This is a genomic window from Microcoleus sp. T3_B1 (assembly GCF_036700445.1).
Lineage (GTDB): Bacteria > Cyanobacteriota > Cyanobacteriia > Cyanobacteriales > Microcoleaceae > Microcoleus.
In genome coordinates, this window is the sequence record NZ_JAUBOX010000029.1 from 1 (window position 1) to 57204 (window position 57204).

Annotated in this window: 62 protein-coding genes and 1 pseudogene (1 of these 63 only partly in view); 25 read left to right on the plus strand and 38 right to left on the minus strand. The window is 45.0% G+C overall.

Annotated features, from left to right (window positions below; all coding sequences use genetic code 11):
• A partial coding sequence (locus QT990_RS17110; RefSeq protein WP_333465540.1) for a hypothetical protein occupies positions 1 to 217 on the plus strand: 217 nt, incomplete at its 5' end.
• Positions 218 to 230: 13 nt separating this feature from the next.
• Here QT990_RS17110 and QT990_RS17115 read toward each other — a convergent pair.
• Complete coding sequence (locus tag QT990_RS17115) at positions 231 to 1145, minus strand: LysR family transcriptional regulator (protein ID WP_333300190.1); 915 nt, start codon at positions 1143 to 1145, stop codon at positions 231 to 233.
• Between the two features lie 611 nt (positions 1146 to 1756).
• Here QT990_RS17115 and QT990_RS17120 point away from each other — a divergent pair.
• The 10 genes from QT990_RS17120 (at position 1757) to QT990_RS17165 (ending at position 10313) form a co-directional block, all read left to right on the plus strand.
• Positions 1757 to 2776, plus strand: coding sequence for an RRXRR domain-containing protein (locus tag QT990_RS17120; protein WP_333146415.1), 1020 nt, complete (start codon positions 1757 to 1759; stop codon positions 2774 to 2776).
• 33 nt (positions 2777 to 2809) lie between these two features.
• Positions 2810 to 4312 carry an APC family permease gene (locus QT990_RS17125; RefSeq protein WP_333409973.1) on the plus strand — a complete coding sequence of 501 codons (1503 nt, stop codon included), beginning with the start codon at positions 2810 to 2812 and terminating at the stop codon, positions 4310 to 4312.
• Between the two features lie 211 nt (positions 4313 to 4523).
• On the plus strand, positions 4524 to 5228 hold the full coding sequence (locus QT990_RS17130) for a cadmium resistance transporter (RefSeq protein ID WP_333409974.1): 705 nt from the start codon (positions 4524 to 4526) through the stop codon (positions 5226 to 5228).
• Between the two features lie 20 nt (positions 5229 to 5248).
• Positions 5249 to 5899 carry a cadmium resistance transporter gene (locus QT990_RS17135; RefSeq protein ID WP_333409975.1) on the plus strand — a complete coding sequence of 217 codons (651 nt, stop codon included), beginning with the start codon at positions 5249 to 5251 and terminating at the stop codon, positions 5897 to 5899.
• Positions 5900 to 6447: 548 nt separating this feature from the next.
• Positions 6448 to 7113: a hypothetical protein gene (locus QT990_RS17140; protein WP_333409976.1), complete on the plus strand. Its 666-nt coding sequence runs from the start codon at positions 6448 to 6450 to the stop codon at positions 7111 to 7113.
• A 146-nt stretch (positions 7114 to 7259) separates the two neighbouring features.
• Entirely contained in the window at positions 7260 to 7682 is a 423-nt protein-coding gene (locus QT990_RS17145) for a DUF202 domain-containing protein (protein ID WP_333284850.1), read from the plus strand.
• Positions 7683 to 7882: 200 nt separating this feature from the next.
• A complete protein-coding gene (locus QT990_RS17150; RefSeq protein ID WP_333409977.1) occupies positions 7883 to 8284 on the plus strand; it encodes a DUF202 domain-containing protein in 402 nt (133 codons plus the stop codon).
• A 19-nt stretch (positions 8285 to 8303) separates the two neighbouring features.
• Entirely contained in the window at positions 8304 to 8540 is a 237-nt protein-coding gene (locus tag QT990_RS17155; protein ID WP_333465541.1) for a hypothetical protein, read from the plus strand.
• A gap of 170 nt (positions 8541 to 8710) precedes the next feature.
• On the plus strand, positions 8711 to 9214 hold the full coding sequence (locus QT990_RS17160; RefSeq protein ID WP_333409978.1) for a hypothetical protein: 504 nt from the start codon (positions 8711 to 8713) through the stop codon (positions 9212 to 9214).
• Positions 9215 to 9518: 304 nt separating this feature from the next.
• On the plus strand, positions 9519 to 10313 hold the full coding sequence (locus QT990_RS17165; RefSeq protein ID WP_333465542.1) for a sulfite exporter TauE/SafE family protein: 795 nt from the start codon (positions 9519 to 9521) through the stop codon (positions 10311 to 10313).
• 228 nt (positions 10314 to 10541) lie between these two features.
• On the opposite strand, the gene cysK is transcribed toward QT990_RS17165, so the two are convergent.
• Positions 10542 to 11522: a cysteine synthase A gene (cysK, locus tag QT990_RS17170; RefSeq protein ID WP_333143086.1), complete on the minus strand. Its 981-nt coding sequence runs from the start codon at positions 11520 to 11522 to the stop codon at positions 10542 to 10544.
• Positions 11523 to 11540: 18 nt separating this feature from the next.
• Positions 11541 to 11978 carry an Rrf2 family transcriptional regulator gene (locus tag QT990_RS17175; protein WP_333143087.1) on the minus strand — a complete coding sequence of 146 codons (438 nt, stop codon included), beginning with the start codon at positions 11976 to 11978 and terminating at the stop codon, positions 11541 to 11543.
• Positions 11979 to 12088: 110 nt separating this feature from the next.
• On the opposite strand from QT990_RS17175, the gene QT990_RS17180 reads away from it, so the two are divergent.
• Entirely contained in the window at positions 12089 to 12322 is a 234-nt protein-coding gene (locus tag QT990_RS17180) for a hypothetical protein (protein WP_333143088.1), read from the plus strand.
• Between the two features lie 1023 nt (positions 12323 to 13345).
• On the opposite strand, the gene QT990_RS17185 is transcribed toward QT990_RS17180, so the two are convergent.
• The 6 genes from QT990_RS17185 to QT990_RS17210 form a co-directional block, all read right to left on the minus strand.
• Entirely contained in the window at positions 13346 to 14614 is a 1269-nt protein-coding gene (locus tag QT990_RS17185; RefSeq protein WP_333143091.1) for a YeeE/YedE family protein, read from the minus strand.
• Positions 14615 to 14838: 224 nt separating this feature from the next.
• Positions 14839 to 15795, minus strand: coding sequence for a sulfurtransferase (locus QT990_RS17190; RefSeq protein ID WP_333143092.1), 957 nt, complete (start codon positions 15793 to 15795; stop codon positions 14839 to 14841).
• A 249-nt stretch (positions 15796 to 16044) separates the two neighbouring features.
• Positions 16045 to 16629: a Crp/Fnr family transcriptional regulator gene (locus QT990_RS17195; RefSeq protein WP_333143093.1), complete on the minus strand. Its 585-nt coding sequence runs from the start codon at positions 16627 to 16629 to the stop codon at positions 16045 to 16047.
• An 87-nt stretch (positions 16630 to 16716) separates the two neighbouring features.
• Entirely contained in the window at positions 16717 to 17448 is a 732-nt protein-coding gene (gene cysE / locus QT990_RS17200) for a serine O-acetyltransferase (protein ID WP_445252004.1), read from the minus strand.
• Positions 17449 to 17605: 157 nt separating this feature from the next.
• Positions 17606 to 19549, minus strand: coding sequence for an ATP-binding protein (locus QT990_RS17205; RefSeq protein ID WP_333465543.1), 1944 nt, complete (start codon positions 19547 to 19549; stop codon positions 17606 to 17608).
• 253 nt (positions 19550 to 19802) lie between these two features.
• On the minus strand, positions 19803 to 20834 hold the full coding sequence (locus QT990_RS17210) for a sulfate/molybdate ABC transporter ATP-binding protein (RefSeq protein ID WP_333102724.1): 1032 nt from the start codon (positions 20832 to 20834) through the stop codon (positions 19803 to 19805).
• 263 nt (positions 20835 to 21097) lie between these two features.
• Between QT990_RS17210 and QT990_RS17215 the strand changes: the two genes are divergently transcribed.
• Positions 21098 to 21277 (plus strand): hypothetical protein, encoded by a 180-nt coding sequence (locus QT990_RS17215; RefSeq protein WP_333465544.1) that lies wholly within the window; start codon positions 21098 to 21100, stop codon positions 21275 to 21277.
• A 77-nt stretch (positions 21278 to 21354) separates the two neighbouring features.
• The gene (gene gltD, locus QT990_RS17220) at positions 21355 to 22839 is read left to right on the plus strand and encodes a glutamate synthase small subunit (protein ID WP_333143098.1); all 1485 of its coding nucleotides are present in this window, start codon (positions 21355 to 21357) and stop codon (positions 22837 to 22839) included.
• Positions 22840 to 23573: 734 nt separating this feature from the next.
• Here the strand turns inward: gltD and QT990_RS17225 are convergent.
• The 3 genes from QT990_RS17225 to QT990_RS17235 all read right to left on the minus strand — a co-directional run bounded on the left by QT990_RS17225 (position 23574) and on the right by QT990_RS17235 (position 28215).
• Complete coding sequence (locus QT990_RS17225) at positions 23574 to 24182, minus strand: transposase (RefSeq protein WP_333409983.1); 609 nt, start codon at positions 24180 to 24182, stop codon at positions 23574 to 23576.
• A gap of 321 nt (positions 24183 to 24503) precedes the next feature.
• A complete protein-coding gene (gene priA, locus QT990_RS17230; RefSeq protein ID WP_333143100.1) occupies positions 24504 to 27065 on the minus strand; it encodes a primosomal protein N' in 2562 nt (853 codons plus the stop codon).
• Between the two features lie 79 nt (positions 27066 to 27144).
• Positions 27145 to 28215 carry an ATP-binding protein gene (locus tag QT990_RS17235; RefSeq protein WP_333143101.1) on the minus strand — a complete coding sequence of 357 codons (1071 nt, stop codon included), beginning with the start codon at positions 28213 to 28215 and terminating at the stop codon, positions 27145 to 27147.
• A 390-nt stretch (positions 28216 to 28605) separates the two neighbouring features.
• Here QT990_RS17235 and QT990_RS17240 point away from each other — a divergent pair, with 390 nt between their 5' ends.
• Both QT990_RS17240 and QT990_RS17245 read left to right on the plus strand, forming a co-directional pair.
• Complete coding sequence (locus QT990_RS17240) at positions 28606 to 28839, plus strand: hypothetical protein (RefSeq protein WP_333143102.1); 234 nt, start codon at positions 28606 to 28608, stop codon at positions 28837 to 28839.
• Positions 28829 to 29773, plus strand: coding sequence for a fused MFS/spermidine synthase (locus QT990_RS17245; protein WP_333143103.1), 945 nt, complete (start codon positions 28829 to 28831; stop codon positions 29771 to 29773). The genes QT990_RS17240 and QT990_RS17245 overlap by 11 nt, the downstream gene beginning before the upstream one ends.
• Positions 29774 to 30134: 361 nt before the next feature.
• On the opposite strand, the gene QT990_RS17250 is transcribed toward QT990_RS17245, so the two are convergent.
• Positions 30135 to 31397, minus strand: coding sequence for a lipid-A-disaccharide synthase (locus tag QT990_RS17250; RefSeq protein WP_333409985.1), 1263 nt, complete (start codon positions 31395 to 31397; stop codon positions 30135 to 30137).
• Positions 31398 to 31433: 36 nt separating this feature from the next.
• Here QT990_RS17250 and QT990_RS17255 point away from each other — a divergent pair, with 36 nt between their 5' ends.
• Entirely contained in the window at positions 31434 to 31910 is a 477-nt protein-coding gene (locus QT990_RS17255) for an ankyrin repeat domain-containing protein (protein WP_333409986.1), read from the plus strand.
• 106 nt (positions 31911 to 32016) lie between these two features.
• Here the strand turns inward: QT990_RS17255 and QT990_RS17260 are convergent, their stop codons facing one another.
• The 6 genes from QT990_RS17260 to QT990_RS17285 all read right to left on the minus strand — a co-directional run bounded on the left by QT990_RS17260 (position 32017) and on the right by QT990_RS17285 (position 39662).
• On the minus strand, positions 32017 to 33048 hold the full coding sequence (locus QT990_RS17260) for a calcium-binding protein (RefSeq protein WP_333143106.1): 1032 nt from the start codon (positions 33046 to 33048) through the stop codon (positions 32017 to 32019).
• A gap of 507 nt (positions 33049 to 33555) precedes the next feature.
• Positions 33556 to 34542, minus strand: coding sequence for a calcium-binding protein (locus QT990_RS17265; RefSeq protein ID WP_333143107.1), 987 nt, complete (start codon positions 34540 to 34542; stop codon positions 33556 to 33558).
• 210 nt (positions 34543 to 34752) lie between these two features.
• Positions 34753 to 35826 carry a calcium-binding protein gene (locus QT990_RS17270; protein ID WP_333143108.1) on the minus strand — a complete coding sequence of 358 codons (1074 nt, stop codon included), beginning with the start codon at positions 35824 to 35826 and terminating at the stop codon, positions 34753 to 34755.
• 315 nt (positions 35827 to 36141) lie between these two features.
• Positions 36142 to 37188: a calcium-binding protein gene (locus QT990_RS17275; protein ID WP_333465545.1), complete on the minus strand. Its 1047-nt coding sequence runs from the start codon at positions 37186 to 37188 to the stop codon at positions 36142 to 36144.
• A gap of 315 nt (positions 37189 to 37503) precedes the next feature.
• Positions 37504 to 38538, minus strand: a complete 1035-nt coding sequence (locus QT990_RS17280; protein WP_333310577.1) for a calcium-binding protein — start codon at positions 38536 to 38538, stop codon at positions 37504 to 37506.
• 134 nt (positions 38539 to 38672) lie between these two features.
• Complete coding sequence (locus QT990_RS17285) at positions 38673 to 39662, minus strand: calcium-binding protein (RefSeq protein ID WP_333143111.1); 990 nt, start codon at positions 39660 to 39662, stop codon at positions 38673 to 38675.
• A gap of 534 nt (positions 39663 to 40196) precedes the next feature.
• Between QT990_RS17285 and QT990_RS17290 the strand changes: the two genes are divergently transcribed.
• A complete protein-coding gene (locus QT990_RS17290; protein WP_333143112.1) occupies positions 40197 to 44210 on the plus strand; it encodes a magnesium chelatase subunit H in 4014 nt (1337 codons plus the stop codon).
• 171 nt (positions 44211 to 44381) lie between these two features.
• Positions 44382 to 45029, plus strand: a complete 648-nt coding sequence (locus QT990_RS17295) for a Uma2 family endonuclease (protein WP_333465546.1) — start codon at positions 44382 to 44384, stop codon at positions 45027 to 45029.
• Between the two features lie 184 nt (positions 45030 to 45213).
• Here the strand turns inward: QT990_RS17295 and QT990_RS17300 are convergent, their stop codons facing one another.
• Positions 45214 to 46593, minus strand: coding sequence for an ATP-binding protein (locus QT990_RS17300; RefSeq protein ID WP_333465547.1), 1380 nt, complete (start codon positions 46591 to 46593; stop codon positions 45214 to 45216).
• A 271-nt stretch (positions 46594 to 46864) separates the two neighbouring features.
• On the opposite strand from QT990_RS17300, the gene QT990_RS17305 reads away from it, so the two are divergent.
• From QT990_RS17305 to QT990_RS17320, 4 genes are all read left to right on the plus strand, one after another.
• Entirely contained in the window at positions 46865 to 47182 is a 318-nt protein-coding gene (locus QT990_RS17305) for a hypothetical protein (protein ID WP_333465548.1), read from the plus strand.
• A gap of 162 nt (positions 47183 to 47344) precedes the next feature.
• On the plus strand, positions 47345 to 47527 hold the full coding sequence (locus tag QT990_RS17310; protein WP_333329247.1) for a hypothetical protein: 183 nt from the start codon (positions 47345 to 47347) through the stop codon (positions 47525 to 47527).
• Between the two features lie 205 nt (positions 47528 to 47732).
• Positions 47733 to 48557 (plus strand): CFI-box-CTERM domain-containing protein, encoded by an 825-nt coding sequence (locus QT990_RS17315; RefSeq protein WP_333465549.1) that lies wholly within the window; start codon positions 47733 to 47735, stop codon positions 48555 to 48557.
• 173 nt (positions 48558 to 48730) lie between these two features.
• On the plus strand, positions 48731 to 49738 hold the full coding sequence (locus tag QT990_RS17320; protein ID WP_333196601.1) for a YqaE/Pmp3 family membrane protein: 1008 nt from the start codon (positions 48731 to 48733) through the stop codon (positions 49736 to 49738).
• A gap of 123 nt (positions 49739 to 49861) precedes the next feature.
• On the opposite strand, the gene QT990_RS17325 is transcribed toward QT990_RS17320, so the two are convergent.
• From QT990_RS17325 to QT990_RS17395, 15 genes are all read right to left on the minus strand, one after another.
• Entirely contained in the window at positions 49862 to 50305 is a 444-nt protein-coding gene (locus tag QT990_RS17325) for a PIN domain-containing protein (protein ID WP_333102745.1), read from the minus strand.
• Positions 50293 to 50508 carry a hypothetical protein gene (locus QT990_RS17330; protein WP_333102747.1) on the minus strand — a complete coding sequence of 72 codons (216 nt, stop codon included), beginning with the start codon at positions 50506 to 50508 and terminating at the stop codon, positions 50293 to 50295. Before QT990_RS17330 ends, QT990_RS17325 begins: the two co-directional genes overlap by 13 nt.
• A 71-nt stretch (positions 50509 to 50579) precedes the next feature.
• Positions 50580 to 50756, minus strand: coding sequence for a hypothetical protein (locus tag QT990_RS17335; protein ID WP_333465550.1), 177 nt, complete (start codon positions 50754 to 50756; stop codon positions 50580 to 50582).
• A 70-nt stretch (positions 50757 to 50826) separates the two neighbouring features.
• Positions 50827 to 51120, minus strand: coding sequence for a DUF5615 family PIN-like protein (locus QT990_RS17340; RefSeq protein ID WP_333465556.1), 294 nt, complete (start codon positions 51118 to 51120; stop codon positions 50827 to 50829).
• Complete coding sequence (locus QT990_RS17345; protein WP_333031785.1) at positions 51121 to 51345, minus strand: DUF433 domain-containing protein; 225 nt, start codon at positions 51343 to 51345, stop codon at positions 51121 to 51123.
• Between the two features lie 80 nt (positions 51346 to 51425).
• Positions 51426 to 51638 carry a ParE family toxin-like protein gene (locus tag QT990_RS17350; protein WP_333143125.1) on the minus strand — a complete coding sequence of 71 codons (213 nt, stop codon included), beginning with the start codon at positions 51636 to 51638 and terminating at the stop codon, positions 51426 to 51428.
• Positions 51639 to 52007: 369 nt separating this feature from the next.
• On the minus strand, positions 52008 to 52394 hold the full coding sequence (locus tag QT990_RS17355) for a type II toxin-antitoxin system VapC family toxin (protein WP_333143127.1): 387 nt from the start codon (positions 52392 to 52394) through the stop codon (positions 52008 to 52010).
• Positions 52387 to 52617 carry a hypothetical protein gene (locus QT990_RS17360; RefSeq protein ID WP_333109591.1) on the minus strand — a complete coding sequence of 77 codons (231 nt, stop codon included), beginning with the start codon at positions 52615 to 52617 and terminating at the stop codon, positions 52387 to 52389. Before QT990_RS17360 ends, QT990_RS17355 begins: the two co-directional genes overlap by 8 nt.
• Positions 52618 to 52744: 127 nt before the next feature.
• Positions 52745 to 53005 (minus strand): type II toxin-antitoxin system RelE family toxin, encoded by a 261-nt coding sequence (locus tag QT990_RS17365; RefSeq protein WP_333054057.1) that lies wholly within the window; start codon positions 53003 to 53005, stop codon positions 52745 to 52747.
• Positions 53006 to 53007: 2 nt separating this feature from the next.
• Entirely contained in the window at positions 53008 to 53220 is a 213-nt protein-coding gene (locus QT990_RS17370) for a hypothetical protein (protein WP_333143128.1), read from the minus strand.
• 73 nt (positions 53221 to 53293) lie between these two features.
• Complete coding sequence (locus tag QT990_RS17375) at positions 53294 to 53425, minus strand: hypothetical protein (protein WP_333143129.1); 132 nt, start codon at positions 53423 to 53425, stop codon at positions 53294 to 53296.
• Positions 53422 to 53676 (minus strand): hypothetical protein, encoded by a 255-nt coding sequence (locus QT990_RS17380; protein WP_333465551.1) that lies wholly within the window; start codon positions 53674 to 53676, stop codon positions 53422 to 53424. Before QT990_RS17380 ends, QT990_RS17375 begins: the two co-directional genes overlap by 4 nt.
• Positions 53677 to 53777: 101 nt before the next feature.
• Positions 53778 to 54029 carry a type II toxin-antitoxin system RelE family toxin gene (locus QT990_RS17385; RefSeq protein ID WP_015178207.1) on the minus strand — a complete coding sequence of 84 codons (252 nt, stop codon included), beginning with the start codon at positions 54027 to 54029 and terminating at the stop codon, positions 53778 to 53780.
• Positions 54026 to 54268 carry a hypothetical protein gene (locus QT990_RS17390; RefSeq protein ID WP_333465552.1) on the minus strand — a complete coding sequence of 81 codons (243 nt, stop codon included), beginning with the start codon at positions 54266 to 54268 and terminating at the stop codon, positions 54026 to 54028. Before QT990_RS17390 ends, QT990_RS17385 begins: the two co-directional genes overlap by 4 nt.
• Before the next feature lie 163 nt (positions 54269 to 54431).
• Positions 54432 to 54569: a hypothetical protein gene (locus tag QT990_RS17395; RefSeq protein ID WP_333143133.1), complete on the minus strand. Its 138-nt coding sequence runs from the start codon at positions 54567 to 54569 to the stop codon at positions 54432 to 54434.
• 133 nt (positions 54570 to 54702) lie between these two features.
• Between QT990_RS17395 and QT990_RS17400 the strand changes: the two genes are divergently transcribed.
• Both QT990_RS17400 and QT990_RS17405 read left to right on the plus strand, forming a co-directional pair.
• Positions 54703 to 54969, plus strand: a complete 267-nt coding sequence (locus tag QT990_RS17400; protein WP_015178214.1) for a helix-turn-helix domain-containing protein — start codon at positions 54703 to 54705, stop codon at positions 54967 to 54969.
• Between the two features lie 71 nt (positions 54970 to 55040).
• Positions 55041 to 55298 (plus strand): BrnA antitoxin family protein, encoded by a 258-nt coding sequence (locus QT990_RS17405; protein ID WP_333465553.1) that lies wholly within the window; start codon positions 55041 to 55043, stop codon positions 55296 to 55298.
• Positions 55299 to 55336: 38 nt separating this feature from the next.
• On the opposite strand, the gene QT990_RS17410 is transcribed toward QT990_RS17405, so the two are convergent.
• The 3 genes and pseudogenes from QT990_RS17410 to QT990_RS17420 all read right to left on the minus strand — a co-directional run.
• A complete protein-coding gene (locus tag QT990_RS17410; RefSeq protein ID WP_333465554.1) occupies positions 55337 to 55504 on the minus strand; it encodes a type II toxin-antitoxin system RelE/ParE family toxin in 168 nt (55 codons plus the stop codon).
• 239 nt (positions 55505 to 55743) lie between these two features.
• A complete protein-coding gene (locus QT990_RS17415) occupies positions 55744 to 55974 on the minus strand; it encodes a hypothetical protein (protein WP_333143136.1) in 231 nt (76 codons plus the stop codon).
• A 188-nt stretch (positions 55975 to 56162) separates the two neighbouring features.
• Positions 56163 to 57204, minus strand: a pseudogene (locus QT990_RS17420) (glycosyltransferase); it runs 170 nt beyond the window's last position.

Genomic DNA, 57204 nt, shown 5'->3' on the forward strand with positions numbered 1-57204 from the left:
AATCAGTTACACTAACCAGAGGGTTAGGCTAATCGTCCTTGGATATTCTTTATCCATTTGGATTAAACGAGTCGCACTCCTGAATTACCAATTATATCATGTCCGGTCGATTATCCTGATTCCTGTAGGGGCGGGTTCACCAATAATATTTGCCCCTAACGGACAATCTCACAAACCCGCCCCGGCTTATGTATTATTGGCGATCGATCAGACATGATATTACCCGCACCTTAAGTTAATATCTGTTCAAAGGCTTTAGCAATTCCCGTTTGAAAACGCTGTCGGTGTTTCAGTTTCAAAACAGGTTTAATTATTTCAAAAGATACATTTGAACTCGGTTCGCTAGCTGAAATTTTTATCGATCGCAGTGTAGATAGCTGCAATTCTTTTTTTACCATCAATTCAGGAATAGCCGCTGCACCTGTGCCACTTTCCACCACTGCTTTTACCATTTCACTGCTGTTCAAAACTAAAGTTACATTCAATTCATGGGGATTAATGCCCCAACTTTGCAAAGCTTGTTCCAACATTTGCTGAACTCCCGAACCAGCTTCTCGCATCACCCAATCCGTTTTCGCAATTTCCGCTAAACTCACCTCTGCACGTTCAAACCAAGGGTGAGATTTGCCAACTACAATCAGCAAGCGTTCGCTGCCTATAACTTCTTCCTCCAGAGTGCTCTTAAGCGAAGCTTTGAGGTCTCCCGTCACTAAACCCAAATCAAATGTTCCCGTCGCCGTCCCTGCACAAATTTCTTCGGCATTTGCCAGAGTACAATTCACGCAAATACCAGGATATTTTTGTTTGAACTTGCTAAGTTTATCAGGCAACCAATAATTGCCAATGGTCAGACTGCAACCCAAGTTTAATTCGCCTCGCTGCAAGTCGTTCAACTCCCGCAAACCTCTCTCTGTCAAAGCAACTTGGTCTAGAATTTTCTGCGTTTCAACTTGCAGCAACTTCCCAGCATCTGTGATTTCGATGCGGCGGCCGATGCGGTGGAATAGTTTTACTCCGTATTGCGCCTCTAAGCTTTGGATTGTCGCACTGACAGCGGGTTGGGTGATGTAAAGTTCCTCCGCTGCGCGGCTGAAGTGCAGATGTTCCGCGACAGCTAGAAAAACTCGCAGTTGGTCAAGCGTCATTCCGGCCATGCTGAGGGTTCCTTTACTAAATACAGTTATTTTTTGAGATTAAAATCTCTTGCGGCTAAGCTTTGACGTGAACTTTTCGATCGAGTCTCTGGTACAGGTTGGAATTACCAAAAAAGGACGGTTGCCAGCCGCTATTTAAATTTTCCTTTTAATATCAAGGGTTTGGGCTGGTGGCGACAGATAGGTGTCGTCTTCCAACAGTTCTTTGGCTGCAGCATTGCATCACTTGTATTTATTAATTCGATAAAAAATACCATTTGATTCTACCTGTCAAGAGCCTTAAGGTGATACTTAAGCTTCTAACGCAGGGCCCGATGCTGAAGCAGCACCGACAAGTTTAAGCCGATCGCCAAAAGTCGATCGACAAAAAGAGAGAAGATAAGTCACTAACCCCACCCTAAAGGGATGGGGCTTGTAGAGAAACCAAGCCATAGGTGGAACACAAGCGCAAGTAGGACTAGACAACGGCCGAGAAGCCAATTTGAACTAACTGAAGGTGGCACTTTCATTGGACGTTACAGGCGCTATTCCTAACCCGTAACCACTCCGTTAGTCAAAGTCGAAGGAAATTAAACAGTTAGGCTTATCGCCAAACAAACACCATGCAATACGTTCCTGTAGTGGACTTTGAGCAACGTCCTTTAATGCCAACAACACCCGCAAGGGCAGAGCGTTGGATTAAATCTGGAAAAGCAACACCATTTTTCCGTAAAGGGATCTTTTGTGTTCGCTTAAACGTTGAACCTTCAAATCGTCATACTCAACCCGTAGCAGTTGGAATCGATCCGGGTTCTAAACGTGAGGGGTACACAGTCAAATCAAAAGCTCACACCTACTTAAATCAGCAGTTTCATGCTGTTGATTGGGTTAAAGATGCTGAAGAGACAAGTACAAATGCCAGACGTGCAAGACGTAATCGAAAAACACCTTGTCGCCAACCTCGTCAAAACCGTTCGCGTGGCGCAATTCCTCCCAGCACTAAGGCGCGTTGGCAATTCAAAATCCGAGTAGTCAAAGTTTTTGATACCATCTTTCCCCTCTCCGGTATTGGAATTGAGGATGTAAAAGCATTGACAAAAAAAGGTTGCCACAAGTGGAACACGTCATTTTCGCCTTTAGAAGTTGGCAAAAAATGGTGTTATTCCGAGTTGGAAAAAATTGCACCTCTCACCCTATTTGATGGCTATACCGACACCTACTTAACTCGTCAAAGATTAGGTCTAAAAAAATGTAAGGCAAAGTTATCCAATGTTTTTGATGCCCATTGTGTCGATTCTTGGGTGCTAGCTTACCTGTTGGTAGGTGGCAATATATCACCAGAAAATATGGTGGTGATGGAATGTAAGCCCATCCGTATTTATCGCAGACAATTGCACGTTTTTAACCCTGGGAAAAATGGATATCGCCGTCCTTACGGTGGCTCCATGTCGCAAGGATTGAAGCGTGGGGGGATTGTCAAGCATCTATCGTATGGAAAGTGTTATGTAGGTGGCGAAGATGCGAAAAAATCTCGCATTAGCCTGCACAGTCTTGGTACAGGAAAACGCCTGTGTCAAAACGCAAAGCCCACGGATTGTAAGTTTCTGGCTTACAACTCATGGCGAACTGTAAAGCCGTCCTAAAAGGACGGGGTTTCAAACCCATTTTTCTGATAAATGACTAAGAAAACGCCAAAAAATCACAGTCCCCACGGCTTAAAGCCGGACTGCCTCTCCTTTGGGGAGGTTTTAGCTCAATCCTTTGCCGTCATTGCACCTACAACGATACCAGCATCTAATATAGGGTTAATTGTCGCTCTTTCGGGTAACGGGGCTTGGCTGAGCTTTCTCATCGGCTTGATAGGCCTAGTATTTGTCAGCATCAATATCAACCAATTTGCGAGTCGATCGGCTTCTGCCGGTTCTCTTTATTCTTATATTGTTAAAGGACTAGGCCCGACTGCCGGCGTAATTTGCGGCTGGAGTTTGGTACTCGCTTATCTATTTACTGCGATGGCCGTTTTGTGTGGTTTTGCCAACTTTACGGGTACTTTCATCGGTCATTTAGGCATCCATCCCTCACCGATTACGCTGTTAGCGATCGGGGCCGGCGTTGCTTGGTATGCAGGTTATAAAGATATCCAACTCTCAGCTATGGCGATGCTGTGGCTGGAGGGGGCATCAGTGGCAGCGATTTTTATCTTGGGAATGATCATCTGGGCGCACAAAGGTTTTGCCCTGGATATGTCCCAATTAACTTTGGAAGGCGTAACTCCCGGCAATATAGCGACGGGACTTGTATTAGTAATGTTTGGTTTCTCTGGTTTTGAAAGCGCTACATCTCTGGGCGACGAAGCGAAAAAACCCTTAAAAAATATCCCCAGGGCTGTCATGGGCAGTGCTGTCATGGCAGGCTTATTCTTCATTTTGATGACCTATATTGAGGTTTTGGGTTTTAGCGGTACAGGAGTTTCTATTACTAATAGTGAAGAACCTCTGACTTTTCTGGCGCAACAAGTGGGCATGGGTTGGCTGGGAGAGTTAGTGGCTTTCGGCGCTTTATTTAGCTTTTTTGCTTGCGTGCTCGGCAGCATCAATCCAGCCGCGAGAGTGTTTTTTATGATGGCGCGGCACGGTTTGTTTCACTCTTCATTAGGTGTAGCGCATTCGTCTAATAGAACTCCCCACGTTGCAGTAACGATGTGTACATTTATGACATTTTTGGTGCCTGCTGTGATGTCTATGTTTAACATCAAACTGTTCGATTGTATGGGTTATTTGGGGGCAATTTGCAGCTACGGATTTTTAACCGTGTACGTCTTAATTTCGATCGCCGCACCGATGTACCTGCACAAAATTGGTAAATTGCGCGTGCGGGATGTGGTGTTCTCGGTGGCGGCGATCGCATTTATGATGATTCCGATTGCGGGCAGCGTGGGCATTCCAGGCAGCACTATGTTCCCACCTCCAGAAGCTCCTTACAATGCCTTTCCTTACTTGTTCTTGATGTACTTGGTGGCTACTTGCGGATGGTTTTTCTGGCAACGGCTGCGTTCTCCGGGACTTGTGGGTTCGATGGAGCAGGGTATTGACGCAATTCATGCCAGATTCGAGGAAGAAAATGCAATTTACGGTGGTGTTCGATTGAAAGCAGTTCCCTTTGACAGCGATCGTTTTTGATTAACAGTTACCAGTTCACAGTCAGGACTAATAGTTTTTAGCAACTGGGTTTTTACTGAGATATTGCAGCATTGTCAATCAGCATTTCAATGGCGGGCTAGAATCAAGAACCCACAATAAAATTTAATTTTTGTGGAACGGGCATCTTGCCCGTTCCGAAGATACGATCCCAGCGAGTACAACCAAATAAAAAATCTGAGGAGACACAGAAATGAATGAATTACTAACAGCTATTTCGACGGGAATGACAGCTTTTACGGCTACGAATCTGGACGATATTCTGATTCTGCTGCTGTTTTTTTCGCAGGTGAATGCAGTATTTCGGCGCAGGCATATCGTGTTCGGTCAGTTTCTGGGCTTTACTGCACTGGTTTTTGTTAGCCTTCCGGGGTTTTTTGGCCGCTTAATCTTTCCCCCAGATTGGATCGGAATGCTGGGTTTGCTGCCAATTGCGATCGGGCTTAGCCGCTTGCTGAATTCCGAAACTGACGATTCGGAAGTTGAGGCAGAATTAGAGCAATCTGAGAAATCTTTTTTTAGCAGTTTTCTGTCTCCTCAAACTTACAGCGTAGCAGCGGTGACGGTGGCCAATGGCGGCGACAATATCGGGATATATGTGCCGCTTTTTGCTAGCAATACTTTAGAAAGTTTGGCGGTGATTCTCGGCGTATTCTTCGCGATGGTGGGCGTTTGGTGCTACGCTGCTTATCGGTTAATTCAGATGCGGGCGATCGCAGATACTTTGACTCGCTACGGCAATCAGCTTGTGCCTTTTGTTTTAATCGGATTGGGAATGGCGATTCTGGTTAAAAGCGGCACTCTGGCAAGCCCAACTTTAAGTATAATATCTTTAGTGGGTTGCGGTTTCTGTTTGATAACGATGAGCAGAAGTAACGCCAGCGGAACTGAAGTTTAGAAAAATTGCAGGGACAGCACATGAATTGGATTGCAGCAGCGATTATTGCCGGGATTACATCTTTTGCCGCAACCAATATCGACGATATGGTGCTTTCGATGCTGTTCTTCGCCCAAGTAAATGATACTTTCCGCCCCCGGCATATCTTTGTCGGTAAGTACCTCGGATTTGCAGCACTCATCGCTGCTAGTTTGCCCGGTTTTTTTGGTGGGTTAATTGTGCCGAAAGCTTGGATTGGTTTGCTGGGTTTGGTTCCGATCGCGATCGGCATCAGTCACTTGGTCAAGAGAGAAAATGATGAAGATGAAGTACAAGCAGTATCGGGCGAATTTAACCGGAAATCTAATTCACCTGTGTCAAAGCTAGTAAATCTTTTCAACCCCCAAACTTTGAATGTGGCTGCGGTAACAGTGGCTAACGGGGGTGACAACATCGGTATTTACTTGCCGCTGTTTGCTAGCAGCGATTTGCCGAGCTTGCTGGTGATTTTGGCGGTTTTCTCGGTGATGGTAGGTGTTTGGTCTTATGTCGCTTACCGGTTAACTCGCCAAAGGGCGATCGCCCATATTTTGACTCGCTATACCAAGGCTGCTGTCCCTTTTGTATTGATTGGTTTGGGAATATTCATCCTGATTGAAAGTGGTAGTTATCGGCTGATCCCGCCATTTTAATCTAACTAATAATCAGCCAAGGTTCCGCTAGTTTCATCCCTCTATAGGTAGATAATTTGCCATAAGTCATAAGTCCTAACTCATCACTTTTCCCTTAACAATTGTTTGCTAAAAAGTTGCGCTAAATCGCTTGAAATTTATCAACAAATATGCTAAGTTAATAATGAAGTGAGTGACCAAGCTAAAACCAGCTTCAAACTAATTTAGCCTCAAGTAGTCACGAAACTTGAAACCATCTTTTGAGCTAGCCAATTGCCAGACTTAGGCAACAATATACCTCTTGTCTCAAGAAATCCTGTAGTGGTGAATCAAACCGAGCTAAAAAATTGAGGATTAATCCCTAAACGCTCGCCCGCTCGCTTCGCCACTACCCCACGCCGAGCGACTTTGACAATAGGTATAATGCTAAAAAAACAGATTTTTCGCTTCGGCAAAATTTGGTTTTTCAGGCAAACCAGTTAAAGAGATATCGTTTTTGCCTAAGTCCTAAAATAGCAAGCAAAAAGAAAGTTGGAAAAAACCTGACAATCGAGAAAAGGAGAAAAATTGTGAAAATCTTCAAATTTGTTTTAGTGCTCTTGGTAATGGCCGCCAATTTACTATTTGTTCCCCCATCCTGGGCCGACGCTCCAAAAACGCCGAAATATGCAAGCAATCCCGACTACATAGAGGTGACTCAAGCTCTGAACACTCTCAAGGCAGCGAAAGACGCACCCAATATCGCCCAGAATTATACCCCTGAAGAACTCCAGAAAAAAATCTCTCAATTGGAGTTTCAAAAATACACTTTAGAAACGGGAAAACCTTGGGGTCAGTGCCGCAACGAGACAGGAAAAACCCTGGCTGTCTACGGCCCGAAACGCAAAAAAGCAGCGGAGTCTTCTTACGAGAATGCCCTTTATTTTCTAGCTGACGGCCAAACAACTGAACATAAATGGGATTGCGATGGAATTTATCTAGCCAGCGATGTCAAAGCAACCGATTTAAGAACGACCGATCAACCTTCAGAAGAATTGACGGGCGGTCTAGCTGTTAAGATAGTTGACGGAACTCAAGTTGTAGCCAGAGCTAATCCCGATACGGGGGCTGTAGAATTCAACGTTCCTACTGCTAAGGTTTTCCAGCCTGGGGATGCGAATTGGTTTGTTCCTGATGTGACTCAGGCTTACATAGATACGCAAGTTCCCAACGCACCTACTGAGGAAAATGATTAGTTTTGGTGAAGTTGTAATGCGATCGGCTGTTTAAAGCCCGTTGCAACGCAAAATCCCGCCGGGGAGCAATCCCCGGCGGATAATCATCCCAGCGCAAATATATCGGTTTACCTTCTCATTTCCCGTTAAAATTAAAAGGTTTATCTATGCTATTAAATTGGAAATCCACAAAAGTAAATACAGAAAAAATTAAGCGACCAAATCCGTCGCGGGTGCGGGATCACTTGGCAAACGAGCGCACTTATTTAGCATGGATGCGGACAGCAATATCGCTGATGGGTTTTGGCGTAGTTATCGTGCGCCTTCGCACCTTTCATCCCCCTCTACTCCCAACTCCCGGCAATGGCTGGAAGTTGGGTTTGCTTTTTTCGGCAGTGGGTTTGCTGACGGTGTTATTCTCAACTAAGCACTACTTTGGCGTCCGTCACGATATCGATTACGATACTTATGAACCTACGGATCGCTGGGTAATTCTTTTCAGCCTCGCGATCGCCCTCCTAGGAGCTGGGGTAATTTATTATATGTTCACCGTTCCTTCTAGCTCATTTGGTTTGATGGCACCTGAATAATGGTGGCGGTTTAATATGAATATTAAAGAGTTCGATCGCGTGCAATTATCGTTCCAACTGAGATGTTGCACCATTGTCAAGAACAGGCTTTCCGGCCTGTTCCACAAAAAGTGCATTTTCTTGTGGGGAGTAGGGGGTTGGGCATCCTGCCCGCCCAAAAAAGGCTTATCGAGAATGGTGCAAGATGTGAGCTCCCACCGATGCAAGTAGATGATGAGAAACCAAACCTGCAAAATCTGTCGCGGGCGATCGATCGATCGGCAAATGAGCGCACCTTCTTAGCATGGATGCGGGCTGCGATCGCCCTCATGGGTTTTGGCGTCGTCATCATCCGACTTCGCGTGGTGCAAATGCCCGTACATTACCGTCAGGCGATGGGGTGGAAGTTGGGTTTAATTTTCTCTCTAATAGGTTGGGTCACAGTCTTAATCTCAACTAAGCATTACTTCACCGTTCGCCACCAAATTGACCACGATACCTACAATCCCCCAGACGGCATGGTTTTATTTTTCAGTTCCGCTGTGGGCTTATTGGGGATTGGAGTAATTTATTCAATTTTGGCAACCGCCCTGAGCCCAAGTAGTTTTGTAATACCCGATTGATTGTCAACAGGAGTTAATCATGAACAGCGATACAGTTGCCACGATCGCTTCCATTCTCATCTTAGCTGCTGCTATCTGGGCAGCATTCGTAGTGCTTGAGACAGTCGCGAAAATAGTCCCTAAATTGCTGGGCGTGACAGTCGCGATCGGGCTTTTACTCGTTTACCTGCAATTTTACTGGGGCATCGACACTGCATATCTTTGGCAAAATGTCAAGCATTTGCCGGAAACTTTCAATTTGTCGATCGGCGCCTAAATTATCACCAGCCAGCATTCTCAACAACCTCTCTCGGATAGATATTTTGGTATCGCAAACAAAGTATATTTAGCCGATTCCACAAAATACGGTAACTAGATTGACTTACTAGACATAACTGATTTGGGCTGTTAAACTACGGTAAGTCGATCGAGTAATGAGCTATTAACGTGGAAAACGCTAAAAAAGTCATTGAAGAGTACCAGCTTGCAGGACAACTAAGCCAACAGTTGCCCGAAGCTAAGGGCTTTAACGAAGTCTGGTTTAAAAAGATCAGAGGCGGGTTGCTTCTGGCAATTGGATATTTGCTATCACCCCTGTGTTGGTGGAACGACATATTTTTCAATCTGCCAATTGCCTACGCCTTTGGGTATATCTGTAGCTGGCTTTCCCCAGATTTACTGTTTCCTTGCACAATTGTCGGCTACTGGCTTTCCAATATTGTGGGAATTCTGTTGATGCAGCTAGGAACTTTAGATGTTTTTGCCGACAAACCCAAGGAAAAAAACCTCAAAAAAGAGTTATTGACGGGTTTAGTATCATCAACCGCCTTCACTGTTGTCATTGTGGCATTGATTCATTTTAATGTTCTCGAAACTCCCGATTTCTTTTCCGGCAAGGACTCGGTTAACCTCAGCTATGCTTTACCTGTGACGCTCGTCACTTCAAGGTAGAAAGCCGAATATAAACCCCATAAATAAATCCAGGGTTTTTCATCAGTTACACAGGTACCTATAAGAAAATCAGGGAGCTTTTACACTACATTTTTTGTAGTTTTGTTGATTTGCATTTACTTACTTTAACCAAGATTTTTGTAGCTTAAGACGCGAGAAATCTCAAGCGTTTAAAAGCAAAATTCCTGGCAACGCATATTGAAATGCAAGCGATATTTAGCCTGTGTAGCTGTGTTGTTCTAGCCACCCAAGTTATCTATTTGTTGGTTGGCAGCGCTTAAATACACAGTTTTTGGGCATAACCGTGAACTACTTATTACTATCGTTTCTCAGCTTTTTCGTGGGCATTATCGTTGGTTTGACCGGAGTTGGCGGAGCGTCGCTCATCACCCCAATGTTAATTTTTGTTTTCCAAATTCCAGCATCAATTGCTATTAGTTCGGATGTCGTAGCTGCCACACTGATGAAAGTTGTTGGCGGCTTCAAACACTGGCAGCAAAAGACCCTCGACTTGCAAATAGTTAAGTGGCTGGCTTTGGGCAGCGTGCCCGGTTCGCTGACTGGCGTGTGGATTTTACACTGCATCAAATCCAGCGGAAGTCAGGACTTAGACAGCATATTGCTGCGCTGTCTCGGAGTAGGGATCGCACTAATTGTCGCTTTATCGCTGACCAAATTAGTGGTCAAAACATTTTTCCCTAGTTTTAAATTGCCTTCCCCCGCTAAATGGGACTTAAATACTAATTATGGCCGTATTTGTACAGTGAGTGCGGCAGCAATTTTAGGCTGCATAGTGGGAATCACTAGCGTGTCTTCCGGTTCGATGTTTGCACTGTTGTTGATTGCTTTTTTCCGCCTGGATACTTCTAAATTGGTGGGTACAGATATTTCGCAGGCGGCAATTTTGTTGATGTTTACATCTCTGGGACACCTCAGCCTCGGAACGGTAGACTGGAGTTTAGTTTTGCCCATTTGGTTGGGTTCGGTGCCGGGAGTTTTAGTGGGTGCTAAATTCTGCCAAATTATGCCTCAACGCCCGCTAAAGTTGGTTATTTACGGAATGTTGGCGATGGCTAGTTGGAAGTTGTATCAAGTCTGAAACGTAGGGTAAGGTCAGGAGTATTGCTGTCAACAAATATGCGCTTTCGCTGCAGTCCGGCAGGGGTTTAAACCCCTGCCTCAAAGCTGAAGTCCTCTGAAGAGGACTATTAACTCATGAGTCCTCTTCAGAGGACTTTCGCTTTGAGCCAGGGAATTAATTCCCTGGCGGTCTTTCGGGTTAAGCTGATATCAATGCCGCAGGAGGGGCGATCGCCCCTACTACAATTTAATACTTGCTGACTAATGCTTCGAGTTCGCTGACAGTCGGCAATTCTAAATCTTTGAACAAGGCTGTACTGAGGTAGCGTTCGCCATAAGAAGGCTGCACAAAAACTATCAATTTTCCAGCATTTTCGGGACGCTTGCCGACTTGAATTGCGGCATACAAAGCGGCGCCTGCAGAAATTCCTGACAACAATCCTTCTTCTCTGGCTAGTCGGCGACTGTAGGCGATCGCATCTGCGTCGCTAACTGCAATTGTTTCATCAATTAACTCTGGTTTCAACACTTCCGGGATGAATCCTGCACCAATCCCTTGAATTTTGTGAGCACCAGATTTGCCTCCAGAAAGCACGGGACTGCTGGCGGGTTCAACTGCAATTACCCTAAAACTAGACTTTCGCGGTTTAATTACCTCAGCAACTCCCGTAATCGTACCGCCGGTGCCAACTCCAGCAACTAAAAAATCTACTTTACCCTCTGTATCTTCCCAAATTTCCTCGGCCGTTGTTTCCCGGTGAATTTTTGGATTCGCGGGGTTGCGAAACTGTTGCAGCATGAAAGCATCGGGCGTTTCTTCTACAATTTCTTCCGCACGGGCGATCGCGCTTAACATCCCTTCATGTCCCGGAGTTAATTCCAACTGAGCTCCGTAAGCTTTCAGCATCGATCGGCGTTCCGTGCTCATCGTATCCGGCATCGTTAAAATCAGACTGTAGCCTTTCGCCGCCGCAATCATTGCCAAAGCAATTCCAGTATTGCCTGAAGTCGGTTCAACTAAAATAGTTTTTCCCGGTTGAATTAACCCCGCATCTTCTGCCGCCTGAATCATGCTTGCCGCAATCCGATCTTTCACCGAAGCAGCCGGATTCATCCCTTCCAATTTTGCCACAATTCGAGCAACTACTCCTTCGGCTTGGGGAATTTTATTGAGCTGAACTAATGGAGTTCTACCAATTATTCCTGTAACATCCTTAGCAATTCTCATGGCTTAATTTCTCTCCCTTTAAATGTAGTACATGGGATGTGCTTGTTTGCGAACATCCCGCTGTTCGCACAAATCTTGTAATGTGTATTTGCCCAAAACAGCCCAAGATGCCTGTTGAGCTTCCTGCCAGATTTCTAGCACCGCAGTTTTTTCTATTGTTACAGATTCCGAAACTTTTTGGGTCGGGCCACTGCCGGATCCTTCGAGTGTCGAAAACACCTCTAGCAAGGTAATCTGCCAAGGCTCTTTCGCCAGCAAATAACCGCCTTTAGCACCCCGCAAACTCTGGACAATACTTGCACGCCGCAGCACGGCAAGAATTTGGTCTAGATAGCGTTCGGGTATCTCTTGAGAAGCAGTAAGTTCGCTTACTGTTAGGGGCGAATCCTTCGGGTGGTGGCTCGCCAGTTCCAAGAGCGCTAACAGGGCATATTGTACTCTAGAAGATAGTTCCACATTCCCCACTGGCGATCGAGTTTAAATTGTACATTATATCATAGTACACAATTCCGGTAGGTCTACAGGTGTTAATATATCTTTATTACAAAAACGGTTGGAGAAATCCCGTGAGCAACGTAAATGTAGGTTTAAGCTGTCGGCACTGTCGGTATTACGAGCAGCACGGGCACAGGGGCGGAAACTGCCTGATGCTGGGGGTGGGGGTACAGGGTGGGTGGAAAGCTTGCCCCTTCTTGGTTCGGCCCTTTGCACCGTCTTGGGAATACCCCGAAGCGGGTAGAGCAGGAGAGTCTCAAATGTTGCAGGGAGCGAGTATTTTACAGGCAATACCGCCGCCTTAAAGTAACTACTAAGTAGGTAGGCGGATATATGCTGTCTCATCCTTAAGTTGATTGATACTGAGATATTGCACCATTGTCAGCAACAGGCAAGATGCCTGTTCCACAAGAAAATTTATCTGTTGTGGAACAGGCCGGAAAGCCTGTTCATAAAAGGCTAATTGAGAATGGTGCAACATATGAGTTCATACTCACCTTCTTAAGGGTAGTCAACAGGTGCGAGATATCGCATCTGTTGGCAGTGAGAAGAAAGAAATCAACACAAAGAAAAAAACAAGTGCGATTGTTGCCCTTGCTTTTGAACTTATTGACGAGTCGATGATTTAATTTAATTAACGCAAATTCGATACAAATTATCTGTTGCCCAGACCATTCTGAATTTGATCGAAGATTGCACCGTCACCTTTGAACAGGGACGATTTTAACAGAGCGGCTGATTTAAGAGAAAATACTGGCAAACCAGTTTTTTTCTTAAATGGCTGCAAGACACTATCTGCGAGATGATGATTCCGCATTGATGCTTCTTAGTTCCTCTTGTTTTTCTCAGATAGATTGAGCGCATAATTAAGTTTAATGCGCTTGATATCGGGCAAATGCAGCCTGATGAGATTTGCCCGGATAATCTATAAGATTTCGCTGATGTGGCAATTCTTATGAATGGCAACAGTGGCAAGAGTGAGAGACTGTTTTGCTAGCAGTTTGGCGATCGATCTTTGAGTGCGATCGCCACATCTCTCTACTTAATCTAATACATTATACTATTAAATACTTAATGTCTATATGTAGACAGTAGTTTGTTGTTTTAGGCGCGCTTGGCGGGAAAACGCGACGGAGCATCTCAATGAAAGCAGCAAAGCTCGAAATTGGAATTAGGAGTCAGGAGTCAGGAGCCAGGAGAAAAGAGTCAGAAGGAAGAAGAAAGAAGTGTTTTTGCAAATATGAGATGCTCCCAAACGCGACCTCTGTAGGGACAAAGGCAAAGCCTTTGTCCCTACCCGCAGGGCGATCGCCTATTCATGTTGGAAATTAATTCTCAAGTCGCAAGAGCGATCGCAATTTAATTCCCGCAACGCTGCCCAACAAAGCAGTCGCAATCCACAGCCAACCGTGCAAACTGGTAGAAGCAATACCGCTAAAAAAAGCGCCGACATTGCAGCCAAAAGCCAGCAACGCTCCGTAACCCATCAGGAAACCGCCGCTCAAAACGGCTGCAACTTTGGGTAACGACAGGTTTGTTTTGACGGCGAACTTGCCAGCCAAGGCCGCTGCTAAAATTGCACCCAAAACAATGCCAAAATTCATCACGGAAGTAACATCAGCAAAGATGCCTTTTTGCAGGGATTCCAATTTGTCTGGAGTATTCCAAAACGGGTTAGTTGTGGGATTCCAACCGAAAGCGGTAGCAAGTTCTGCCGCCCACAAAGTAAACCCCCAAGTCACTCCCCAAGGCCGGCCGTCAATTAACAGTTTTACCCAGTTGAGAAAGGCAAGGGCAAAAGCTCCGGCAGCCAGAGGCCAAGGGCCGTAAAGCCATCGATTTTTGATGTGGGATTGGGGATTTTTGAGGAGAGAATCTGCAGTTACGGGTTGCTTGCCGTTGGTGCGATTCCACTGCCAGAGGGCGATCGCAATTAACAGAAATACGCTTAGCTGCAAGATGACTGCGGGCATCCATCCCAAAGTTTTTCCTAAAGATATCGGTGGCAGCGAGGGCAAATGCCACAAATGTCTGGTCAAACTTCCTGCAAAAGAACCGATGCAAAAAGTCAGCAGCGTTAATAGCATTGACGCGCTGCCGCCGCCAATTGTCCAAAGCGTGCCACAAGCGCAGCCGCTGCCCAATTGCATTCCAATTCCGAATATAAAAGCGCCGATCGCATTTTGCCAGCCCACAGGCGCAACAGCCCCGGCTATTTTGTGTCCGAATGCCTCTCCTGATGCAAGTACGGGAGCAAAAAGTACAGTAGCAATTCCTAACATCAACAAGTGCGCTAAAACACCTGTAATATCGCGATCGGCAAATAATTTGCGGTAAGCAGAAGCAAAGCCAAAACTTGCATGATACAAACTCGCGCCCAGCAAGCCTCCAATCAGAAATAAAACGCTCTGCCGCCAGCCGTAGGCGCTCAAACCGGCCGCACCAGCAGCAAATAGCGTCAGTATCAGAGCTAAAATCGGACGCTGCGATCGGGGCGGCGAAGTTTTTGTCAGCGGTGAAAAAGCAATTTCTGCGGTGTTATTCACAATAAAATACTTGACTCCAGAAACAACTGTAAAGCGAGGCAGAGCCTCCATTTTAGCGCTAAGTTTTTCGCGGGGAAGTCTCCGATTTTTCCTCGGGTTGTTCGCTAGGAGTGCAAGCAACGGAATTATCTGCTTGTCGGTGCTCAGCTATTGTTGATAAACCAAAGCCAATCGAGCTGATTATTCCGAGCATTGATATCGAGATAATTACTGTTTTCATTCTACCTCTTCGGTCAATTTTTAGCCAAAATTGCTGTTAACTACAGATTTGTTTTCTACACTGCTTGTTCCGGACCAGTTTCTACAGGTAAATTAGTCTGACTGTATTCAGTCCAAGAACCTTCGTAGATTCTGACTTTCGGATAGTTCAGCAAGTGTTTCAAAACTACATATTGCAGCGTTGCTTCCCGCCCCGTACTGCAAGTAACGATGATGTCGCTGTTGCGATCGATCTTTTTAGCTGCCAAAATCTGCTTGATTTCGTCGAGAGACTTCAACTTGTGCGGGTTTTCAGCATCGGTAAAAGTCGGCCAGGGAATGTTGCGAGCGCCGGGAATGTGTCCGTTGCGCGTCCAGATTTTTTCTTCCCCTTGAAATAGTTTTTCCGGTCTGGGATCGATGAATGTGACGCCTGCTTTGCCAATTAAATTTTTGACTTCATCCAGGGTGACACGAATTGATTTGTTGTCTCGCACAGTCAGTGTACCTGCCGCGTATTTGGGAAACTCTTTCGTCACAGTTTGAGCTGCTTTGTAACCCGCATAACCTCCGTCGATAACTGCTATGTCCGAGTGTCCCAATCGCTCCAATACGTAAGCAACCATTGTCGCGCCGAGAATGTCTCTGCCGTCGGAATAAACTGCGACGCGGCTGTTGTCTGTTACTCCTGCCCGCGATAGTAATTGCCCCAGTTTATCCGGCGTTAGATACTGTACTGGCAAACCGCTGTCCGGCCCGCGCAAGGTGTTGTCGGCGATGTTGACTGCGTTGGGAAGATGCCCGATAAAGTAGTCCATTGGATTGGTGCGGACATCGAGAATTCGCAGGTTTTTGTCGCTGGCGTTTTGGGCAACCCACGCGGGGGAAACGAATTGAATTTTAGTTTTTGATTCCGCTGCTTGGGTTGGGAAAAATGGGAACAGAGGAATTGCGATCGCCAGCACCGCTAGGACGGCAATTAATGCCCCTATTTTGTTTCTTTTGAATCGAGCTTTCAGCCATTTAGTTTTCATTTTCTTTCCTCTTGCATTGTCTCTGTCGAAAAGCACAAAAAGCTCCTCGCTGCTAGAGAGCCGATCGCTCTCTATAGTAATCATCGTAAACTTGATCGAGTTACCGTATATTATAGGTATAGCTGTTGATTGTTGCACAGACAGTCTCAGAAAGTCAATAGTTTTTTTTAGTAGCGAAGGATACAGAATTTTTGGGGCGATTCCCTCCGGGATAGCTTCGCACGCGCGTGCGAGACATTGATTCTACCCTTAGATTTCGTAGTGCCACACCTCAGAAGGTTGCAGAATAATCCGGTGGAGTGGCAGACGATCGATCAAGCCTTGCTGCTCAAAATGACCGAGGGTGCGAGTGACAGTTACGCGACTTGTACCGATGATTTCTGCAATGTCCTGATGCGTTAAAATCATATCGATTAGATGTCCTTGCTCTACCTCAGAACCAAACCTCTTAGCCAGCCAAGTTAATAGTTGATAGAGCATAAAATCAACTCTTTTGTAACCTCGCATTACCATAAAGTCTTCAGCCTGCTGAATGTGACTGAGCAAAATATCTCTATTTAGCCAGCGATCGCCCGATAGTAAAATTGCCTCGACTTTAGTAAGGCATTCAATTTGAAAAGGATCGCATTTTGAGATTGGTTTGCCGATCGTATCACCAGGCCCCCACAATCCCAAGGTAATAATTGTGCCATCTTCAAGCCACGTTACAGTTCGCACTACTCCAGTTTCAATCCGCCACAGAGCATTGCTTCTGTTGGGCAAGTGCGAGCGGCGAGGAAATATATGGCGGCTCGTTTCATCAAAAGTTTTAGTGGAAAGAGAAGCAATAGTCATAGCCAGTTACTGAAAGAATAAAAGTTAGCTTGTCCAATGGCAGCAGGATAGTGTGGCTGGCAAAACTCTAGATAAATTAAAGCTTTACTAGATTCCTGCACCGTCTAAAAACTGTGTAATGAATAAATCCGAAGACTGAAATAATTCATGTTTTTCGACCTCTGCTTGCTCTGATTGATGTGTTTTGATCGGAGATAATTGAGATTTTAAGAAATTAACTTGCTCTTCTAAATCCTTAATTCTATCGAACAAAGCTCGAATCGCTTGAGCTTCCAAATCCGGTAGACCTTGAGAATTTTGAGCATCTTCCACCTGCTTTTTCCGAGAGATGATGCGGCCGGGAATTCCCACAACTGTGCAATCGCTAGGGACATCCCGCAGCACTACCGAACCCGCACCAATCCGAACATTATTGCCAATTTGAATATTGCCTAAAACTTTAGCACCGGCTCCCACGATTACATTTTCTCCCAGCGTCGGATGCCGTTTTCCTATTTCTTTACCCGTGCCGCCAATGGTCGCTCCTTGATAAATTACAGCATAATCTCCAACGATCGCAGTTTCGCCAATTACCACCCCCATGCCGTGGTCGATAAACACCCCCCTACCAATTGTCGCTCCTGGGTGGATCTCAATACCTGTTAAAAAGCGACTCAGTTGGGAAATCAAGCGCGGTACAAACGGCAGGCCAGCGGAATAAAGCCAGTGTGCTATCCGGTGCAAAAAAAGTGCTTGCAGTCCGGGATAGCAAAATAATACTTCCAGCCAGTTGCGCGCCGCGGGGTCACGTTCGTAAATAATTTGCAAGTCACTGAACATATTTAGTCCCGCCGTGTTTCGGTTATACAGTATCGGCAGTGCCGACGGTTTAAGCTGCATAAAGCAGTATTGGTTGTGGCATTCTTACTTATAATACTATAATCCGACCGAATTACAGTAGTTAATGAGAAAAAAATTTTTCTTTCCCCAGCCCTTTCTAAGCTGCCTCGGATATTTTCCGCGAAACAAACGGTACAGCTTGTCTGACTTCTTGCCGCAGCGGAATCTCGATCGAGAATTCCGTCCCCAATCCCGGTGTCGAATCGCAGCGCAGCATACCCTTGTGCTTTTCTACGACAATTTTATAGCTGATTGACAGTCCCAATCCTGTCCCTTTTCCCACAGGTTTAGTAGTAAAAAACGGGTCAAACAGCCGTTTTTTGACATTTTCTGCCATACCGGGGCCGTTGTCAGATATCCGCACAATTATTTTATCCGGGATGGAATATTCTGTGGTTATGGCGATCGCGATCGGATTAGCTTTCGCTGCTTTGGGCCCGCGATCGAGGTTGTAACTCTCAAGGGCGTCGATCGCATTAGCCAGAATATTCATGAACACCTGATTTAATTGTCCGGCATAGCACTCTACTAAAGGTAAATTGCTGTAGTTTTTAACAATCTCGATCGGCGGGCGATCGGCTGTAGCTTTCAGGCGACTTTGCAGAATTAGCAGAGTGCTGTCAATGCCTTCATGGATGTTGACAGGTTTCATTTCGCTTTCGTCTAAGCGAGAGAAATTCCGCAAAGATTGGACGATTTGAACAATGCGCTCGGCTCCTATTTTCATCGATGACAGCACTTCCGGCAAATCATCGCACAGAAAGTCAAACTCAATATTTCGTAAATGCTGTGAAATTTCCAAGGGAGGGTATAAATAGTGTTTTTGGTAGAGTTCTATTAACTCCAACAAATCCCTAGTATATTCGCGGGCGTGGTGGATATTGCCGTAAATAAAATTAATAGGATTGTTAACTTCGTGGGCTACACCAGCAACTAATAAACCCAAACTAGACATTTTTTCCTGCTGAATCAGTTGAGCTTGAGTTTGCTGCAACTCTTGCAAAGTTTGCTCTAGCTCTTGAGATTTAGCCGTGCGTTCTCCGGCTACTTTTTCAATTTTTTCGGTATAATCTAACAAGCACATTAGATAAATGGTCGCCGCAAAAGTCAAGACTATCCCAAAAATTAAAACAGTCAAAGAACGCCCAAAATTAAGAGGATTAATGTACTCTGGCGTTAGCCGTAGTTGCAGCAACCACCTGCGATTTTCAATATTGATAATGCGGGTGCAACTGCTGCCGTCTGGGCAGTAAGCTCTTTCCCCAAGCTGGAGTTGATTTTTGATATTTTCGTCGGTAATTATCCTTTTTGTCTTCGCTTCGTAAAAGGCAAGAAATTTTTCTGATTCAGGAGCCATAGCATCTTGAAGATACACATTAACAAAGTTGAGCTGATTTTCCTGCAAAGCGGATTTAACAATAGCATCAACGAGCAAAATTCCGAAAGCAAAACCTTTCAAATTTTCTGGTTCTGTAGCAGCTAAATTTTCCGGGAAGTCGGCGGTATCGCCCGGATAAGTTGGACTAAAAATTGGCAGGAAGACGAAGACGCCAGGGTGATTTTCTGAGGGCAATTTTTGGCGATCTGTCGCGATAATTTCTTGTCTTTTTGTGGCGTTTTCTAACGCTAGCCGGTTGGCAGTTAAATCTAAGCTTAAAGCTATTTCCTCTGTCATAAATTGCGGAGAGCCTGAAAAACGCGGCAGCCAAGCGATCGCCTTCAGGCTCGGATGGCGGTAGAGGGCAGAACCAACAAATGTCTTCATTTCGGGTTTTTTAACGCCGTCAAATACGCTGTAAAATGCTCCCGCAGCCCGAATGATTTCTAAATTACCGCTAACATCTTTCTGAATGTCTGTAGCTATTTTGTCCAGGCGGTCTTGCAGTTCGGCTTGCATGGATTTATATTCCCAATTGTACGCGACTGAAGAAGCGATCGCAGACAATCCTAATCCTGCACAAAGTGTTAATCCTGCCTGGATGTAACGGCGATAACTAAGTAAAGTGCTAGTTGCTAAATTCAAGAATTTGTTAGCAGTCATATTCTTCACCTATCTTGTTTCTAGTTCTCCGTCCCAGGCTCTGCCTGAGATTTCTCGTTTTTCTCGTTTTCTGGTTCTCAGGCTCTGCCCATTTTCTCGTTCCCAGGCTCTGCCTGGGAATGAATTTCAGGAGGCTCTGCCTCCGATTTAGAGCCACGAGACAGCATTACCAGGCACGAGCCTGGTAACGATGTGGCAGCAGTGTTTTGTAGAAGCTCCCCAATAGTATTTTGAGTAAGATGCAGCCGCTGATTTAAATTGAATAAGCAGGGAAAGTCATCGCGTGTTTGGGCTTGACGTAAACTTGCTGATCTCGCTTTAACTGTAGAGAATCGAAGCGCTCGCGACTCACGTAAGCTGTTACTACCTGCTCGGATTCTAACACTAACTCGGTTTGTATTTCCCGCCCTAAATGAATGATGCGACTGACTTTTGCTAATGAAAAACCCGACTCCGGCTTAGTTTTAATTTCCACGTCGTGGGGGCGCAAAAACACTACGTCCGAATGAGCTGCTCCATTATTCCGAGCCGTTGTGGCGTTGCTGGCGAACAAACCTGCAGCATTCGACAGCACATTGACCGGCCCAATAAAACTCATCACAAAAGCTGATGCCGGTTTGTCATAAATTTCAGCAGGAGTGCCAACTTGTTCGACTCTACCTTTGTTCATCACCACAATTTCATCGGCTACTTCCATAGCTTCTTCTTGGTCGTGAGTCACAAAAACTGTGGTGATGTTAACTTCTTTGTGAAGGTTGTGCAGCCACGATCGCAATTCTTTGCGGACTTTAGCATCTAATGCTCCAAAAGGTTCGTCTAGCAGCAGCACTTTTGGTTGAACTGCTAGAGCTCTCGCCAAAGCCACCCGCTGCCGCTGGCCGCCGGAAAGTTGCGAAGGATAGCGATCGCCCAAACCTGTCAACTGCACTAAATCCAAAAGTTCATCAACCCGCTTGCTAATAGAGTTTTTAGGAACTTTGCGAATTTCCATTGCAAAAGCAATATTTTTCCGAATACTCATGTGTTTGAACAAAGCGTAGTGCTGAAACACAAAACCGATATGCCGTTCCTGCACCGACTGCTGAGTAGCATCCTCGCCGATCAAGTAAATATGACCGCTGTCTGGCGGTTCGAGTCCCGCAATCATCCTCAGCAGAGTCGATTTCCCCGAACCGGAAGGCCCTAAAAGCGCGACTAGAGAGCCGTTGTTTATTTTCAAACTCACGTTGTCAATGGCGTGGAAGGAGCCGAAGTGTTTCGATACGTTCTCAATTGTAATGCTCATGACTTTGTGTACCTATTTTAGGAGTTGACGGTATTAACTCCATATATCTGACCGATTTACAGTAGTATATCCTGAAATTAATATTTGGCAAGGCCTGTAACTTTTTGTATTGTATTTCGAGCCCTCCTGATGGGAACGGCGCTTGAAAGTTGACGCTGGCGGGCCGTCCGAGTTAACCCGCGAGGGTTTCCAGATGTGGGATTATCGGTAAATGCGATCGTCCCAGAGTAAACCATGCTGAAATTACGCAGAAACCGGGTTTGATGGACGAAAATACTGCATCAAAACCTTTAAAACCTTTAATCCTCGTAAAAAACCCGGTTTCTTTGCTGTCGATCTATCTATATTTTACCGCAGCCAACAATTCCCCGACTCCCGGCGATATTAAAGATTTCATGTACAAATTGCTCAATCTGAGGTGCGATCGCCCACAATTTATATGACAATAGTTAGTTCATAAGCATACAGGCTTCAGCTTTGACAAACTACCAGAATAGTAAATTCTAACCAGAACACCACTATGGGAAAACCAACAGGCTTTATCGAATTCTTGCGCGAATTGCCCTCCGAACTCTCACCAGTCGAGAGAGTCCACAACTGGGACGAATTTCACCTGCCGATGGATGAGGACAAACTCCGCACCCAAGGCGCGCGCTGCATGGATTGTGGCATTCCGTTTTGCCACACGGGCACAATTATCAGCGGCATGGCAAGCGGCTGCCCGATTAACAACCTCATCCCCGAATGGAACGACCTAGTATATCGCGGACTGTGGAAAGAAGCCCTAGACAGACTCCACAAAACCAACAACTTCCCTGAATTCACCGGCCGCGTCTGTCCCGCACCCTGCGAAGGCGCTTGCGTGCTCGGCATCAACAACCCGCCGGTGACGATTAAAAACATCGAAGCCGCAATTATCGACAAAGGCTGGGATGAAGGCTGGGTTACTGCCGAACCACCCGCCAAACGTACCGGCAAAAAAATCGCCGTCATCGGTTCCGGGCCCGCAGGTTTGTCCGCCGCCGCGCAACTAAATAAAGCCGGTCATTGGGTAACAGTATACGAAAGAGCCGATCGACCAGGCGGCCTGCTAATGTATGGCATCCCCAACATGAAGCTAGACAAAGAACAAGTCGTAATGCGCCGCCTCAAAGTCCTCGAAGACGAAGGCGTGACATTCGTCTGCAACACCGAAGTCGGCAAAGACTTACCAGCCGAACAACTGCTAAAAGAATACGACTCCGTTGTGCTCTGTACCGGCGCCACCAAACCCCGCGACTTAGGCATCCCCGGCCGGGAATTAAAAGGCATCCACTTCGCAATGGACTTCCTGACAGCAAACACCAAAGCAGTTTTAGACAAGAGCACCAACGATAACTTCATCTCCGCCGAAGGCAAAGATATCGTGATCATCGGCGGCGGCGACACCGGCACCGACTGCGTGGGCACCTCCATCCGCCACGGCTGCAAAAGCCTGGTACAGCTAGAAATCCTGCCCAAACCGCCGTCGGAACGGGCGGCCAACAATCCCTGGCCGGAATGGCCAAAAGTCTACCGTCTCGACTACGGCCAAGAAGAAGCCGCAGCCAAATTCGGCGACGACCCCCGCGGCTATCTCACCACGGCGACAAAGTTCGAGGGCGACGAAAACGGCAATGTCAAAGCTGTGCACACCGTTGAGGTGGAGTGGGCGAAAAACGAGAAAGGGCAGTTCATTCCGAACCACATCCCGGGCACGGAAAAAGTGTTGCCCGCACAGCTTGTCTTGCTAGCGATGGGCTTCCTCGGCCCGGAACAGCCCTTGCTGGATGCGCTGGGATTGGAACGCGACGCGCGCAGCAACGTGAAAGCCGAGCACGAAAAATATACAACCAGCATTCCGGGAGTTTTTGCGGCTGGGGACTGTCGCCGGGGACAAAGTTTGGTGGTTTGGGCGATTAATGAAGGGCGCGGCGTGGCCCGGGAGTGCGACCTTTATCTGATGGGGAGCACTGATTTGCCTTAGTTGGTAGGTGTGAGTCGATCGAGATTGTTTGATTTCCGATAATTTATTAGGCCCGTAAGGGCGGGTTCGCCAAGATTTTGATTTAAAAACCAAAAATATTGTAAACCCGCCCTTTGTACCTTGAAAGAGGTAGATTGCGATTTACCTTTGGGTGGGGGCGGGTTTACGAGATTATGGATTTTAGGCAATTATTATTGGTGAAACCCGCCCCTACAAATCTCTCGATTTGGGATGATTTTCGTGAATAAATTCCGATAATTTATTATGCCTGTAGGGGCGGGTTTTACCAACAATATTTGAGGCTCACAAACAATCTATAAAAACCCGCCCCCACCCAACAAATAACCCAGATTAACGTGATGTTTGAGAGCAGCCCAAAAAGGTAGGGGGCGGGTTTATTATATTGTGGGTTTATGACAGAGATGGTTGGTGAAACCCGCCCCTACGAATCGGTTCATTTGGATTTCTCGTTGGGGGGGGCGGGTTTGTTATATTGTTGGTTTATGGCAGAGATGGTTGGTGAAACCCGCCCCTACGAATCGGTACATTTGGATTTCTCGTTGGGGGGGCGGGTTTATTATATTGTGGGTTTATGGCAGAGATGGTTGGTGAAACCCGCCCCTACGCATTGGTACATTTGGATTTGTCGTTGGGGGGGGGCGGGTTTTTTATATTGTTGGTTTATGGCAGAGATGGTTGGTGAAACCCGCCCCTACGAATCGATCGACCTAATATTAGAGGACGATCGACTGTATATAAGATTTGCCATTCCATTCGATCGCCAGCGGACTAGATTCATTAATTTTGACTGAATTATGAGGATACAATTCATCTTTTCCCCACAATAAAGGATTATTAACAATATATTCACGAATGGCAACTAATGATTCTTCATTGCGGATGATATGTTCGTAATAACCCCGCTGCCACACCGATATGCTTGTCAAATATCGCATTTGGTTAATTCGCCGCGCCGAAGATGTTTTTAAACCCCGCACAATTTCCGACAAAGGATGGATTTTTGATTTTATCAGGCCAAATTTATCGGATTCTGTAGAATTTATTTCGGGGCTGCCTTTCAAAACAATAATTCCATGAACGTGATTTGGCATCACAATAAAATTGTCTAATGCTACGTTTGGGTAACGTTTGGGAAGAATGCTCCAATTGAATAAAACAGTTTTCCCATAGGGACTCAATTGCATTTGATCATTAATAACGTCGCCGAATAAACATTCGCGCTGCCAACTGCAAATAGTGATAAAATACGCACCGGGAGTCCTATAATCATATCCTGGCAGGCGAATTGAGCGGCGGTGGTGTTTGTTACGATCGTATTTCATAATTTTGTTTCCATAAAACAGTTGTTCGTTCGGTGGGGGCGGGTTTATTATATTGTTGATTTATGACATAAATGGTTGGTAAAACCCGCCCCTACGATGGGCTGTAGGGGCGGGTTTTACCAACAATATTTGAAGCTGACAAACAATCTATAAAAACCCGCCCCCACCAACCCATAACCCAGATTAACCTGATGTTCGATCGAATTCAAAAAATGTAGATTCGGATTTGTCGTGTTCGTGGGGGCGGGTTTATTATATTGTTGGTTTCCGACATAGATTGTTGGTGAAACCCGCCCCTACAACGGCCTGTAGCCCCACCAATCAACCAAAATTCAACGGATCGACATCAATAGTTAAACTAACAGAACGCGGCGTGCGATCGCGCAATCCGATCAAATCCGACAAATCCACCGACTCATCCAAAGGCAACTTCAGCAAAATCTGCCACCGATAGCGATTTGCCACCCGCATAATCGCCGCAGGTGCAGGCCCCAACAACTCACACCCCGGTACAGACAATCGCTCAATATACTCCTGACAAACAGACGCTAATTGTACCGCCGTCACCGCCACTTCCGCCGCATCTACACTGCTCAATCGCAACAATACCAGCCGCCCCGAAGGTGGATAATTCAGCGCTGCTCTTTCTGCTAATTCTGTTTCCACAAAATCCGCATATTCGTGCCGCCTAACTGCTTGAATAACCCGATGTTCTGGAGTGTAAGTTTGAATAATTACCCGCCCCGGATCATCACCTCTGCCTGCACGGCCCGCGACTTGAGTTAATGTTTGAAAAGCTCGTTCGCTTGCCCGATAATCGGATAAGTTTAGCAACCCATCAGCAGACACAACTCCCACCAATGTTACTCCAGCTAAATCTAACCCTTTCGTCAGCATTTGCGTACCCAACAAAATGTCAGCTTCCCCATTAGCAAATTGCGTTAACAATCTGCGGTGGTCGCCCTTATTTCTAGTCGTATCGCTGTCAAACCGAATAGCCCGCAATTCTGGAAACAATCTCGTTAATTCCTGTTCGACTCGCTGAGTGCCACTACCAAAGTTTTTGAAGTAAGGAGAACTGCAATCCGGGCAGTTTTGGGGGTGTCGTTCCGTGTGGTTGCAGTAGTGACACCGCAATATTTCTGCTGTTCCTTCGCCGACGTGGTGATAAGACAGGGAAACATCGCAATTCGGGCATTCCATCACATAGCCGCAACTCCGACAAGACACAAAGGTACTGTGTCCTCTTCTGTGAATAAACAGGATACCTTGCTGTTGTCTTGCCTGCAATTGTTCCAGCGCGTTTTGCAGGGAGACGCTGAAAATGGAGCGGTTTCCTTGCCGCAATTCTTGGCGCATATCGACTATTTCCACAGGCGGCATCGGGCGGGAATAAATGCGATCGGGCAATGATAAATAATGGATATTTGGTAACGAGTAATAATCTCGGCGCGTCCCGACAAAAGTCTCTAAAGCTGGCGTTGCGGAACCTAAAATTAAGGGACAATTTTCTAATTCGGCGCGCCATTTGGCAACGGTGCGGGCATGGTAGCAGGGGGCTGGTTGGTCTTGTTTGAAGCTGCTGTCGTGTTCTTCATCGAGGATAATTAAGCCGAGGTGAGGTAAAGGCGCAAAAATGGCCGATCGCGTGCCGATGACAATTTGCGGGGTTCCAGTCAGCATCTGACGCCATGTATCGTAACGTTCGCCGTCGGATAGGGCGCTGTGGTACACGCAAATTTGCTCGCCAAAACGGGCTCGGAATCTGTCTGTAAGTTGCGGTGTCAAACCGATTTCGGGAACGAGTACGAGGGCGGATTTGCCGCTGGCTAAGATTGGGGCGATCGCCTGCAAATACACTTCGGTTTTCCCGGAACCTGTAACGCCGTGCAGCAGCACTTGACGAAATCCCGAAAAAGAGTTAATAAACGCTAAGGCTTGAGCTTGAAAATGAGTTAAAGTTTTCGGTGCATCGGGCAATTGAGAAATTCCGCGATCGCCCCTGAGAACTTCCCTTTGATCGATGACAACGCTACCTTTTTGTTCCAAATTTTTGACAACAGAAGAACTCGCGCTGCAAATTCTCAGCAAATCGTTCATCCACATTTCACCGCCGCCACGTCGCAAAACTTCCAATACTTCTTGTTGCCGCTTGGTTAAATCTGTGACAAATGCACTAGCAATTAATGTCACTGCAGGTTTGAGTTGTGGTTTGGGAGGATTGGGAGGTTCTAAATAACTTTCTACCCAACCGCGTTTCAATAAATCTTTCAATCCCCGATAACTTCCCTTGACTTGTCGCTGGAGGTATTGCCAAGTGTAATCGCCGTTTTTTTGAGCTTGCAGCAATTGCAAAATTTGACTCGCTGCCGGATTGAGAAATGTTTCGGCATTCGGAGAAATTGCGTCCTTAATTAAGCGAATTCGGCGCACGGAACGGCTTAACAAACCGGGCGGCAGTGAGGCTCTAATTACTTGAATTAAAGGTGTGCAATAATAGGTGGCAGTGCGATCGAGCAATTCCCAGTAATTAGGCGGGAAAAAGCCCGCACTGACAACATCTTCGACATCTTTAACCCGCGCCGGATCTAAGTCGGGCGGCAGTTGAGAAATGAACCGAATTGCGATCGCCCCTACCTGTTGACTGCCAAAGGGTACACTCAAGATATCTCCTGGTTGCACGGTAAGTTCCGCAGGTAAACGATAGGTAAATAACTTGTTTTCCTCCCCTGCGGAGTCCCCCGCCACCCTGAAAGGAGAGTCCACCAATACCTCGATCCACTCTGCTTGCACGGTGGGGCGCTGTGGCGGTTCGCTGCTGCCGTAGGATGCCCCGGCCTCTGCCGCTATAGGGGTTGACAAACCAAAAGTGACAGTAGACATAAGGTTGCACATCAAACTAGGAGGAGCCGCGGTCAAAGGGAGTTTTCATTATCCCTCAGTTTAGCTCGATCGATCGCTCTTAGCTGCGGGAATTGGCGATCGGAATCTCGATCGCGAATTCAGTCCCTTCTCCAATTGCGGATATGCACTCCAACCTCCCGCCGTGTTTGTCCACAACAATCTGATAGCTAATTGACAATCCCAAACCCGTCCCGTGACCAACTTGTTTGGTGGTGAAAAACGGATCGAAAATTTTCGCTTTTACAGATTCATTCATTCCCATACCATTATCTTTGATGCTAATTCTTGCCCATTTTCCGGAAATAATAGAAGTAGTAATGCTCATCTGGATAGGGTTGGATTCTATCTCCTCCTGTGAAGACTTTTGCTCTCGCTCTCGCAGGGCATCAACAGCATTATTAATGATGTTCATAAACACCTGATTTAATTGCCCAGCATAACACTCGACCTTGGGCAAATCTCCATAATCTTTAATAACACTAATAGCGGCATGACCGGGCTTTTCTTTAGTTAAATGCTGCAAAATTAACAATGTGCTGTCAATTCCTTCGTGAATGTTAACTGGTTTTTTTTCACCTTCATCTACCCGCGCAAAGTTGCGTAAAGTCAGCACTATTTCGCGGATGCGCTCGGAACCCACTTTCATTGACGAAAGAGTTTTCAACAAATCTTCGCGCAAAAAGTCGATGTCAATTTTTTCCAGAAAAGCTTCAATCTCTGCATCTGTTTCGGGATACCTATCCTGGTACATTGCTAGCAATGTTAAAATGTCGCCAGCGTAGTCATTGACATAGGTAATATTGCCGTAGATGAAGTTGACGGGATTGTTGATTTCGTGGGCAATACCAGCTACCAAAATGCCCAAAGCCGACATTTTTTCGGCTTCGATCAATTTGAGCTGCATTGTTTGCTGGTTTTCCAGAGCTTTTTCTAGTGTAGACATTTTGGCTTTTAAAATATTTTCGGAATCTCTAAATTCCTGCGTGAGCTTTTTTAGCAAAGATTCTTTTTTTTGATTAAGGGCTTGTAATTGGCTGCGTTCGGTTTCCGAAGTTTCAAGTTTTTCCCGCAGGATTCGATTTTCCTTTTCCAGCTCTTTGATTCTGTTTTCCCAGTCTGTTGGTTCCATCGGCTATTATTTTGAACCTAAAAATAGTGTCATAACAGTTTTATTAGGAAATTTAGTTGCACCCTTTACCTAGTGATAATTTCGTCGCACATCGCCTCGGCAATTTGGTCAGAAGAATTTAACACTTCCTTTATTTTGCTAGGTCTAAAAATCTTATCTAATATAGATTCTCAATGTCAAGATATTAATAACAAGTCTGGTTAAAACCGATCGCTACTTTTATTCCCCCTCTCGCATTTGCGGGGTTTTCATCCGATTGTTGATAAATAAGCAGGTCGATCGCCAACTTATAAAGGCGGGCCCAGCGCGAAAAATTGCCCGATTCAGACAACATTTGTACAAAACCCGCCGGCAAGGCAAAGCGAAAATATTAAATGTGAGTGCGATCGAGTGGGGGCTACGGGAAAAGTGATCTCGACGGGACGCGCGATCGCCCACAAGCAATCTCAAGTACCAAGCCACTTGCTCTATCCCAGAACGCAATCACACTATACCATTGCTGAGAAATCTCACTTTAATGTGTCGATCGTACTCACACACCCGCACCATTTTGTGCTAATAACTACTACTTGTGACAACATCGACACAGCAGTTTATATTTGGAGAGTAATTGATGTCAGGTAGCGAAGTTCGTGCAGACTTTTGGATGAGCGAGTACATTACCCCTTGGGATATTTACGTTCACGGCGTCATCGCCGTGCTCGCTTACAAAAAAACTGCCTATCAAGAAATGTACGTAGTTCAAACCGGTACCTACGGGAAAGGCTTAGTTTTAGACGGTAAGTGGCAATCTTGTACAGGCGACGAGTTTCTGTACCACGAACCCCTGGTGCACCCAGCGATGATTTGTCACGGTTCACCCAAAAAAGTCCTCGTTCTCGGCGGCGGAGAAGGAGCTACAATTAGAGAAGTGCTGCGCTGGAAAACAGTTGAAAAAGTCGTGATGATCGACATTGACGGCGAAGTAGTAGAAGCTTGCCGCGAACACCTGCCCGAAATGCACCAAAATGCCTTTGACGACCCCCGCTGCGAAGTAGTAATCGGCGATGCTTTGGACTATTTAGATAACACTGACAATGATTGGGATATTGTCATTTCTGACTTGTCCGATCCCATTGAAGAAGGCCCATCTTTCCAGTTGTTTACCAAAGAGTATTTTGAGAAAGTTCGCAAGGTAATGTCACCTAACGGATATTTCGTAGTGCAAGCGGGTCCAGTTTCTCCGGCAGAAATGAAAATGCACGCTCGCATTGTAAATACCCTGAAATCTGTTTTCCCCAATGTTCAATCCTGCACCAGCTTTATTTCTACTTATGGAGCTCCTTGGGGTTTCGCCATAGCTTCTAATCAAGAAATAAATACGCGCCCCGAACCCGAAGTTACTGACAAATTACTCGCCGAGAAAACAACTGGCGGGTTGCGGATGTTGGATGGGATTACGCTGTTGGGATTGATGCAAGTTCCCGGTCACTTGCGGCAGGTAATTGCCGCTGAAACCGAAGTTTACACTATGGCAGCACCGCCTAAGTTTTTCGGGAAAGGCTCTGTCAGTCAGTGAAGTTAAATTGAAATCGAGGTTAAGTTCCTGTAGGGGCGGGTTCACCAACAATAATTGCCAAAAACCGACAATCTCAAAAACCCGCCCCCACCCAACTAATAGCCTGTATCAACCTTTATTTATAAAATACGGGAATAATGCAGATTGAGTTGGGGGGGCGGGTTTATTTAGATCGTGAATTACCGTCAGAGATTTGTGGTGAACCCGCCCCTACGATACAAATCAAATTATTTCCTATTTTATTTATAAAATACGGGAATAATGCAGATTGATATTTACTGTTGGGCGGGGGCGGGTTTATTTAGATTATGAATTACAGTCAGAGATTGTTGGTGAACCCGCCCCTACGAGGTTTTATTGATTATTGCACCTCAATTTCTTCACAAACCAATTCAGCAATTTTTTTCGCCGCCCCCGATTCTCCTCGAACCGCACGCAAACGATCGCCCATTTGTGCTAATTTATCAGGATGGCTCAAATAGTCGATCGCCAATTGAGCAATTACTTCTGGTTCCAGCTTCCCAATCAACTCCGGCACAATCTCCTCCTGTGCCCAAATATTCGGCCAAGCATAAAGCTTTCCCTTTCCCAATTGCCAGATAAGCCAATTAATCACCGTCGCAAAAACTGAACCGACTAACGGCAAATTTGCCAGCAATCCCGGCAAACCATCCCAAGCTTTCATCGCATCCAATTGCTGCGTCGGAATCAAAACAATCATGGGTACAGCTAACGAACCCAATTCGGCAGTATTCGCTCCCACAGTAGTTAAACACAGGCTGCATTCTGATAGCAAATCGTAAGCTGGCGTCTGCGTCCAAAGTTCTACTTGCAACTTATTTGCTGTCTGCAAAAACGGCGTTTCTGTTAAATGAAGTTCGGCGCTGGCGTTCTCAAATAAATGCAGGCAAGGATTGTGTTTTGGGTCGGCAAAACGTGCTAGAGTTTGCACATCTAAGGTAGGAGCAACGGGAATTACAAAGCGAGTTTCAGGGCGGAGGCGATGGATAGATTGGGCGATCGACAAACATAACGGTACACCTAAAGCTAATTTGGCCGCTTTAGAACCGGGCAACAATCCAATTAATTCTATTTTCCGTAGGGGCGGTGCCCCCGTGCCCGCCCTGCCCGATTTCCCGTTCCCTACTTCCGCGATCAAATCTCCGACAACTGTAAATTTCTTAGCATATTTTTGGGGAATTTTAGCAAAAACTTCTGGTTTCATCGCCGCAAATTTATCAATCCAGCGATACCACCGCGCGTCCCATTCAGCATAAATAACAGTGCGATATTTTAGCCTTTTGCCAATAACAACCGTAAAAAATTGATCGCCGCCTAAAAACAAAACAACTCCTGTTTCATACCAATCCCAATTTTCAGCCGTTTTGCCCGACAATAAGAATGGAAAAAAATGCTCCGGCGCCTGCACTCTGTCAACTTCTGGGTAGGAACAAGCGATTTCTGCTTCTTTCCCGGTGGCGTGCGGACAGGGGGACAGCACCACAGAGATTCGGGCTTGAGTCCCCGCGTTTCCCAATTGCTCACGCAAAGCTTGCACGGCGGGACGCACCCAAGTTGCCAATTCTCCGGGGCCGTTGGAGAGGATTAAAATATCTACTGCCATAGGATTTAAGATTTGAAAGGATGCAAGGGAGATTTTATGACAGATTTAATTAATGCCGTCAAGACGGGTGATGTTGCGGCTGTAGAAAGTGCGATCGAACAGTGTGCAGATATCAATGCTAAAGATGAGGAAGGCGGGACGGCTTTGACGGCTGCGGCTGAGGCTGGCAATTCGGCGATCGTCAAAAAATTGCTGGCTGCAGGTGCCGGGCCCAACAGTCAAGATAATGACGGGTGGACGCCGTTAATGAGTGCCGCTGCTGCCGGACATACCGAGATTGTACAGCTTTTGCTGGAGGCGGGAGCGGATGTGAATGCTAAAACTAATTTTGGTTTGACGGCTTTGATGAGTGCTGCAGGTAGCGGGCGCACTCAAGTTGTGGAATTTTTAATTGATAAAGGAGCTGATATCAAAGCGTATGATAATAATACTTGGACTGCGTTAATTTGGGCGTCTTCGGAGGGCCACAAAGATGCGGTTGAGGTTTTGAAGCTAGCGCGCGATCGGCATTAAAGACTTAGAAACCGGGTTTATTCGAGAAACCCGGTTTCTGGATGGTACAATTAATTATCGTACTCCCCAGCAGCGATCAAGCAAATCCTGAATAGCTGCGAGATTTCTACCCAATTAAAGAAGTTGACCAACTATATTCTGAAGGTAATAAATTCAACTTTAGATTTCCGCCACCTTCAATAACTGCGATCGTATCACCATAACTAAGTTGGTCGCCTCCATTTGGTGTAAAGAACGGCAAGCCGTTTGTTTGGATTGCTAAATCTCGATTATTGTTGATGGGAAACACAATGTATTTATCGAATGATGTAGAGCCGAGCTGGATCGTATCCTGACCTTGGGTAAAGTTTTGAATTGTAGCAAAACCCGGTCCAAGGTAGAAAGATTTATATCCAATCACAAACACTCTACTGGTATATACAGGCTGCGCTAACACGAATGTATCGGCGCCGGGTCCGCCAATGAGAGTATCGAATTCGTTGCTGCCGTCACTTCCAGACACTCCGGCGCCAAAGCCTGCAGAGCTTGTTACTCCAACTAATTCGACATTCCCCACTCCTATACCAGTGAGGGTGTCATTGCCGGAAGTTCCGATAAAAGTAGCAGTCCTGTTTGGCTCGTTTTTTCCGAAATTGAAGTAGTGTTCCCGACCAGTTGTCAAAGCTCCAGAGTAGACAAGAGGTCCAATATCACGGTTTCTATTTAAGTATACTGTTTCATAGAAAGAAGTACCATTGCTGAAGCCGCCGAATTGAATGAAGTGCTGGTAGCCACTTTTAAAGTTATTCTCAATAAACGACCGCGAATCTCGGTTAGTTGCTACATAAAATGCTTCGTCATAATTTGGCGATACGCGCGATCGACCCTCTTCGTAACCGTATTGGATAAAGTGGTCTAAGCCCGTCGCAAAAGGCACGTTTGGGTTGTTGGGAGTGCGGACAAAGGGTGTGATGTCTGGATTGCCGGCAAGGTAAGTAGCTTCGTCAAAGTACCGCGATATTTTTGTGAGGCCACCGGCTTGACCGAACTTTTCAAAGTGTTCTCTGCCGGATTTTATAATTCCTGCATCAATAGCCGGTTTCACCCAAGGATATTGGGAAAGGTAGTATGGTTCGTCAAAAATCTCATAATTAGTCATAATTATTTCTCCAAGCTTAGTCTGCTTACTTGTCGATTAAACTTGACCCACTATAACTAACTCTACTAACTCACTATGTCAAGTTAATTATTGTTAAGCCTGTTTTATTATTTTTAGGGCAAACACAAAAGTGCGATCGCCCATTTTGCGAATGTGCGATCGTACTCCCCAGCAGCCAAAGGTAAATCCTTAACTGCTTCGAGATTTCTATCGAAGGAAAGATGTAAAAGAAAGAGATTTTAGTAATAAATTAAAACTGAGATTGCGGTCGCCTTCAATAACAGCGAGCGTGTCACCGCGGTTGGTTTCGACCCCTCCATTTTTAACAACAGAGAAGCCATTAGCTTGGATAGCTAAATGTCGATTATTGTTAATGGGAAACACCAAGAAGAACTCTCAGAAAGTCCCTGCAAGCTGGATGCTATCCTGACTTTGGGTAAAGTTAAGTAGCGTGCGTTATTAACGCACCTACCATGTTAACCGAGAAAGAGATAACCGAGGTTCCGGTTATTTAAGGAATAGGTAGAAAGTGCCGTCCCCCTGTGGCTGAGTTGTAGAAAAAGATAAATTTTTTCCCTCAATAATACCAATTGTTTCATATCTTGGGCTGAGGATTATGAACTCGTTAGCATCCTCCATTGTTGTGTAGATATCGGGACTTCCTGCCAACTGGATCTTGTCATTGTCTTGATCAAAGTTCCGAATTCTAACTATACCGGGGGTAGTCGCATAGAGTTGACGGGATGTGGGATTACCCGAGGTAGCAGGAACTCCGAGTACGAATGTATCCCTCCCAGGGCCACCGATCAGGACATCAGATTCCTCATTTCCAAAGCTTTCATACTGCCGATTGCCTTGGGGATCAATACCTACTTCAACTCCAATTAATTCGGCATTCCCTACCCCTACACCAGTGAGGGTATCATCGCCGCGGCTTCCGACAAAAGTAGCGGAGCGACTAGGCTCAAATTGCCCAAATTTGAAATAATGTTCTCGACCGGTTCTCAAGGCTCCCGAGTTGACAAACGGCACAATGTCGGGGTTTTCTTTTAAGTATTCCGGTTCAAAAAATGAAGTCCCAAAACGACCGTCTTTGAGTCCGAATCGAATGAAATGCTGGTAGCCTGATTTGAAAGTTCCGTTCTGAACGAACGATCGCAACTCTGAGTTATTTGCTAAATAAAAATCTTCGTTATATTCAGGCGATACGCGGGTGCGGCCTTCTTCGTAGCCAAACTGAATAAATTGGTCTAAACCAGACGCAAAAGGCGCGTTTGGATTGTTTGGGCTGCGAACCAGGGGAGCAATATCTGGATTTTGAGCTAGATAGGTTTGTTCGTCAAAGTAACGCGATACTTTGGTCATGCCGCCGGCTTGACCGAAGTTTTCAAAGTGTTCTCTGCCGGATTTTATAATTCCTGCATCAATAGCAGGTTTCACCCAAGGATATTGCGCCAGGTAGTATGGTTCGTCAAAAATTTCATAATTAGTCATAAGTTGTACTCTAAGCTTAGTCTGCTTACTTGTCGATTAAACTTGACCCACTATAAATAACTCTACGAACTCACTATGTCAAGTTAATTATTATTAAGCCTGTTTTATTATTTTTAGGGCAAACACAACAGTGCGATCGCACATTTTTTGCGAATGTGCGATCGCACTCCCCAGCCGCAATCAGCCAAATCCCCAATAGCTTCGAGATTTCTAGCCAAGTAAAGGTAGAGAACCTCTAGATTCTGGTAATAGATTCAACTTGAGATTTCCGCCGCCTTCAATAACAGCGATCGTGTCAAATCTACTAATTCCCGAACTTCCATCTGCAAGGGAGACGAACAAGCCGTTCGTTTGGATAGCTAAATCTCGATTGTTGTTGATGGGAAATAGCAAGAATTTATCTAAGGAAGGTTGGATATCTCTTGTTGCTAGTTGAATACTATCCTGCCCTTGGGTAAAGTTCCGAATTGTAGCAAAACCCGGCCCGATATATAAGTTTGTTGGGAAACTGAATCCCTTACCACCACTGCCTACTAAAAGGTCTCCGAGCATGAATTTATCGCGGCCGCTACCGCCAGTGAGAGTATCGAATTCATTACTGCCCTCACTTTCATAATTTCGGCCGGGGATGGAAAAGCCATCACTGTTTGTAACATAACCTACTTCAACTCCAATTAATTCGGTATTTCCCACCCCAGCACCGGTGATAATGTCATTCCCGGAAGTTCCGATAAAAGTCGCAGAGCGGTTAGGCTCGTTTTTCCCGAAATTGAAGTAGTGTTCGCGACCTGTTTTCAAGGCTCCAGAGTTGACAAAAGGCACGATGTCGGGGTTTTTTAGTAAGTATTCTGTTTCAAAAAATGAAGTCCCAAACTGACCGTCTTTGATGCCGAATTCAATGAAATGCTGGTAGCCATTTTTAAAAGTTCCATTCTGAATAAACGGCTGCAACTGTCGGTTATTTGCGAGATAAAAAGCTTCGTCATACTCAGGCGATACGCGAGTGCGACCCTCTTCGTAACCGAACTGGATAAAGTGGTCTAGTCCTGTAGCAAAAGCCGCACTTGGGTTGTTGGGAGTGCGGACTAAGGCAGCGATGTCTGGGTTGCCAGCAAGGTAAGTAGCTTCGTCAAAATACCGCGATACTTTAGTTAAGCCGACGGCTTGACCGAATTTTTCAAAGTGTTCTCTTCCTGATTGGATAACTCCTGCATCAATGGCTGGCTTGACCCAAGGATATTGAGCAAGGTAGTATTTTTCGTCAAAAATTGCGTAACTAGCCATGTTTTCCTACTGCGGCTTTAATGAGCTGTTTATGCAATTTATCAATAATCCAGAACAGAGACAATTACCTGATCGGGTGATTTTACCCAACAGTCAAATCTCACTTAAGCTCTATGCTTTATCGCCCATAAAAGTGAGACCTACTGGAGGATTAAATGGATTTATCATCACAATCAATTGCAGATTTAGATTGGCTACGCTATGAATTATGGCAATTGTATCTGCCGATTGTTTAATTAATAACTCTCCCGATGATGGACTAAGGCAAACCCTGCATAGGTGCGAGATTTATAGCCAAATACAGCGCTAATAACACTAGAACCCACCATAGGCTACTGGTAGATTCAAACTGAGATTTCCGCCACCTTCAATAACAGCGATAGTGTCACCGGGAGTGGTTTCGGTAACTCCATTGTTAACGACGAATAAGCCCCTCTTTTGAATAGCTAAATCTCGATTATTGTTGATGGGAAATACCAATAATTGATTTGAGAAAACCCCTATATCGAGCGTATCCTGATCTTGCGTAAAGTTCCGAATTGTAGCAAAACCCGGCCCGATGTAGGACAGGTCAGTGTAAACCGCCGATCTACCACCCGCTAGAGTGCGAGTTCTACGGGTCAACACGAATATATCGCGGCCGCTACCGCCAGTTAGAGTATCGAATTCATTGCTGCCGTCACTTTCATAATATTCCCTGGGGGAGGCTAAAAATGCGTTACTTTCTGTAGTGTAACCTACTTCAAATCCTATTAATCGGGTATTCCCCACCCCTACACCAGTGAGGAGGTCATGGCCGGAAGTTCCGACAAAAGTAGCAGATCGGTTTGGCTCATTTTTCCCGAAATTGAAGTAGTGTTCGCGACCAGTTTTCAAGGCTCCCGATTCGACAAGCAGCCGAACATCGGGGTTGAATTGTAAATATCCCGGTTCAAAAAATGAAGTCCCAAACTGCTCCTCTTTGAGGCCGAATTCAATGAAATGCTGGTAGCCGTTTTTAAACGTTCCATTCTGAATAAACGGCAGCAAAACTCGGTTAGTTGCGAGATAAAACGCTTCGTCATACTCAGGCGATACTTGGCTGCGACCCTCTTCGTAACCGTATTGGATAAAGTGGTCTAGTCCGGTCGCAAAAGGCGCGTTAGGGTTGTTGGGGGTGCGGACAAAGGGTTTAAGGTCTGGATTTCCCTCAAGGTAAGTATCTTCGTCAAAATACCGCGATATTTTGGTGAGGCCGGCGGCTTGACCAAATTTTTCAAAGTGTTCTCTTCCAGATTTGATGATTCCTGCATCAATGGCTGGTTTCAGCCACGGATATTGCGAAAGGTAGTATTGTTCGTCAAAAATTGCGTAACTAGCCATGTTTTCCTACTGCGGCTTTAATGAGGTATTTATGCAATTTATCAATAATCCAGAACTGAGACAATTACCTGATCGGGTGATTTTACCCCACTGTAAAATCTCACTTAATCTCTATGCTTTATAACCAAAAAAAGCGGTAAAATCGGGAGGATTAAATAGATTTATAATTCCAATCAATTGCAGATTTAGATTAGCTCCCCCCTGAATTCTGGCAAGTGTATCTCCCGATTTTTAAATTAATAAGTCTCCCCATGATGGACTAAGGCAAACCCTGAATAGCTTCGAGATTTCTACCCAAGTAAAGAGCTAATAACACTATATCCTTGTAATTAGTTGATTATAAGTGAGATTTCCGCCACCTTCAATAACAGCGATCGTGTCAGGGGGAGTGGTGAAGGCAACTCCATTGTTAACGGCGATGAAGTCCTTCTTTTGAATAGCTAAATCTCGATTATTGTTGATGGGAAATACCAATAATTCATCTGAGGAAAGCCCTATATTGATGATATCCTGACCTGGGGTAAAGTTCCGAATTGTAGCAAAACCCGGCCCGATGTAGGACGGGTACGTGGTAAACGTCCGTCTACCACTTCCTATACTGGAAAATGTACGGCTCAACAGGAATGTATCGCGGCCGCTACCGCCAGTTAGAGTATCGAATTCATTGCTGCCGTCACTTCCATAAGATGGCCTGGGGTCGGGAAAGCCATTAATTCTTGTAACATCATTTAGTTCAACTCCTATTAATACGGTATCCCCCACCCCTACACCAGTGAGGATGTCATTGCCGGGAGTTCCGACAAAAGTAGCGGACCTGTTTGGCTCGTTTTTCCCGAAATTGAAGTAGTGTTCGCGACCAGTTTTCAAGGCTCCCGATTCGACAACCCGCCGAACATCGGGGTTGCTCTCTAAGTATCGTGGTTCCAAAAATGAAGTCCCAAACTGATCCTCTTTGAGGCGGAATTGAACGAAATGCTGGTAGCCATTTTTAAAAGTTCCATTCTGGATAAACGGCTGCAACTGCTGATTATTTGCGAGATAAAACGCTTCGTCATACTCAGGCGATACGCGAGTGCGACCTTCTTCGTAACCATATTGGATAAAGTGGTCTAATCCGGTCGCAAAAGGCGCGTTTGGGTTGTTGGGGGTGCGGACAAAGGGTTTAAGGTCTGGATTTCCCTCAAGGTAAGTATCTTCGTCAAAATACCGCGATATTTTTGTGAGGCCGGCCGCTTGACCAAATTTTTCAAAGTGTTCTCTTCCAGATTTGATGATTCCTGCATCAATGGCTGGTTTCAGCCACGGATATTGCGAAAGATAGTATTGTTCGTCGAAGATATCGTAATTCATTGTTGCTCCTTTAAGAACGTAAAATGCGATCGTACTTTTTCATAGCACATTAGCCCACAACAAATAAAAAAGTCATCAATCCTCAGTATTAACTAATGACTGATGACTGATGACTGATGACTAATGACCAATGATTATCCAATCGAGAAAGTACCGTTCCCGTTAGATTCTAGGAAGGTCAAATTAAAATTTGCTCCTCCTTCAATCACGCCGATCACATCTCCAAAACGTTGGATTGACAAATTGTTGCCAACGGGAGTCAGGCTGTAGCCGTCGTTTAAAGAATTTCCTTGCAGTTGGATCAAATCGTCTGCTACGTTGAAGTTGCGAATCGTAGCTTGACCGTTACCCAAATACAGCGGGGTCGGGGTGACATTCCCCGCTGTAGGAGGAACTCCGAGTACGAATGTATCAGCTCCCGGACTGCCAATCAGGACATCGAATTCATTGGTGCCAAAGCTTTCATACTGCCGGTTGCCCCTGGGATCGATACCTACTTCCACTCCAATCAGTTCGGTATTCCCCACACCAACACCAGTGAGAATATCGGTGCTGCGGCTACCAACAAAAGTTGCGTCGCGGCTTGGCTCGTTTTTCCCGAAATTGAAGTAGTGATCCCGACCAGTTCTCAGGGCTCCAGAGTTTATAAACGGCACAATGTCGGGGTTTTCTCTTAAGTATTCCGGTTCAAAAAATGAAGTTCCAAAACGACCTTCTTTTGAGCCGAATTGAATGAAATGCTGGTATCCCGATTTGAAAGGTGCATTGGGGCCGACAAACGGTCGCAAATCCGAGTTATTTGCTAAATAAAAATCTTCGCTGTACTCTGGCGATACTGCGCTACGGCGCTGTCCTTCTTCGTAACCGAACTGAATCAAGTGATCGAGCCCACTCGCAAACGGCGCGTTTGGATTGACAGTGCGGACGAACGGTCTGAGGTCTGTGTTGACAGTAAGGTAAGCATTTTCGTCAAAATAACGCGATACTTTGGTTAGACCGCTGGCTTGACCGAATTTTTGAAAGTGTTCTAGTCCTGATTTGATGACTCCTGCATCAATGGCTGGTTTGATCCAAGGATATGAGGCAAGGTAAAATTGTTCGTCGAAAACTGCGTAGTTAGCCATGTTTTCCCCCTAATGTTTTGATGAGCTTGATAGTTTATAGCAATTAGCTTTCCATGAACTCGATCGCCAATCAGGAACTTACACAAAACAGACGTTATGAAATATTTTTAAGTTCCTAGGAACATATCTATTTTGGTAACTCAGCAATTATCGAAGGCTCGATTCTGCCTTCAGAATTTCTGCCTTTTTTTCGTCAGTTAATTGAGCGATCGCAAGTTTGATCACTTCTACAAAACTTGGAACTTTTTTCAGGATTTCTTTCTCAATCGTTGGTTAATTTTTAATTATTTTTCTCCCTGTTATTACTTAGTTACATACAAATAGCTTTATGTCAAGTAAATTTTTGTAAACAAAAACTGGAGTATTTGCTCAAGGAATTTATAAAAAAATGTAACGAAAATTTGACCTAAATTTGTCGAATTGTGTCATGTGCAGGCTCAAATCGCCTAATGGCAAGCGTTTTCTGGTAAAAATGCTTATGGGATAAAAAAATTCCCGATTCCCGAAAACAGCATCTTAAAGGAGCCTAACCGGATGTTCACTCACGTCAAGCCCACCATTCGCCACGTCGTGCCGGAAAACTTGCAGGGGCGATCGCTAATGAAGGTGGTCTATGTCGTACTGGAACCGCAGTATCAAAGCGCCCTGTCGGCAGCGGTTCGATCGATAAACAAGAAAAATCCGAATTTGGCAATAGAAATCAGCGGCTACCTGATCGAGGAACTCCGCAGCCCGGAAAATTACGAGGCCTTCAAGCGGGATGTGGCGGATGCCAATGTATTTATTGCTTCTCTAATTTTCATCGAAGATTTGGCCGAAAAAGTGGTAGCGGCAGTTGAACCGCTGCGCGACAGCTTGGATGTCGCCGTCGTCTTCCCGTCGATGCCCGGGGTGATGCGACTCAATAAAATGGGCAGTTTCTCGATGGCACAGTTGGGACAAAGCAAAAGTGCGATCGGCGAATTCATGAAAAAACGGAAGGAAAAATCCGGGAGTTCCTTCCAAGACGGAATGCTGAAACTGCTGCAAACTTTGCCGAAAGTGCTGAAATATTTGCCCATCGACAAAGCCCAAGATGCCCGCAACTTCATGCTGAGTTTCCAGTATTGGCTGGGCGGTTCCCAAGAAAACTTGGAAAACTTCTTGCTGATGCTGTCACATAAATATGTATTCAAAGGCCAGGGGGCAACCACGGGGGGATTGCCCCTACAATACCAAGAGCCCGTTGTCTACCCGGATATGGGAATTTGGCATCCTTTGGCATCGTCGATGTTTGAGGATGTAAAAGGATATCTCACCTGGTACAACGCCCGCAAAGATATTTCCGCAGACCTCAAAGACCCCCTCGCACCTTGCATCGGCTTGGTGTTGCAGCGGACTCACTTAGTCACGGGAGATGACGCGCACTATGTAGCAATGGTGCAGGAATTGGAGGCAATGGGGGCGCGGGTGGTGCCGATTTTTGCCGGCGGTTTGGACTTCTCGAAACCAGTCGAAACTTTTTTCTTGGAAGTTGGGACCAAAGGTGTTGCAGGGCTGCCGATCGTTGATGCGGTGGTTTCTCTGACTGGTTTTGCGCTGGTGGGCGGCCCGGCGAAACAAGATCACCCGAAGGCGATCGAGACTTTGAAAAAATTAAACTGCCCTTACATGGTGGCTTTGCCGCTGGTTTTCCAAACGACGGAAGAGTGGGAAAATAGCGATTTAGGCTTGCACCCGATTCAAGTTGCTTTGCAAATTGCCATTCCCGAGTTGGATGGCGCGATCGAACCGATTATATTGTCGGGACGTGATGGCGCAACTGGCAAGGCGATCGCCCTGCAAGATAGAATCGAAGCAATTTCCCAGCGCGCCATGAAATGGGCAATGCTGCGCCGCAAACCAAAATTAGATAAAAAAGTTGCGATCACAGTTTTCAGTTTCCCGCCCGACAAAGGCAACGTCGGAACAGCCGCTTATTTGGACGTTTTTGGCTCGATTTACCAAGTATTGAAAGCCTTAAAAGGCAACGGTTACGACTTGCCAGAATTGCCGGATTCCGCCGAAAAACTGATGCAAGAAGTCATCCACGACGCAACAGCCCAATACCAAAGTCCCGAATTAAATGTTGCTTACCGGATGTCGGTAGCTGAATACGAAGAATTCACTCCTTACTCGGAACGCTTGCAAGAAAATTGGGGCCCGCCTCCAGGACATTTGAACAGCGACGGACAAAATTTGCTGATTTTCGGCAAACATTTTGGCAATGTGTTTATCGGCGTGCAACCTACTTTTGGATACGAAGGCGATCCGATGCGGTTGTTATTCTCTCGTTCTGCCAGCCCGCACCACGGTTTTGCTGCTTACTATACATATTTGGAGCGCATTTGGGGTGCGGATGCGGTGCTGCACTTTGGCACTCACGGTTCGCTAGAATTCATGCCGGGTAAGCAGATGGGAATGTCTGGGGATTGTTATCCCGACAGTTTGATCGGCAAAATTCCTAACCTCTATTATTACGCCGCCAACAATCCCAGCGAAGCAACAATTGCCAAGCGCCGCAGTTATGCTGAAACAATCAGCTACCTGACTCCTCCGGCTGAAAATGCTGGTTTGTACAAAGGTTTGCAGGAACTAAGCGAGTTAATTGCTTCTTATCAAACTTTGAAAGAGACTGGGCGCGGTGTGCCGATTGTTGATGCGATCGTCGAAAAATGCCGTTTGGTAAATTTGGACAAAGATATTGCGCTACCTCCCGAACAAGAAAGAGGGGTTGCTGCAGGAATGACTTCGGAGGAACGGGACAATTTAGTTGGCTTGGTTTACCGCAAGTTGATGGAGATTGAGTCGCGGTTGTTACCTTGCGGTTTGCACGTTATCGGTAAGCCGCCGACTGCGGAAGAGGCGATCGCAACTTTGGTGAATATCGCCAATTTAGACCGCGAAGAAGACGGGCTGATCAGCTTGCCACGGATTATTGCTAACAGTCTCGGACGCGACATCGGCGAAATTTACACTAACAGCGACAAAGGCATTTTAACTGATGTCGAATTGCTGCAAAACATCACCTTAGCTTGTCGGGATGCTGTTGGCGCTTTGGTGAAGGAACAAACCGATGCTGAGGGCCGAGTTTCCCTTGTTTCTAAGTTGAATTTCTTCAACATGGGCAAGAAAACACCTTGGGTTGAAGCCTTGCACGCTGCAGGTTACAAAAAAATCGATCCAGAACCGATTAAACCGCTGTTTGAGTATCTGGAATTCTGCTTGCAGCAAGTTTGTGCCGACAACGAATTAGGCGCTTTGTTGCGCGCGTTAGAAGGCGAGTATATTCTGCCTGGCCCCGGTGGCGATCCGATTCGCAACCCGGATGTTTTGCCGACTGGCAAGAATATGCACGCTTTAGACCCGCAGTCAATCCCTACAACGGGGGCGGTTAAGTCTGCTAAGCTTGTAGTCGATCGGCTGTTAGAAAGACAGCGCGTTGATAACGGCGGAAATTACCCAGAAACCATCGCCGTTGTGTTGTGGGGAACCGACAACATCAAGACTTACGGCGAATCCCTCGCCCAAGTAATGTGGATGGTGGGAGTGAAGCCAGTACCCGACGCATTGGGCCGGGTAAACAAACTCGAATTGCTTTCTTTAGAAGAGTTGGGACGCCCTCGGATTGACGTAGTAATTAACTGTTCCGGCGTATTCCGCGACTTGTTCATCAACCAAATGAATTTGTTAGATAAAGCCGTGAAAATGGCAGCGGAAGCCGACGAACCCTTAGAGATGAACTTCGTCCGCAAACACGCCCTGAAGCAAGCGGAAGAAATGGGAATCAACCTGCGACAAGCAGCAACCCGGGTATTTTCCAATGCTTCTGGTTCCTATTCATCTAACATCAACTTGGCGGTGGAAAACAGCACTTGGGAAAGCGAAGCCGAGTTGCAGGAAATGTACTTAACTCGCAAATCCTTCGCCTTTTCTTCGGACAATCCCGGAACAATGGAACAAGATCGGAAGATTTTTGAATCATCCTTGAAAACTGCGGAAGTCACTTTCCAGAACTTGGATTCTGCGGAGATTTCCCTAACCGACGTGTCGCACTATTTCGACTCTGATCCGACTAAATTGATCGGCAGTTTGCGCGCAGATGGGAAGAAACCGACATCCTTTGTTGCTGATACAACCACAGCGAACGCGCAGGTGCGGACGCTATCAGAAACCGTGCGTTTAGATTCGCGGACGAAGCTGCTGAATCCGAAGTGGTACGAAGGGATGTTGTCGCACGGTTATGAAGGCGTGCGGGAGATTTCTAAGCGTCTGGTGAATACGACTGGATGGAGTGCGACGGCGGGCGCTGTGGATAATTGGGTGTATGAGGATGTCAACACTACGTTTATCCAAGATGAGGAGATGCAGAAGCGTTTGCTGAATCTGAATCCTCATTCGTTCCGCAAGATTGTCAGCACTTTGCTTGAGGTGAATGGCCGGGGTTATTGGGAGACTTCGGAGAACAATTTGGATCGCTTGCGTGAACTTTATCAGGAGGTGGAAGACCGGATTGAGGGGGTAGAATAGTTCTAAGATTTATGGGGCTGGCAGAAATGTCAGCCTCAACAACTTCTGTAACTAACTGTCTATCTTAGGACTTAGGGAATGTACACAGGTTTTGGATACGGTCAAGGGCGATCGATCTAATTAAATTAGATCCATTTATAATAGGGTTAAAGTTCTCGTGGAGTATTTGCAATGGTTCAAACCCTGGCGTACAGTAAAGAAGAGCTTACAGGTTGTCACCTGGTTTTACATGATATCAGTTGGGAAACCTACGAACACTTGTTAGAAATATTTGCCGAACGTTCAACGCCGCGCATGACTTACTATCAGGGCACTTTAGAACTCATAGTACCTTTACCAGAACATGAGAGGTATAGCTGGACTCTCGGACGACTAATTGTAGCGCTGTCTGAGGAAATTGGGATTGAAATTATCGGATTAAAATCATCTACTTGGCGTTCGGAACCCAAAAAAGCTGGTAACGAAGCTGATGAATGTTTTTATATCCAAAATGAAGCTTTAATGCGGGGAAAGTTAACTATCGATCTCAAAAATGACCCGCCGCCAGACTTAGCTGTGGAAATGGATTTGACTAGCTCATCTATCAATAAAATGGCGGTTTATGCGGAACTTAAAGTGCCGGAGGTTTGGATTTGGAAGAAGGGGAAACTAATAATTAATATTTTAAATGATACGGGTTATGTCGAGTCGGAAACCAGTTTGGCATTTGGCTCGTTTCCTGTCAAAGAACTGGCACAGTTTATGCACCTAGACTCAGACAAGGGAGAGAATGCGAGAATTAGAGAGTTTCGGGAATGGGTGCGATCGCACTTAAATTAAATCCGGGTTTGTTACCTCGACATTTTGCACGATTTTTAATAACCTGTAGGGGCGGGTTCGCCAATAGCCTGAAAGCTTGCAGACAGATTAAATAAACCCGCCCTCCCCCACAAATAACCCTGTCTGGAAAAATAAAGACGGCGGTTGAAACCGCGTCTACACAAACAAAGTCCGCCTACGCGGACTAAGAAGACTGAGTTTTTACATACTGTTTCAGCACAGGATTTAAACTAAACAAAGTTATCTTTTCCTGTTCCTGCGTATCCAATAAAAACCGATTTCCAAGAGATCGCACTGCATTGACTATTTCTGACGGCGAAAATGGTATTTTGTTGAAAATTTGCGACACAGCAACGGGTTCAAGTTGATTAGCCAGGTGAACCATCACTGCCAATTCTGCCGCAGTCAAACGCCCAAAAGGTTGAGATAACTGTGATTGCAACCCTTCATCTAAAATTGGCATCTCGCACTGCAAAAACTCAGAAACTCTCCCCCCAAACAACTCTTGAATCAGCGTTGCAGTGAACTCCAACCACAGAGGATTGCCTTGATAAATATCAATCAAAGTTGACCATGTTTCCTCATCGGATAACTTTTGTGAGTTCAAAATTTCTTTAGCTGCTTCTCCTAAACTTCCCAAGACAAAACATCGCACGGGATGATTATCTTTTGATAATCTGGCAATTTCTCTGGGTTTTTCCCAACTATTCAATATCAAACAACTTTGATGACAAACTTCGGCAATTAGTTTAAAAAATAACTGATAATCTTCATATCCAGTTTTATATTGTCCCGCTAGTTGTCCGCTGCCCAAAAGCATCTGTACGTCATCGAGGACAATCAGGCATCGGTTTTTTCGCAGGTAATCGAGGATTTGGGAAATTTTGGTTTCGATGTTTTGGGGAATTTCTGATTGTTGGGAAAAGATTTGCAGCAGGTTGGTGAGGGTTGCGTCTAGGGTGGGGGAAAAGCGGAGGCTGCGATAGATGACGTAATCGAATTGGGTTTTGATGCGATCGATTAGGCTTAGGGAGAGGGTTGTTTTGCCGATGCCGCTGATTCCGAGGAGTGCGATTAGGCGAGTGTGTTCCTGTGTTATCCAGTTTTCGAGGGTGGAGAGTTCGGAAGTGCGATCGAAAAACGTGAATATTTCCGGTGAGTCGCCTAAGTCTATGTGGAGTTGTTTAGAAGTTGGTTGAGGGTTTTGGGGTTCTGTTGGACTTCTCGCCCTTTCTTGACAAATATTGACGTTATTTGTTACATGATCTCTACCAATAGCTGATGGAGAATTATAAAACTTTGCCCTTTCCAGTATTGCTCTAACATTTACTTTACTAACGTCTTCGCCGAAGACATATGATAGTATCTTCCATAATTCAGAAGCAGCAACCCTAACATAACCTTCACTACAATCACGGTCTTGCGCTATTTTTGTTGCATATTTTCGACCTTGGAGCACTTCTTTTAAAATAGCTTCTTGCAGGTCGTCTAAGTGCTTTCCTGTTTTAGAAAAAACTTTTTCATCGGCAAATCTTAAGACTTCCTTAAGCTCCATAGGTCGCATTTGAGGTAATTTTTACTGATTATAACTTATTTTTTATAACTTTTTAGATAACAAAACATAACATTTTCTAACGTGATGGAGTGGGCGATGGGGAAATGGGGTCGTTGTATGATTTTTTTTAGTAGAGGTTGGTTGCACTGAGAGCGATCGTGCTACATCCGGGCTGGTCGATATTTCTGGCATTTGCGGGGTGTCTGGGTTCATTCCCGACATTATCGGAGTCATCCTTTTACTATAACTTAATTGAGCATTTCTAATAAGGAAAAAGTCTATGCCTAATTGGCCTGACAATAACAATATTCAATCAACTGGTGATGGTCGCTACTACAAAGTAGCTACAGATGCAGATCACATTCTCGTGGGCAATACTGAAAATGATATTAAGTATGGAGAAGACAAAAATTCACAAACCCATGCTCACTATATCAAAGAAAATGGACAATGGTATGTTACAAATAGGCAAGGACGTCAACACCAAGAAATAGTTGCCAGCTATGGCAGACAAAAGTACGGAGAAAGTGTATATGGAACTCCTGGTGCATCCGTTGATGAAGGAGTTAGTAGTTGGTTAGACGGATTATTGCGTTAAAGAGATGAGAAAAGTTGCGATCACACTCTCTAACTTACTATGCGGTAGTGGGAATAATGGAAGAGAGTGCAGGGATGATGCTTCACCAAACCTGCTAGTCAGAGTTCTGTTAATACTGAGATTGAGTTGAATCTTAATCTTACAAAAATTAAGGGAGTAGTTATGGCTAGAAAACACATGGGTACAGTTAAAACGCCGACAGATTCTTCTTACGATTATTATTGGGACGAGGATACTGGCGAAGTATATGTTGGTCCTAACTCTGCGGGTAAAGCCTCATCCGCTGAGGAAGCTTGGCGTAAAGCTAATTTCTACGCAACTACGCTTCAGAAATGGAAGGATTGATTGAGAAAAGTTGCGATCGCCCACATTTACAGAAAAAGTTAAAGGTTGGGCGATCGATCTCTCGAATCTACTATGCGGTAGCGCAAAGGATGGGAGAGGGTGCAGGGGGCGATCGCCCACATTTACAGGAAAATTTAAAGGTTGGGCGATCGATCACAAAAATGTACTGATTTATTGTTTTAAAATCTTAAATTGGAGTTAAAAAATGGGTAAAATAACTGAAGATGATTATATAGGAACTCCTGCCATCGTATTGTTTGAACACGCTTCAGAATTATATTTAAAAGCCCTAGAATGTCAGAAAGCACAACGTTATGAAGATGCTCTTGTCAAATATAACAGTGCTTTAGGTTTATTAGAGACTTTTTTTAAGTTTTGCGAAAGCGATACGAATATCGTTTCTCTACCAAGCAAAATTCTTTTTCTTTTTTTGCTCTTTGACTTAGTTGATAAAGTTAAAAACTGTTATGGTGAACTTAGAGAACCTTATAAATTCTCAGTATTCCAGAACTTTTTTTTGGAAATAATAGAGACAATTGGGAAATATGAAAAAGCCTTAAATCCCAAGCAAGTTATTCTCTATAAAAATATAACTAAAGCAACAAAATTAACTTATGAAAAAATTCCATTAGCTGAATTTACTACAGCAATTTTAGAAGAGACATCTCAAGTTGGTGATAATTCAGATGATCCCACATTTATAGAACTGGTTTCAAATTATAAAAAATGTTGTTCCTATAAAACATTTCTTGTACCATCCAAAGGAGTTGTTATTGAGGATAGTAGCTCTTGCTTCATTGCCACAGCAGCTTACTGCACTTCCGCACACCCAGACATCGACACCTTCCGCAATTTCCGGGACAAAAAACTTTTAACTAATCCTGTAGGTAAAGGATTAGTCAGCTTATACTACAAGATCAGCCCTAGCATCGCTAACTATGTGAAAAAGCAGCCGGTTATCAAGAGCTTTTTAAGACAGCAGCTAGAGCGTTTAGCTGAGTGGATGCGTAGCCAAGAAATTAAAAGTTAGTATAGTTTTAAAAAGAACTATTTAACAAGCAGCGGGAAAAAGCGATCGCCCTTATCTTCCCAAAGTACGATCAATCGCCCCTACTTTCTTATTTAGTTGAGCAGTTGGATTATCTCCCCATCGCGCTGATTTGGTAGCTAGAATATACTATTCGTTATTAGTAGGTGGTAAAAATGAGTACCAATGAAGACTTGTTTCGTAGAGCAGAATTAAATTATAAAAATAAAAATTATCAAGCAGCTATTGAAGACTATACCCGATTCTTGCAACTAAACCCCAATGAATCCAAAGCTTACTGGCAGAGAGGTGTTGTCTGGGTAGATTTGGGAAACAATCAAGAAGCTATTAAAGATTACACTCAATTTTTAAAATTTCGACCTGATGTGGTTGACGTGTATGTAGCCCGTGCCGCTATTTTCAAAGATGCGGGTAACTTACAAAGAGCAATAGATGATTGCACTCACGCTCTATCTGTGGGTAGTGATTGGGATCATATAGCATACAGTTTAAGAGGCGATTGTTATGGTGTATTAGAAAACTATCAGGCTGCGCTTCAAGATTATAACCAAAGCATTCGTTTAGATCCTGAAGAAATTGAAAACTATCAAAAAAGAGGCTTTATTCACCAAGAACTCAAAAATTACCATGAAGCGATTGAAGATTTAACTAAAGTATTGGGTCGCAATTCTGAAAATTCAGAAGTAGTTCACTGTTATCATCTTCGCGCTGGATGCCATCAAGGGCTTGGCAATTGGGCGGAAGCAATTAGGGATTTTACAGAGGTAATCCGTAGAGATCCTACTTACTATAGAGCTTACATTGGACGAGGTGGAGCTTATGGGTTCTTGAATGATAGGGAAAGTGCAGCTTCAGACTTGGATACAGCACTTAGATTATCCCAGGCTCAGGGAGATACTGATGCATACCAGAGCGCTATGATGGTGATTAAATTACTGGGGATTACGAAAAAAAGTAGTGACAGCAATATCAGTGATAATACGCCAAGCCCCGTTCCAGTGCTGCACGTAGTCGCGGCGATTTTGTTTCCCCCGCTGGGCGTATTTTTGACGGTTGGGCTTGGCATTCATTTTTGGATCAGCCTGGTGCTCACACTCGTTTTTACCTGGATTCCCGGCATTATCCACGCTGTTTGGCTGGTTTACAATCACGATCGAAGTTAAGCAGTAGGGAAGTACGATCGCCCTTATTTCCCCAAAGCGCGATCGCCCTTATCTTCCCAAAGTACGATCGCCCTTTTTTCCCAAAGTGCGATCGCCCCTCTCTTCCCATCCAAAAATACTCCCTCAACTTCTCAAATTCTCCAACACTAAAACCGTTAACCCCGGTAAAGAAGGCAACCGCGCATCATTTGTCAAGAAAAACGAAGCACCCTCACGGATAGCTGTAGCCATTTGAATGGAATCGGGCGATCGCAAATTGTAAGTTGCTCTCAGTTGTGCCGCTGTTTCAGCAATATCTGGAGTTAATTCAACAACAGTTAAACTTTCTTGATTCATCAATATTTCACGATATTCTTGAGCCAAGGCAGTATTTTTCTGTCGCAGGGGATGAACTAGCACTTCTACGAGCGTTACTGTTGATGTCACTATCCTAAAATCACCGCGATTAAACGATTTAAAGAAAAGCAGCATCATCTCTAGATATTTTGGATTTTGCTCCATAAAGTAAATCAGAGGCGCAGTATCCAATCCGACAACTTGTCCCTGTAACTGAGCTATCCATTCCATGAATCTCTTTCCCGATCGACATATTCTTGAGCATCAATCCCATGCCAAATTTCCTTACCCAAACCTGATAATTCTAAAATACTGCGCTTCGGCTTAGGAATCACCCGTTGACGAATATGTGCAAACAATTCAGAGATGAGTCGCATTTGCTCATCTGGTGCAAGTTTGAGAACCTGAGTCAGTACCGTGCTGTAAGTAGACATAGACTCTTCATTAAGATTTTTGGGCTGATTGTCATTATAGCAATTTAGGAGCTAGGCAAATACGATCGCCCTTATCTTCCCCAAGTACGATCGCCCTTATTTCCCCAAGTACGATCGCCCTTATTTCCCCAAGTACGATCGCCCTTATTCCCCCAAGTGCGATCGCCCTTATCTTCCCCAAGTACGATCGCCCTTATTTCCCCAAAGCGCGATCGCCCTTTGCTTTCCAACACCAAACTAATTAACACCCTATCTAAGCGGTTTTCTAAACCGATATTTATCAGGTTCTACAACCACAAATGCCCCTTTCAGTTCTACTTAAGAGTAATTTTCTATAACTCCTGCTAGTTCCTTATGAACTTCATTCAGCATTTTAGGTAAGACTCGAAAGTAAATCACACCTGTTCCGATCGCCCTCACAAAAACAAGATTTCCGTAATCTCTGTCTCGCGTAACCAGGATGCGATTTTCTGCTTGCGCTACTCTCAGTATTTCTTCATCACTTGCTTGCGCTAGACCCATCTGAGCGACAACAATTACATCATGTCCTGCATCAATCAAAAACTTTGTGGTGACAGCATACACATCTTGATCGATCAGAAACTTCCTAATTTAAGCTAATGCCAAATGCACATCTTCAGCCGCCACCAGTGCGATCGCATAACGCAAGCACGCCCGAATATCATCCATTTCCAGATCGGGATAGTAGTCTCGGATAATTTCTCCAAAAGAAAGCCCTTCATTTAGTAATTCGAGAACGCTTTGTACAGTAATGCGCGTACCCATTATGCAAGGCTTACCGAAGTGAATTTGAGGGTTGACGGAGATTCTGTCCATTTTGACCACGCAGCTCTATGTCTCTTCTATTTTAAGTCATCAGGTAGGCGATCGCAACCTGTATTTTTTCACCAGTGGCATTATTTACCAATCAGCCGATCGTACTCTGCGTGAGTACCAATCCAAAACCACAAAATACCTGTTTCAATTTCAACACCCAACGCCCGATAAGCCTGTCCGGCCCTTACAGACCAATAATTACCAACCTTCTTAAAATGCAGAGAAGGATGAGACGGATCTGCCTTCAGCAACTCATAACACTGATCTGCTGTAGCTTGTACATTTGATGGCAAAGCATTGTAACAATCCCAAAATTTTCTCCTTCGTGTAGTGCATTAAATCTCTCGATAGTTACCACTCTCAAAATCTGCGATCGCCTCTGCTGCTAAAGCATCCAGTTTACCCTCAGCAATATCTTTCTCTAACTGAACATCCCATCATTGGTAATCCAAATTCATAAACCACTCTAACAACTCTCCAATCTTGTTGGGCGGAAGTTGGAGAATCGCATTTTCTATCTGTTCAATAGTCAACATAGGCTATCTTAACTTACACTAAATTTCGTTGATTTTTTGGCGGGGTATTTATTATATCTCAATTCGGGATTCGGGGAAAAGCGATCGCCCTTATCTTCCCCAAAGTACGATCGCCCCTTCTTTTACCTAATCAAATGGATTCAATATAGTTAACCCATTAACACGCTTAAAATCCTTAGCATTGCGAGTCACCAAAACACATCCCTCAACTAAAGCACAGGCGGCAATTACACCATCACCTAGTTTTAAGCGATAATCTCGGCGAATATGGGCTGCACTATCTAACACTGATTCTGTCAATGATACGCACTTAAGAAGCCTCAAAAATTCTCGCATCTCATTCGCTTGTTCTTCTGTCAATGCCGGGTAACAAAGTAACTCCACCCAACTAATCGGAGAGTAAAATGCCTCTGCATCTCCAGCTTCAATCTCATCAAATATAGGCTGAACCTCCGGCTCGTCATAGAAGTAGTAAATCAGAATGTTGGTATCGAGAAGATATTTATTAATCATCCCATTCTTCTCTAAGTTGCAACTGGAATTCCAAAGCATCCACACGATACGGCAAAAAACCTCGCCATCTCTTTAAATTTTTCCTGGGCAATCTTTCACTGCTACTCTGAGTCTGGGTTGTTACCCGATCGCGCATCAAAGCTGACAATACTTCTAAAAGCTGCTGTTGCTCGTCAGGAGTAAGATTTTGAGCCTGACTCAGTACCTCGCTATAAGTAGACATAGGCTTTATGTTGAGATTTTTGGGCTGATTGTCATTATAGCAATTTAGGATCGAGGGAAGTGCGATCGCCCTTATTTTCCCAGAGTACGATCGCCCTTAATTTTCCCAAAGTGCGATCGCACTTCAGTTAATCATAAATTTCTCTCCGGTGTCCAATCTGGTGAATAGTAATCACCTTTAAATCATCATCAAAAGAATAAATTACCCGATAATCACCCACTCTTAACTTAAAGAAACCTGCCAGATTAGCCGACAACGGCATAGGAGTAATTTGTTCAAAATTTTCAGCCAACCAATTGATTTTATTACCTATACGCTCCTGCACAGCCTGAGTCAATCTTTCTTGGTTAACCAGAGCTTCTGCAGTCAACTCAACCGAATAGCTCATTACTATTTTATGCCGAGTTTTTGATAAACTTCCCCAGGTTCGACGCTACTTTTTCCTGCTTGTTTGCGCTTCGTTGACTCTAACAATTTCTGCTTGACTTCTTCCTTAACTTCTAAACCTGCATCAGGATCGCCCAAATATTCTTCTAAACACTGTTCCACGGTATGCCGAATTAAGTCCCGCAATTGGTCAACTGTCATGTCTTTGACTTGCATCTTAATCTCCTAGTCTGTGGGATTATCAATAATAAATAATAGCAACTTTAGTACGGTTGTATCTGTAACTTAGCTATCCATTTTTAGAGTAATTTTCTCTAACTCCTGCTAGTTCCTTAACTTTGATGATAACAGGACGGGTTCCTCCTTGTTCAGAACCCTCAACAAATTCAAGTCTAGCATCATAGACTTCTCCCCGGTTCATACAGGAGATTCTCCCAATTGCAGCGCTTCCCAACTCGCTACCGCAAACTCAGCCTCCATCTGTAGCACTTGAGCTTGATACTCTGGATCTTGTACCATTTCAATCAGTGCTGCATCAATTTCCGATCGTTTACCTTGAGTTTGGGCTGTTACCCGATCGCGCATCAAAGCTGACAATACTTCTAAAAGCTGCTGTTGCTCGTCAGGAGTAAGATTTTGAGCCTGACTCAGTACCTCGCTATAAGTAGACATAGGCTTTATGTTGAGATTTTTTGGCTGATTGTTATTATAGCAATTTAGGATCGAGGGAAGTGTGATCGCCCTTTTCTTCCCCAAATAAAGTGCGATCCCCCTTATTTGTAAACATCTCCCCTAGAATTAATCGCAGTCACAACATATACTTGATTTTCCCTGTCTTCTACAAAAAGTATCCGATATTTACCCACTCGCAGCCTTAATTCAGGACGACCTTTAAGTTGCTTAATGTCAAGCCCTCTATCGTCACTTACTAAAGTATCTAAAGCCTTGACAATTCGTACTTGGTCATCCGGTTGCATTCGCGATAAATAGCGTTCTGCTGCTTTCAGGAGAATGTAGTCAGTCAATTTTTTTCTCCAAATAGCTTCAATTTGAGTTCTTGGGAGGATATCCCCCGATCGCGACCAGCTTGGTAATCTTGCCAAGCAGCCTCGCTCTCTGCTATTTCTTCTGCTGAAATTACTTCATCATCTTCGGCAACTTCTTCCCGTAACTGAATCATCTTTTTCAATTCTTCTAATAACCGCAGTTTGTCTGCAAGCGTGAGGCTTTTAACTTGATTCAGTACCTTGCTATAAGTAAACATAGATTTGGTTGTAAGAGTTTTTGCTTGCTCTCTATTATATCTCCATTTAAAATTATGGGAAAAGCGATCGCCCTTTTATTCCCAAAGTTCGATCGCTCTTATACTATCTTGCACAATTTGTTAGCTGTTGCGAATTCACCTCAAAGGATCTCGCAAACTCCGCTTACGGCAGCAATCTTTTGATAATCCGCAAGTGTTCCTCGGCGTCGTTTCGGCGGCGAAAACGCGCCACAGTCAGGCGTTGCAGGTTGGGCAGGTGGCGGTAAATCACCCACGGGTAAAGTTGTTGTTTGTAGTTCATCCTAGTTCTGCAATAGATTGCGGACAAAATGAGACACTAGAAAGGCAGGGCTGATTTCCCGTACTCTGCCCTTTTGCTGTCTATATAGACATAGTGTCTGGACAAAGTTGTTTTCTCAAGTAGTCTAGACACTATGTCACATTTTGTAATGATTAAGCGAAGACAACCTCAAGAAGAAGCTGGCGAATCACCGCTGAAAAAACTCAGAGATGAGTTAGGAATGTCCCAAGAAGAATTTGCTCGGCAAATTGGGACATCGGTACGCACTGTGAGTCGCTGGGAAGCCGGAGATAACGTGCCGACATTCACAATTGCCCAGATGAAAGCTTTGGCAAATTTTTTGCGATCGCGCGGGTTAACTCTTGATGACTTGCCCGATCGCTTTGGCCCGCCTGAGTGAGTATCCGATCGCCCTTTATGCTATACTCTAAGTATATACGCTTTGTATATACATTTTTAGGTACTTTGAATATGACTATCTCGCGCAAACGACTTGAAGAATTAGAAAATATTCCAGAATCCGCAATCGATACCTCTGATATTCCTGAATTAGATGCGATTTTTTGGGCAAAAGCAAAACTCGTAACACCACTGACAAAACAAGCTATTTCTTTAAGGGTTGATAGCGATGTATTAGATTGGTTTAAAAGCCAAGGAAAAGGCTATCAATCTCTAATGAACGCTGTGCTGCGCTCTTATGTTGAACATCACGTAAAAAGCAGTGAATAAATAAATGTGCGATCGCCCTTATCTTCCCAAAGTGCGCCCTAATACACTTCACGACGATGAGCAATAACAGTCACAACCACACGCTTTTGCTCATCATCAATGTCATAAACTACCCGATAATCTCCAACGCGATAGCGATAGTATCCAGCTAATTCGCCTTTGAGTTGCTTAATATTTGGATGACTGCGAGGGTCAGTTTTCAACATCTCAAAACATCTATAGCAATCCTAAATCATTCATGTAAATTTGTAGGGGTAGTGCTACCCCTACTCCCCGTGCCTACCCCCTATCTATCGGGGCAACCACAGGGGGATTGCCCCTACAATAATTAGGCGAATGATTTAGGGTTGCTATATCTAGCTTGCGTTGTAAAGAAGCTGATGCTTCTTCAAAAAACTCCTGAGCATCAAAGCTAAGAACGACTGAATAAAACTTTAGACTTTCATCAGTATTTTCGTTTGAGTTGCTCAACGGTCGTCACCTTACCTGCTGCTACATCTTTTTGGGCTTTATTAAATACTTCAAGAAAACCGGGAATTTTTAATAATTCCACCGTAGCTTCATTGCTTTCACGTTCTGCTAAATAAGCTAAGAAATCAGCCACAACGATCAGCCGTTCAGGAGATAAGCGATCTATGGATTGCTTAAGATTCTGGCGAAGTTCTTGAGTTTTCATAGTTCATAGCTATTGAAAATTATTAGAGCTGGCTATTTTATTATACCAGATAGTCTGAAATTTGGCTCCTGCGGCCCTGATTTTGCCTGCATTGCGATCGCCCCGATATTGCCTGCAGTGCGATCGCCCTGAACTTCCTCTGCATGGAAATTTAGTTTTGAGGACGGTTGCCAGTAACTTTAATGTGATCACCTACGCTTCAAGCTCAGCACGCTGAGAAAAAAGCTCGACAAAACCATCTGCAAACCGACAGTCAGGCAAGTGAGCGAGGGAATAACCAAACGCAGAGTTTTAGAAGGGTCGAGAGTACCAAAAGCCGTTTCGCTCCAGATAGTTAATGACAAGAACGAGCCAACTATTCCGATTAATATCAGCGTGACTCCGACAATCAATCCTGTCTCTAGGGTGACATAGCGAAATATTTTGTTGACTTTGGGGTCTTCGGGCAGGAATTTCTCGCTGATGGCGAAAATTTTGGTGAAAAAAGCGAAAGTTACTGCTTGAAAACCGATGATAATTGCGATCGCACCATAAAGCAACGTGTGTACATCAAAGCTGATACTCCCAATCTTTTGAGTACCGGGTAACAGCCAAACCACGATAATTATGCCCCCAATCATCAGCGCAGTACCCGGATACAAAAACAGCCACCGAGGACTGTAAAGCAGCAAAAATCGCAGGTGCCGCCAGCCATCTCGCCAAGTTCGCAAGTGCGGCGGACGGCTGCGCCCGTCGGGAGAAAGTACGGTTGAGATTTCAGTTATCCGCAGCTTGTATACAGAGGCCTTGACTACCATTTCGCTAGCAAATTCCATCCCCGTTGTTTGCAAGTCGAGTTTCAAAATTGAGTCTCTCCTAAAACCCCTGAGTCCGCAGTGAAAATCGCCGACGGGACTTGCAAAAAATAGCCGCCCAACCCATGTCAGCACCGGATTTCCTAAATATTTGTGCAGCGGCGGCATTGCACCCGGTTTGATGCCCCCTTGAAAGCGGTTTCCCATCACTAAGTCGAAACCTTCTCGCAATTTGTTGACAAAAGCGCCGAGGTTGGAAAAATTGTAGCTGTCGTCAGCATCGCCCATGATAATATAAACTCCGCGGGCTGCGATGATTCCTCCCATCAGAGCGCTGCCTTAGCCTTTAGCTGCTACGGGCAGAACTCTCGCTCCCATTCTGGTAGCGATATCTTGAGAACCGTCAGTGCTGCCGTTGTCTGCTATGATGATCTCG

Bases quoted from the DNA above. Each gene is read 5' to 3' on its own strand.
- QT990_RS17115 (WP_333300190.1), bottom strand. From the start codon at position 1,145: ATGACGCTTGACCAACTGCGAGTTTTTCTAGCTGTCGCGGAACATCTG.
- QT990_RS17120 (WP_333146415.1), top strand. From the start codon at position 1,757: ATGCAATACGTTCCTGTAGTGGACTTTGAGCAACGTCCTTTAATGCCA.
- QT990_RS17125 (WP_333409973.1), top strand. From the start codon at position 2,810: ATGACTAAGAAAACGCCAAAAAATCACAGTCCCCACGGCTTAAAGCCG.
- QT990_RS17130 (WP_333409974.1), top strand. From the start codon at position 4,524: ATGAATGAATTACTAACAGCTATTTCGACGGGAATGACAGCTTTTACG.
- QT990_RS17135 (WP_333409975.1), top strand. From the start codon at position 5,249: ATGAATTGGATTGCAGCAGCGATTATTGCCGGGATTACATCTTTTGCC.
- QT990_RS17145 (WP_333284850.1), top strand. From the start codon at position 7,260: ATGCTATTAAATTGGAAATCCACAAAAGTAAATACAGAAAAAATTAAG.
- QT990_RS17150 (WP_333409977.1), top strand. From the start codon at position 7,883: ATGCAAGTAGATGATGAGAAACCAAACCTGCAAAATCTGTCGCGGGCG.
- QT990_RS17155 (WP_333465541.1), top strand. From the start codon at position 8,304: ATGAACAGCGATACAGTTGCCACGATCGCTTCCATTCTCATCTTAGCT.
- cysK (WP_333143086.1), bottom strand. From the start codon at position 11,522: ATGAGAATTGCTAAGGATGTTACAGGAATAATTGGTAGAACTCCATTA.
- QT990_RS17185 (WP_333143091.1), bottom strand. From the start codon at position 14,614: ATGGAGGCTCTGCCTCGCTTTACAGTTGTTTCTGGAGTCAAGTATTTT.
- QT990_RS17190 (WP_333143092.1), bottom strand. From the start codon at position 15,795: ATGAAAACTAAATGGCTGAAAGCTCGATTCAAAAGAAACAAAATAGGG.
- QT990_RS17195 (WP_333143093.1), bottom strand. From the start codon at position 16,629: ATGACTATTGCTTCTCTTTCCACTAAAACTTTTGATGAAACGAGCCGC.
- cysE (WP_445252004.1), bottom strand. From the start codon at position 17,448: ATGTTCAGTGACTTGCAAATTATTTACGAACGTGACCCCGCGGCGCGC.
- QT990_RS17205 (WP_333465543.1), bottom strand. From the start codon at position 19,549: ATGACTGCTAACAAATTCTTGAATTTAGCAACTAGCACTTTACTTAGT.
- QT990_RS17210 (WP_333102724.1), bottom strand. From the start codon at position 20,834: ATGAGCATTACAATTGAGAACGTATCGAAACACTTCGGCTCCTTCCAC.
- QT990_RS17215 (WP_333465544.1), top strand. From the start codon at position 21,098: ATGGACGAAAATACTGCATCAAAACCTTTAAAACCTTTAATCCTCGTA.
- gltD (WP_333143098.1), top strand. From the start codon at position 21,355: ATGGGAAAACCAACAGGCTTTATCGAATTCTTGCGCGAATTGCCCTCC.
- QT990_RS17225 (WP_333409983.1), bottom strand. From the start codon at position 24,182: ATGAAATACGATCGTAACAAACACCACCGCCGCTCAATTCGCCTGCCA.
- priA (WP_333143100.1), bottom strand. From the start codon at position 27,065: ATGTCTACTGTCACTTTTGGTTTGTCAACCCCTATAGCGGCAGAGGCC.
- QT990_RS17235 (WP_333143101.1), bottom strand. From the start codon at position 28,215: ATGGAACCAACAGACTGGGAAAACAGAATCAAAGAGCTGGAAAAGGAA.
- QT990_RS17245 (WP_333143103.1), top strand. From the start codon at position 28,829: ATGTCAGGTAGCGAAGTTCGTGCAGACTTTTGGATGAGCGAGTACATT.
- QT990_RS17250 (WP_333409985.1), bottom strand. From the start codon at position 31,397: ATGGCAGTAGATATTTTAATCCTCTCCAACGGCCCCGGAGAATTGGCA.
- QT990_RS17255 (WP_333409986.1), top strand. From the start codon at position 31,434: ATGACAGATTTAATTAATGCCGTCAAGACGGGTGATGTTGCGGCTGTA.
- QT990_RS17260 (WP_333143106.1), bottom strand. From the start codon at position 33,048: ATGACTAATTATGAGATTTTTGACGAACCATACTACCTTTCCCAATAT.
- QT990_RS17265 (WP_333143107.1), bottom strand. From the start codon at position 34,542: ATGACTAATTATGAAATTTTTGACGAACCATACTACCTGGCGCAATAT.
- QT990_RS17270 (WP_333143108.1), bottom strand. From the start codon at position 35,826: ATGGCTAGTTACGCAATTTTTGACGAAAAATACTACCTTGCTCAATAT.
- QT990_RS17275 (WP_333465545.1), bottom strand. From the start codon at position 37,188: ATGGCTAGTTACGCAATTTTTGACGAACAATACTACCTTTCGCAATAT.
- QT990_RS17280 (WP_333310577.1), bottom strand. From the start codon at position 38,538: ATGAATTACGATATCTTCGACGAACAATACTATCTTTCGCAATATCCG.
- QT990_RS17285 (WP_333143111.1), bottom strand. From the start codon at position 39,662: ATGGCTAACTACGCAGTTTTCGACGAACAATTTTACCTTGCCTCATAT.
- QT990_RS17290 (WP_333143112.1), top strand. From the start codon at position 40,197: ATGTTCACTCACGTCAAGCCCACCATTCGCCACGTCGTGCCGGAAAAC.
- QT990_RS17295 (WP_333465546.1), top strand. From the start codon at position 44,382: ATGGTTCAAACCCTGGCGTACAGTAAAGAAGAGCTTACAGGTTGTCAC.
- QT990_RS17300 (WP_333465547.1), bottom strand. From the start codon at position 46,593: ATGCGACCTATGGAGCTTAAGGAAGTCTTAAGATTTGCCGATGAAAAA.
- QT990_RS17305 (WP_333465548.1), top strand. From the start codon at position 46,865: ATGCCTAATTGGCCTGACAATAACAATATTCAATCAACTGGTGATGGT.
- QT990_RS17310 (WP_333329247.1), top strand. From the start codon at position 47,345: ATGGCTAGAAAACACATGGGTACAGTTAAAACGCCGACAGATTCTTCT.
- QT990_RS17315 (WP_333465549.1), top strand. From the start codon at position 47,733: ATGGGTAAAATAACTGAAGATGATTATATAGGAACTCCTGCCATCGTA.
- QT990_RS17320 (WP_333196601.1), top strand. From the start codon at position 48,731: ATGAGTACCAATGAAGACTTGTTTCGTAGAGCAGAATTAAATTATAAA.
- QT990_RS17325 (WP_333102745.1), bottom strand. From the start codon at position 50,305: ATGGAATGGATAGCTCAGTTACAGGGACAAGTTGTCGGATTGGATACT.
- QT990_RS17330 (WP_333102747.1), bottom strand. From the start codon at position 50,508: ATGTCTACTTACAGCACGGTACTGACTCAGGTTCTCAAACTTGCACCA.
- QT990_RS17345 (WP_333031785.1), bottom strand. From the start codon at position 51,345: ATGGACAGAATCTCCGTCAACCCTCAAATTCACTTCGGTAAGCCTTGC.
- QT990_RS17355 (WP_333143127.1), bottom strand. From the start codon at position 52,394: ATGATTAATAAATATCTTCTCGATACCAACATTCTGATTTACTACTTC.
- QT990_RS17360 (WP_333109591.1), bottom strand. From the start codon at position 52,617: ATGTCTACTTATAGCGAGGTACTGAGTCAGGCTCAAAATCTTACTCCT.
- QT990_RS17365 (WP_333054057.1), bottom strand. From the start codon at position 53,005: ATGAGCTATTCGGTTGAGTTGACTGCAGAAGCTCTGGTTAACCAAGAA.
- QT990_RS17370 (WP_333143128.1), bottom strand. From the start codon at position 53,220: ATGCAAGTCAAAGACATGACAGTTGACCAATTGCGGGACTTAATTCGG.
- QT990_RS17375 (WP_333143129.1), bottom strand. From the start codon at position 53,425: ATGAACCGGGGAGAAGTCTATGATGCTAGACTTGAATTTGTTGAGGGT.
- QT990_RS17380 (WP_333465551.1), bottom strand. From the start codon at position 53,676: ATGTCTACTTATAGCGAGGTACTGAGTCAGGCTCAAAATCTTACTCCT.
- QT990_RS17390 (WP_333465552.1), bottom strand. From the start codon at position 54,268: ATGTTTACTTATAGCAAGGTACTGAATCAAGTTAAAAGCCTCACGCTT.
- QT990_RS17395 (WP_333143133.1), bottom strand. From the start codon at position 54,569: ATGAACTACAAACAACAACTTTACCCGTGGGTGATTTACCGCCACCTG.
- QT990_RS17400 (WP_015178214.1), top strand. From the start codon at position 54,703: ATGTCACATTTTGTAATGATTAAGCGAAGACAACCTCAAGAAGAAGCT.
- QT990_RS17405 (WP_333465553.1), top strand. From the start codon at position 55,041: ATGACTATCTCGCGCAAACGACTTGAAGAATTAGAAAATATTCCAGAA.
- QT990_RS17410 (WP_333465554.1), bottom strand. From the start codon at position 55,504: ATGTTGAAAACTGACCCTCGCAGTCATCCAAATATTAAGCAACTCAAA.
- QT990_RS17415 (WP_333143136.1), bottom strand. From the start codon at position 55,974: ATGAAAACTCAAGAACTTCGCCAGAATCTTAAGCAATCCATAGATCGC.